Annotated in this window: 59 protein-coding genes, 7 tRNA genes and 2 other annotated features; of the genes, 55 read left to right on the forward strand and 11 right to left on the reverse strand. The window is 45.5% G+C overall.

The annotated features are described in order from the left end of the window. Window positions 1-204 precede the first annotated feature (204 nt). The 11 genes from speE (at window position 205) to Ga0451573_RS09915 (ending at window position 5957) form a co-directional block, all read left to right on the forward strand. On the forward strand, window positions 205-1035 hold the full coding sequence (speE, locus tag Ga0451573_RS09870; protein ID WP_231683804.1) for a polyamine aminopropyltransferase: 831 nt from the start codon (window positions 205-207) through the stop codon (window positions 1033-1035). Between the two features lie 164 nt (window positions 1036-1199). After that, window positions 1200-1275: transfer RNA gene (locus Ga0451573_RS09875), tRNA-Val, on the forward strand. 21 nt (window positions 1276-1296) lie between these two features. Further along, window positions 1297-1374: transfer RNA gene (locus Ga0451573_RS09880), tRNA-Asp, on the forward strand. 8 nt (window positions 1375-1382) lie between these two features. Further along, window positions 1383-1458, forward strand: a tRNA-Phe gene (locus tag Ga0451573_RS09885). Window positions 1459-1656: 198 nt separating this feature from the next. Continuing rightward, window positions 1657-1731 (forward strand) — tRNA-Gly (locus Ga0451573_RS09890). A gap of 190 nt (window positions 1732-1921) precedes the next feature. Further along, entirely contained in the window at window positions 1922-3667 is a 1746-nt protein-coding gene (locus Ga0451573_RS09895; protein ID WP_231683805.1) for an adenosylcobalamin-dependent ribonucleoside-diphosphate reductase, read from the forward strand. Between the two features lie 127 nt (window positions 3668-3794). Then, window positions 3795-3869: transfer RNA gene (locus tag Ga0451573_RS09900), tRNA-Cys, on the forward strand. A 23-nt stretch (window positions 3870-3892) separates the two neighbouring features. Next, window positions 3893-3981, forward strand: a tRNA-Leu gene (locus Ga0451573_RS09905). Between the two features lie 357 nt (window positions 3982-4338). Further along, window positions 4339-4839, forward strand: coding sequence for a Panacea domain-containing protein (locus Ga0451573_RS09910; protein WP_231683806.1), 501 nt, complete (start codon window positions 4339-4341; stop codon window positions 4837-4839). After that, window positions 4832-5257, forward strand: a complete 426-nt coding sequence (locus Ga0451573_RS20295) for an MAG6450 family protein (RefSeq protein WP_353740074.1) — start codon at window positions 4832-4834, stop codon at window positions 5255-5257. The genes Ga0451573_RS09910 and Ga0451573_RS20295 overlap by 8 nt, the downstream gene beginning before the upstream one ends. Window positions 5258-5597: 340 nt before the next feature. Beyond that, window positions 5598-5957 carry a hypothetical protein gene (locus Ga0451573_RS09915; protein WP_231683808.1) on the forward strand — a complete coding sequence of 120 codons (360 nt, stop codon included), beginning with the start codon at window positions 5598-5600 and terminating at the stop codon, window positions 5955-5957. A gap of 94 nt (window positions 5958-6051) precedes the next feature. Here the strand turns inward: Ga0451573_RS09915 and Ga0451573_RS09920 are convergent, their stop codons facing one another. Then, window positions 6052-7029 (reverse strand): DUF3231 family protein, encoded by a 978-nt coding sequence (locus Ga0451573_RS09920; RefSeq protein WP_231683809.1) that lies wholly within the window; start codon window positions 7027-7029, stop codon window positions 6052-6054. A 168-nt stretch (window positions 7030-7197) separates the two neighbouring features. On the opposite strand from Ga0451573_RS09920, the gene Ga0451573_RS09925 reads away from it, so the two are divergent. The 7 genes from Ga0451573_RS09925 (at window position 7198) to Ga0451573_RS09955 (ending at window position 12966) form a co-directional block, all read left to right on the forward strand. Then, window positions 7198-7416, forward strand: coding sequence for a hypothetical protein (locus Ga0451573_RS09925; protein WP_231683810.1), 219 nt, complete (start codon window positions 7198-7200; stop codon window positions 7414-7416). Next, window positions 7413-7991: a UbiD family decarboxylase gene (locus Ga0451573_RS09930; RefSeq protein WP_231683811.1), complete on the forward strand. Its 579-nt coding sequence runs from the start codon at window positions 7413-7415 to the stop codon at window positions 7989-7991. The genes Ga0451573_RS09925 and Ga0451573_RS09930 overlap by 4 nt, the downstream gene beginning before the upstream one ends. A gap of 92 nt (window positions 7992-8083) precedes the next feature. Next, complete coding sequence (locus Ga0451573_RS09935) at window positions 8084-8392, forward strand: nucleotidyltransferase domain-containing protein (protein ID WP_231683812.1); 309 nt, start codon at window positions 8084-8086, stop codon at window positions 8390-8392. 182 nt (window positions 8393-8574) lie between these two features. Further along, window positions 8575-8736, forward strand: a complete 162-nt coding sequence (locus Ga0451573_RS09940; protein WP_231683813.1) for a hypothetical protein — start codon at window positions 8575-8577, stop codon at window positions 8734-8736. Window positions 8737-8764: 28 nt separating this feature from the next. Continuing rightward, window positions 8765-11416, forward strand: a complete 2652-nt coding sequence (locus Ga0451573_RS09945) for a DEAD/DEAH box helicase (protein WP_231683814.1) — start codon at window positions 8765-8767, stop codon at window positions 11414-11416. Next, on the forward strand, window positions 11416-12132 hold the full coding sequence (locus tag Ga0451573_RS09950) for an SWIM zinc finger family protein (RefSeq protein ID WP_231683815.1): 717 nt from the start codon (window positions 11416-11418) through the stop codon (window positions 12130-12132). Before Ga0451573_RS09945 ends, Ga0451573_RS09950 begins: the two co-directional genes overlap by 1 nt. 105 nt (window positions 12133-12237) lie before the next feature. Further along, window positions 12238-12966 (forward strand): CPBP family glutamic-type intramembrane protease, encoded by a 729-nt coding sequence (locus tag Ga0451573_RS09955; RefSeq protein WP_231683816.1) that lies wholly within the window; start codon window positions 12238-12240, stop codon window positions 12964-12966. Here the strand turns inward: Ga0451573_RS09955 and Ga0451573_RS09960 are convergent. From Ga0451573_RS09960 to Ga0451573_RS09980, 5 genes are all read right to left on the reverse strand, one after another. Further along, on the reverse strand, window positions 12963-14294 hold the full coding sequence (locus tag Ga0451573_RS09960; RefSeq protein WP_231683817.1) for a phenylacetate--CoA ligase family protein: 1332 nt from the start codon (window positions 14292-14294) through the stop codon (window positions 12963-12965). The two genes, Ga0451573_RS09955 and Ga0451573_RS09960, sit on opposite strands and share 4 nt — an antisense overlap. A 118-nt stretch (window positions 14295-14412) precedes the next feature. Next, entirely contained in the window at window positions 14413-14670 is a 258-nt protein-coding gene (locus tag Ga0451573_RS09965) for a hypothetical protein (RefSeq protein ID WP_231683818.1), read from the reverse strand. Between the two features lie 18 nt (window positions 14671-14688). Then, complete coding sequence (locus tag Ga0451573_RS09970; protein ID WP_231683819.1) at window positions 14689-15243, reverse strand: hypothetical protein; 555 nt, start codon at window positions 15241-15243, stop codon at window positions 14689-14691. Window positions 15244-15377: 134 nt separating this feature from the next. Beyond that, window positions 15378-16178: a 2-amino-3,7-dideoxy-D-threo-hept-6-ulosonate synthase gene (locus Ga0451573_RS09975; RefSeq protein WP_231683820.1), complete on the reverse strand. Its 801-nt coding sequence runs from the start codon at window positions 16176-16178 to the stop codon at window positions 15378-15380. Between the two features lie 116 nt (window positions 16179-16294). Continuing rightward, window positions 16295-17416: a 3-dehydroquinate synthase II domain-containing protein gene (locus tag Ga0451573_RS09980; protein WP_231683821.1), complete on the reverse strand. Its 1122-nt coding sequence runs from the start codon at window positions 17414-17416 to the stop codon at window positions 16295-16297. A 180-nt stretch (window positions 17417-17596) separates the two neighbouring features. Here Ga0451573_RS09980 and Ga0451573_RS09985 point away from each other — a divergent pair, with 180 nt between their 5' ends. The 6 genes from Ga0451573_RS09985 (at window position 17597) to Ga0451573_RS10010 (ending at window position 23315) form a co-directional block, all read left to right on the forward strand. Continuing rightward, complete coding sequence (locus Ga0451573_RS09985; protein ID WP_231683822.1) at window positions 17597-18214, forward strand: hypothetical protein; 618 nt, start codon at window positions 17597-17599, stop codon at window positions 18212-18214. Window positions 18215-18255: 41 nt separating this feature from the next. Then, entirely contained in the window at window positions 18256-19980 is a 1725-nt protein-coding gene (locus tag Ga0451573_RS09990; protein ID WP_231683824.1) for a tetratricopeptide repeat protein, read from the forward strand. Window positions 19981-20022: 42 nt separating this feature from the next. Continuing rightward, a complete protein-coding gene (locus Ga0451573_RS09995; RefSeq protein WP_231683825.1) occupies window positions 20023-21363 on the forward strand; it encodes a phenylacetate--CoA ligase family protein in 1341 nt (446 codons plus the stop codon). 2 nt (window positions 21364-21365) lie between these two features. Beyond that, a complete protein-coding gene (locus Ga0451573_RS10000) occupies window positions 21366-22127 on the forward strand; it encodes an amidohydrolase family protein (protein ID WP_231683826.1) in 762 nt (253 codons plus the stop codon). A gap of 141 nt (window positions 22128-22268) precedes the next feature. Next, the gene (locus Ga0451573_RS10005) at window positions 22269-23114 is read left to right on the forward strand and encodes an SPFH domain-containing protein (protein ID WP_231683827.1); all 846 of its coding nucleotides are present in this window, start codon (window positions 22269-22271) and stop codon (window positions 23112-23114) included. Window positions 23115-23126: 12 nt separating this feature from the next. Beyond that, window positions 23127-23315, forward strand: a complete 189-nt coding sequence (locus Ga0451573_RS10010; protein WP_231683828.1) for a type II toxin-antitoxin system antitoxin — start codon at window positions 23127-23129, stop codon at window positions 23313-23315. A gap of 28 nt (window positions 23316-23343) precedes the next feature. On the opposite strand, the gene Ga0451573_RS10015 is transcribed toward Ga0451573_RS10010, so the two are convergent. From Ga0451573_RS10015 to Ga0451573_RS10025, 3 genes are all read right to left on the reverse strand, one after another. Then, complete coding sequence (locus Ga0451573_RS10015; protein ID WP_231683829.1) at window positions 23344-24450, reverse strand: mechanosensitive ion channel family protein; 1107 nt, start codon at window positions 24448-24450, stop codon at window positions 23344-23346. A 133-nt stretch (window positions 24451-24583) separates the two neighbouring features. Further along, the gene (locus Ga0451573_RS10020) at window positions 24584-24805 is read right to left on the reverse strand and encodes a DUF1657 domain-containing protein (protein WP_231683830.1); all 222 of its coding nucleotides are present in this window, start codon (window positions 24803-24805) and stop codon (window positions 24584-24586) included. Window positions 24806-24879: 74 nt separating this feature from the next. Continuing rightward, window positions 24880-25104, reverse strand: a complete 225-nt coding sequence (locus Ga0451573_RS10025; protein WP_231683831.1) for a hypothetical protein — start codon at window positions 25102-25104, stop codon at window positions 24880-24882. A gap of 193 nt (window positions 25105-25297) precedes the next feature. Here Ga0451573_RS10025 and Ga0451573_RS10030 point away from each other — a divergent pair, with 193 nt between their 5' ends. From Ga0451573_RS10030 to ytxC, 6 genes are all read left to right on the forward strand, one after another. Beyond that, window positions 25298-25627, forward strand: coding sequence for a helix-turn-helix domain-containing protein (locus Ga0451573_RS10030; RefSeq protein ID WP_231683833.1), 330 nt, complete (start codon window positions 25298-25300; stop codon window positions 25625-25627). Between the two features lie 309 nt (window positions 25628-25936). Further along, complete coding sequence (locus Ga0451573_RS19800) at window positions 25937-26068, forward strand: hypothetical protein (protein ID WP_269438203.1); 132 nt, start codon at window positions 25937-25939, stop codon at window positions 26066-26068. Window positions 26069-26216: 148 nt separating this feature from the next. Then, window positions 26217-26993: an ABC transporter ATP-binding protein gene (locus tag Ga0451573_RS10035; protein ID WP_269438204.1), complete on the forward strand. Its 777-nt coding sequence runs from the start codon at window positions 26217-26219 to the stop codon at window positions 26991-26993. Beyond that, entirely contained in the window at window positions 26990-28192 is a 1203-nt protein-coding gene (locus tag Ga0451573_RS10040) for an ABC transporter permease (protein ID WP_231683834.1), read from the forward strand. Before Ga0451573_RS10035 ends, Ga0451573_RS10040 begins: the two co-directional genes overlap by 4 nt. Window positions 28193-28257: 65 nt before the next feature. Next, a tRNA-Val gene (locus tag Ga0451573_RS10045) sits at window positions 28258-28332 on the forward strand. A 179-nt stretch (window positions 28333-28511) separates the two neighbouring features. Beyond that, entirely contained in the window at window positions 28512-29447 is a 936-nt protein-coding gene (ytxC, locus tag Ga0451573_RS10050; protein WP_231683836.1) for a putative sporulation protein YtxC, read from the forward strand. A gap of 35 nt (window positions 29448-29482) precedes the next feature. Here the strand turns inward: ytxC and Ga0451573_RS10055 are convergent, their stop codons facing one another. Together Ga0451573_RS10055 and Ga0451573_RS10060 are read right to left on the reverse strand one after the other, a co-directional pair. After that, complete coding sequence (locus tag Ga0451573_RS10055; protein ID WP_231683837.1) at window positions 29483-30178, reverse strand: winged helix-turn-helix domain-containing protein; 696 nt, start codon at window positions 30176-30178, stop codon at window positions 29483-29485. Window positions 30179-30271: 93 nt separating this feature from the next. Next, window positions 30272-30943 (reverse strand): transporter substrate-binding domain-containing protein, encoded by a 672-nt coding sequence (locus Ga0451573_RS10060; protein WP_231683839.1) that lies wholly within the window; start codon window positions 30941-30943, stop codon window positions 30272-30274. A gap of 302 nt (window positions 30944-31245) precedes the next feature. On the opposite strand from Ga0451573_RS10060, the gene Ga0451573_RS10065 reads away from it, so the two are divergent. The 25 genes from Ga0451573_RS10065 (at window position 31246) to Ga0451573_RS10185 (ending at window position 56322) form a co-directional block, all read left to right on the forward strand. Continuing rightward, window positions 31246-32616: a glutamine synthetase family protein gene (locus Ga0451573_RS10065; protein WP_231683840.1), complete on the forward strand. Its 1371-nt coding sequence runs from the start codon at window positions 31246-31248 to the stop codon at window positions 32614-32616. Window positions 32617-32670: 54 nt separating this feature from the next. Continuing rightward, complete coding sequence (locus Ga0451573_RS10070) at window positions 32671-33912, forward strand: NAD/NADP-dependent octopine/nopaline dehydrogenase family protein (RefSeq protein WP_231683841.1); 1242 nt, start codon at window positions 32671-32673, stop codon at window positions 33910-33912. Window positions 33913-33953: 41 nt separating this feature from the next. Continuing rightward, entirely contained in the window at window positions 33954-34235 is a 282-nt protein-coding gene (locus Ga0451573_RS10075; RefSeq protein WP_231683844.1) for a BMC domain-containing protein, read from the forward strand. 43 nt (window positions 34236-34278) lie between these two features. Next, window positions 34279-35727, forward strand: coding sequence for an acetaldehyde dehydrogenase (acetylating) (locus Ga0451573_RS10080; RefSeq protein ID WP_231683846.1), 1449 nt, complete (start codon window positions 34279-34281; stop codon window positions 35725-35727). A gap of 34 nt (window positions 35728-35761) precedes the next feature. Next, complete coding sequence (gene pduL, locus Ga0451573_RS10085) at window positions 35762-36568, forward strand: phosphate propanoyltransferase (protein ID WP_337833076.1); 807 nt, start codon at window positions 35762-35764, stop codon at window positions 36566-36568. Further along, on the forward strand, window positions 36561-37361 hold the full coding sequence (locus Ga0451573_RS10090; protein WP_231683847.1) for a hypothetical protein: 801 nt from the start codon (window positions 36561-36563) through the stop codon (window positions 37359-37361). Before pduL ends, Ga0451573_RS10090 begins: the two co-directional genes overlap by 8 nt. A gap of 13 nt (window positions 37362-37374) precedes the next feature. Continuing rightward, on the forward strand, window positions 37375-38709 hold the full coding sequence (locus Ga0451573_RS10095; RefSeq protein WP_231683848.1) for a 4Fe-4S dicluster domain-containing protein: 1335 nt from the start codon (window positions 37375-37377) through the stop codon (window positions 38707-38709). A 3-nt stretch (window positions 38710-38712) separates the two neighbouring features. Further along, entirely contained in the window at window positions 38713-39267 is a 555-nt protein-coding gene (locus Ga0451573_RS10100; protein ID WP_231683857.1) for a BMC domain-containing protein, read from the forward strand. A 27-nt stretch (window positions 39268-39294) separates the two neighbouring features. Further along, window positions 39295-39597 (forward strand): EutN/CcmL family microcompartment protein, encoded by a 303-nt coding sequence (locus Ga0451573_RS10105; protein WP_231683858.1) that lies wholly within the window; start codon window positions 39295-39297, stop codon window positions 39595-39597. Between the two features lie 2 nt (window positions 39598-39599). Beyond that, window positions 39600-41009, forward strand: a complete 1410-nt coding sequence (locus Ga0451573_RS10110; protein WP_231683860.1) for a glutamate synthase-related protein — start codon at window positions 39600-39602, stop codon at window positions 41007-41009. Between the two features lie 19 nt (window positions 41010-41028). Further along, on the forward strand, window positions 41029-41934 hold the full coding sequence (locus Ga0451573_RS20070) for a class II glutamine amidotransferase domain-containing protein (RefSeq protein WP_231683863.1): 906 nt from the start codon (window positions 41029-41031) through the stop codon (window positions 41932-41934). Further along, the gene (locus Ga0451573_RS10120) at window positions 41922-42584 is read left to right on the forward strand and encodes a GltB/FmdC/FwdC-like GXGXG domain-containing protein (protein WP_231683864.1); all 663 of its coding nucleotides are present in this window, start codon (window positions 41922-41924) and stop codon (window positions 42582-42584) included. The genes Ga0451573_RS20070 and Ga0451573_RS10120 overlap by 13 nt, the downstream gene beginning before the upstream one ends. 25 nt (window positions 42585-42609) lie before the next feature. Next, window positions 42610-43839 (forward strand): FMN-binding glutamate synthase family protein, encoded by a 1230-nt coding sequence (locus Ga0451573_RS10125; RefSeq protein WP_231683866.1) that lies wholly within the window; start codon window positions 42610-42612, stop codon window positions 43837-43839. Window positions 43840-43869: 30 nt separating this feature from the next. After that, window positions 43870-45060: an acetate/propionate family kinase gene (locus Ga0451573_RS10130; protein WP_231683868.1), complete on the forward strand. Its 1191-nt coding sequence runs from the start codon at window positions 43870-43872 to the stop codon at window positions 45058-45060. Between the two features lie 49 nt (window positions 45061-45109). Then, window positions 45110-46519, forward strand: coding sequence for an APC family permease (locus Ga0451573_RS10135; protein ID WP_231683870.1), 1410 nt, complete (start codon window positions 45110-45112; stop codon window positions 46517-46519). A 334-nt stretch (window positions 46520-46853) separates the two neighbouring features. Then, window positions 46854-48197, forward strand: a complete 1344-nt coding sequence (gene trkA, locus Ga0451573_RS10140) for a Trk system potassium transporter TrkA (protein ID WP_231683871.1) — start codon at window positions 46854-46856, stop codon at window positions 48195-48197. A 9-nt stretch (window positions 48198-48206) separates the two neighbouring features. Beyond that, window positions 48207-49646 carry a TrkH family potassium uptake protein gene (locus Ga0451573_RS10145; RefSeq protein WP_231683872.1) on the forward strand — a complete coding sequence of 480 codons (1440 nt, stop codon included), beginning with the start codon at window positions 48207-48209 and terminating at the stop codon, window positions 49644-49646. A 103-nt stretch (window positions 49647-49749) separates the two neighbouring features. Next, complete coding sequence (locus Ga0451573_RS10150) at window positions 49750-50346, forward strand: DUF445 domain-containing protein (protein WP_231683873.1); 597 nt, start codon at window positions 49750-49752, stop codon at window positions 50344-50346. A gap of 28 nt (window positions 50347-50374) precedes the next feature. Further along, window positions 50375-50592 (forward strand) — a binding site (T-box leader). 103 nt (window positions 50593-50695) lie between these two features. Next, window positions 50696-52600 carry a threonine--tRNA ligase gene (gene thrS / locus Ga0451573_RS10155; RefSeq protein ID WP_231683912.1) on the forward strand — a complete coding sequence of 635 codons (1905 nt, stop codon included), beginning with the start codon at window positions 50696-50698 and terminating at the stop codon, window positions 52598-52600. Window positions 52601-52672: 72 nt separating this feature from the next. After that, window positions 52673-52805 (forward strand) — a sequence feature (ribosomal protein L20 leader region). Between the two features lie 37 nt (window positions 52806-52842). After that, window positions 52843-53343 (forward strand): translation initiation factor IF-3, encoded by a 501-nt coding sequence (gene infC / locus Ga0451573_RS10160; protein WP_231683914.1) that lies wholly within the window; start codon window positions 52843-52845, stop codon window positions 53341-53343. Window positions 53344-53359: 16 nt separating this feature from the next. Then, window positions 53360-53557: a 50S ribosomal protein L35 gene (gene rpmI, locus Ga0451573_RS10165; RefSeq protein WP_231683874.1), complete on the forward strand. Its 198-nt coding sequence runs from the start codon at window positions 53360-53362 to the stop codon at window positions 53555-53557. A gap of 52 nt (window positions 53558-53609) precedes the next feature. Then, on the forward strand, window positions 53610-53969 hold the full coding sequence (rplT, locus tag Ga0451573_RS10170) for a 50S ribosomal protein L20 (protein ID WP_231683875.1): 360 nt from the start codon (window positions 53610-53612) through the stop codon (window positions 53967-53969). Window positions 53970-54276: 307 nt separating this feature from the next. Continuing rightward, window positions 54277-54942: an endonuclease/exonuclease/phosphatase family protein gene (locus Ga0451573_RS10175; RefSeq protein ID WP_231683917.1), complete on the forward strand. Its 666-nt coding sequence runs from the start codon at window positions 54277-54279 to the stop codon at window positions 54940-54942. A 96-nt stretch (window positions 54943-55038) separates the two neighbouring features. Then, complete coding sequence (locus Ga0451573_RS10180) at window positions 55039-55725, forward strand: DUF1638 domain-containing protein (protein WP_231683876.1); 687 nt, start codon at window positions 55039-55041, stop codon at window positions 55723-55725. 45 nt (window positions 55726-55770) lie between these two features. Next, on the forward strand, window positions 55771-56322 hold the full coding sequence (locus Ga0451573_RS10185; RefSeq protein ID WP_231683877.1) for a DUF2284 domain-containing protein: 552 nt from the start codon (window positions 55771-55773) through the stop codon (window positions 56320-56322). The last annotated feature ends 476 nt before the right edge of the window (window positions 56323-56798 follow it).

The raw sequence follows: 56798 nt of genomic DNA on the forward strand, positions 1-56798 counted from the left end.
TACCTCCTTGAACAGAAATAAACTACTCGTTTATTTTTTCACTTTATGTAATTTAATATGCAGGACCCTGCCGGCCCTGGCAATAAAAAAAATATTTATTTTTTTAGAAATTTTGTTATAATATTCATGTGTTTGTGTTTTGGGCTTCTCTGGGGCTTTTGGTGTCAGCAGCTAAGCCTGTTAATATTAAGGAGGCAAATTTAGATGGAACTGTGGTATACAGAAAAACAAACCGAAAATGTCGGGATAACCTGTAAGACTGAAAAAACTTTGCATGTTGAGCAGACAGAGTTTCAAAGCATGGCTGTTATTGATACCATGCAGTTTGGCAGAATGCTGGTTCTTGATGGAATGGTTCAGACAACAATAGAGGATGAGTTTGTATACCATGAAATGATAACACATGTTCCCCTGAATACTCATCCTAATCCTCAAAATGTCCTGGTAATCGGCGGAGGGGACGGTGGGGCTATAAGGGAAGTTGTCAAACACCCTTCTGTTAAAAAAGCAGTCCTGGTTGAAATTGACCGCAGGGTTGTTGAAATTTCCCGGGAGTTTTTTCCCGAAATCAGCTGTGGACTGGGTAATCCCAAGGTCTCAGTAATTTATGATGACGGGATTAAACATGTGGCTGACCATAAAGATTTCTATGACATCATTATAGTTGATTCAACTGAACCTGTGGGACCTGCTGTAGAGCTGTTTTCTTCTAGTTTTTATAAGTCAATATCCGAGTCACTCAGGGAGGACGGTCTCTTCGTGGCCCAGACTGAATCACCATTTTTTAATTCTGACCTTATCTCAGGCTGTTACCGGAAGATATCTGAAGTTTTCCCCATTACCAAGCTTTATTTAGCCAGTATACCCACTTATCCCAGCGGCCTGTGGTCATTTACAATGGGCTCCAAAAAATATGACCCGGAGGCGGTTGATGTTTTAGCTGTGCCTGATTACCCCACAAGGTATTACACCCCAAAGCTTCATAAGGGTTCTTTTGTGCTCCCGAAATTTGTGGAAGGGCTGATTAAGCCTTGACAAAGGGGACAGATTTAAGCTACTATAAAGGAAACTTATTATGTTTCATCTTAGCTTTCAAGTTAAAGTTATAAAAATTTTTAAACTTTAAATTCTTAGGCAAAAATTTCATTTGACTTCTGGATTAGGATTGTGTATACTTATTTTTGTCGGTGCGAAGAAATGGGCGATTAGCTCAGCTGGGAGAGCGCCTGCCTTACAAGCAGGATGTCGGCAGTTCGATCCTGTCATCGCCCACCATTAATTTGTTTCATATTTTGCGGAGCAGTGGTCTAGCTGGTCTAGGATGCCGGCCTGTCACGCCGGAGGTCGCGGGTTCGATTCCCGTCTGCTCCGCCATTTAAATTGCCACGGTAGCTCAGTTGGTAGAGCAGAGGACTGAAAATCCTCGTGTCGGCGGTTCGATTCCGTCCCGTGGCACCATATGTTCAAAATGTTTAATCCTGTGGATTTCCGCAGGATTTATTGTATGATTAGAGCGTTATTGTTATTTACACAATGCAGCTTTAACCTGCTCCGGCGGGCAGAAAATACCAGCAAAATCTGTTTGACAATGAGGTTTGTTTCTGTTAAAATTGTCTTTGTCGGCGGCACAAGGAAAAGGAAAAAGATAAATATTATGCGGAAGTAGCTCAGTGGTAGAGCATCGCCTTGCCAAGGCGAGGGTCGCGGGTTCGAATCCCGTCTTCCGCTCCATGAGACGTTGATGACACCTTTGTTGAAACAGGGGTGTTTTTTGTTTTAGGCAATAGCAGGGAACAGGCCCGACTCTTAATGAAGGGTTGGGCCTATATTATTTGACTAATTAAGTATAATATATAAGTGTACTAACGCCAGATAAAAGTTTGTGCAGGATATTTTCTGAAATGGAGACGCTGGAGGCGCTATGGAAATTTTCAGCAGTGATTCCCTTGATGTTTTAGAGAGACGTTATCTCATCAAAGATTCTTCTGGAAAAGTCATTGAGACTCCTGAAGGGATGCTTAAACGTGCCGCAAAATTTGCTGCACTTCCGGAAGAAAATCAGACATATTGGGAGGAACGTTTTTTTGAATTAATGTCAGGCCTGCGGTTTTTGCCCAACAGCCCAACTCTGGCTAATGCCGGCAAACCCAATGGGCAGATGGCGGCATGTTTTGTCCTGCCTGTGCCTGATTCTATTGAAGGTATATTTGAAACCATGAAAAGAGCCGCACTGATTCATAAAACCGGAGGCGGCACGGGCTTTTCTTTTTCCAATATACGTCCCAAAGATGATATTGTTTCTTCCACCGGTGGGGTGGCATCAGGCCCGGTTCCCTTTATCAGGGCATTTAACTCTGCCACAGATGCGGTCAAACAGGGAGGAATGCGCCGGGGGGCAAACATGGCCGTACTGGACTACTGGCATCCCGATATCCTGGAATTTATTAATATGAAGGAAGAGGAGGATGTCCTCACCAACTTCAACATTTCTATAGGTGTTGATAACAGGTTTATGGATCAGGTTGTGAATAGAGGAGATATTGACCAGATAAACCCGCGCACCGGCAAAGTGAACGGCAGAACCATACCGGCAGCCACGGTATTTGATGCGATGACTCGCGCTGCCTGGGCTAATGGTGAACCGGGAATACTGTTTTTTGACCATATAAATAAGGCCAATACCGTTCCCGGGTCTGGCCCGATGAAAGCCACCAATCCGTGTGGCGAACAGCCTCTGTTGAACTATGAAAGCTGCAACCTGGGGAGCCTTAACCTGACAGCCTTCCTTAATGAGGCGGGGGAGGGCTACCGAAGGATAAACTGGAGCCGGCTGGCCGAGGATACTGCTGCTGCAGTGCGTTTTCTGGATAATATTATTGATGTCAACAAATATATTTTCACCGAAATTGAAAGGGTTACCAAAGGTAACCGGAAAATAGGCCTTGGGGTGATGGGTTTTGCTGATTTGCTAATCGAACTCGGGATACCATATGCGTCTATGGAAGCGCTGGAACTCATAGAAACCCTGATGGGATTTATCAGGAAAAAAGCAATGGAGGCAAGCGCTGCGCTGGGCCGTGAGAAGGGGCCGTTCCCAAATATTGAAAAAAGTGTATACAAAGGTGAGACGGTTCGGAATGCGACTGTGACTACAATAGCGCCAACAGGGACGCTGTCAATGCTGGCCGGTACGTCCAGTGGAATAGAGCCCCTGTTCGGCCTCAGCTTTGTTAAGGAAGTTCTTGAAGGCAGGAAATTTTACGTTACCAGCAGAAGCTTTGAGGAGGCGGCCAGGAAGGGTGGTTTCTGGTCAGAGGACCTGGTTCAGGAGCTGGCCCATACAGGAAGCCTTGAAGGGATAAAGGGTATTCCTGAAGATGTGCGCAGGGTATTTGCCACTGCATTTGAGATATCTCCCCAATGGCATCTAAAGGTTCAGGCGGCTTTCCAGAAACATGTAGACAACGCGGTTTCCAAGACAATTAACTTCCCTGCTGGGGCAGCTATAGCAGATATCAGGTCGGCATATCTTATGGCCTGGAAATATGGGCTTAAAGGGCTGACCATATACCGGAACGGTTCCCGGTCAAATCAGGTACTGAAATTTGCCTCCAAAGACATGGAGAAAGGTACATTGCCTGCAGGGTGTTCTACCTGTCCGGAATAACATGTACTTATTTACCACCGATGCCATTCAATTTCAGTTATAACCTAGTTGACTTGATATTTTGTTTGTGTTAATATATTAGTTGTCACCGGGACAGATAGGACAAAAAAAGGTGATATTTTTACGAGGCGGCATGGCCAAGTGGCTAAGGCAGAGGACTGCAAATCCTTCATCCCCGGTTCGAATCCGGGTGCCGCCTCCAATTTATATTTAAAAATAAAGCATGCCCGAGTGGCGGAACTGGCAGACGCACAGGACTTAAAATCCTGCGGGGCTTAAACCCCGTACCGGTTCGACCCCGGTCTCGGGCACCACGATTATCAAGCCTTGAGGGGCTTTTTTTTACTTTCGGAGGAAAGCCTGAAATAGTGGATTGGTGATAAATTGGTGACAGAAGATGTTCAAATAGTAAATAAAAATTAAATATGCTCATAAAATAGATAATAGTGTAAGTGTTTTTTATGATTTTTCTGGCAATAATTTAAAAGAAAACCCAATATTTTCTAAGGATACTCGCCGGTTTGGTAGAATTGCCCACATCGACAAAATTCGACATACATCCTGCGCCAACTTATGGTATAATTTGACTGTAACAGTAACTTTTGCATTGATTTGTCAGTTTTGCCTGGGTGATGTCTTAGTGAAGGCATTGAAATGGGGTGATGAGTCAGGTGGCAAAAGTTTATCGCTTTAAAGCTAAGGAGGAATTAAAAATGGTTACAGTATTTGATGTAGCCGACTACTTTCTTTCCCGTGTTGAACTTGATTCCGGGAGTGTAATGACACATTTGAAACTTCAAAAATTATGCTATTACGTTCAAGCTTGGCATTTAGTTTTTGAAGATAACCCGATGTTTGAAGAGAAGTTTCAAGCCTGGGCTCACGGACCAGCTTGCCCGGAACTGTTTAGCAAATTCAAGGATTATAGATGGAACCCTATACCGCCACCGGATGAATTCGATTCATCTATTTTTAGCGGTACGGAGATTGAAACTATTGAGGCGGTTTGGGAAGCATATGGTCAGTTTGATGGCAAGTACCTTGAGGATTTAACTCACCAGGAAGATCCTTGGATAATGGCGCGAGGGGACTGCCCGCCGGGAGAGAAATGTGAAAACGTTATCAGTTGGAAATCTATGAAAGAGTATTATACAAGGCTGCAAAATGCGTAATATAAAAAGGCCTAAGCCTAAACAGAGCAAAATAACTGAAAAGGCTATTATTGCCCACAACATTGATACAGGGAATAATAACCCTGTGTTTTCTTTTAGGCATGTTTGTGAGAATCACTGCCTTTTATCTACTTGGCAAGCCGGTGAGTTGACTGAGCTTCTGGGTACATTTAAATTGATGGAATCTCTCACGTGGAACCAATTGGTGACAAATCGCCATAAAGGCCTCGATTTTAGGAAAGAGGACAATTATACCAAACCGTTGCCACCGGTAGTGTCACCTGATGTGGATGTATGCCGGGTTAAAGTCTGTGAGAAGAAAAGGTTATGGGGGTATAGAGCAGGTCAGGTGTTTAGAATATTGTGGTTTGACCGTCTTCATGAAGTTGTTCCTTATCATAAACAAAAGAGAAATTAAAAGGCAAAAGACCGGGTTATCCCCGGTCTATTTTTTTATATAACGAAAACCAAACCACCCGCTGAGCGGGTGGTCATGATTTGGGCTCCGTGCACCTAATTCAAACCAACTATCTATTCAGGTTATACTTCAACCTCGAAAAGCAGCAACTTAACCCTGAAAAAGAGGAATTTTGATGGATTTATAAAATTATGTATATATTGGTCAAATTAACCAGACCTATCAATAAATAATAGACTTATTCTACCTTTAACAATCTATCTTCGATATGGACTAGCCTACGTATATGGGGTGACATTGAATATCTTAAAATGCTGCGTGATGAAGGGGGGCATTAGTAATGAGCTTTGCCGAATTCATGGAGGAATATCGAAAAAATTTAACAGATGCATCTACTCTTGAGGAACTACTCCAAGAAGCGAAGCAGAACCACAGAGTACAAAAACTATTGCCGATCTACGTATTGAAAGATAAAGACACCTTTAATAGCATGTTGGAATTAGCAAATAGAGATTCCTTTGCCAGGAAACTTGTTGCACATGCTCGTATGACCGTGAAGACTTTAGAAAGAAACAAAAATACGAAATCATTCGGAATGAAAAGGTTACTTGGACATTTGGCCAATGTAGCCAGGATGTCATTGCCAAGTGACAATCTGCCAGCCCCGGGAGCTAATACGCTCTGCCCGGGGACGGGCTGATGGCACAGCCCTAAGCTTGGGGTCATACTCCGATACCAGAAATGGACTTCGGTTTAATCACCCAAGAATCCCCTGCCTTTAGGCATGGGGAGTGTCAAGTGGGTTCAACATAGATGGGAGGAACTTTTGCCCATCCCTTCATTTTTCCATACTTAATCATATCATCTTGTATTTCTAACTCAGCCTTATATAGGTCTAAAAAGATCTTGCGTAAAGCGTCATTTCTCAGAGTATCTATTACAGCCCTAATATGAGCATCTATCGAATCATCTATGCCTTTGTAAACCACCTGATACATGAACCTATCCTCTAAGGTCTCAGGGTCTATAGGAACCTGTAGGGATGCAGGAGGTCTTTCCGGCATCTGGACTTCATACTTTAATGCTTCCTGTTCCATCATTTGGATCTGTTTTTTAAGAACATTTACCCCTTTGGTCAATAATAACTTAAAATCTAAATCATGCGCAAAAACCAGGAAGAACGCAGTTAATTGGCTTTGAATATATCTGTCATTTATATTGTGCCAAATATGATACGCTTCACTTGTAGAAAGAGATTCTTTTACCCCTTGTTTTGAGGTCTTGTAAGCAGGTGCAACTTCTTCCCACCCTTTTATTTTGCCAAATTTATAAAGAGTTTCAAAATCATCAACATGGGACAACAAAAACTTTTTAAACAGATTTCTAATGTTATCGTTAGTAAGGGTATTTCGCACTGAACTGTTTAGAGAATTCATTTCTGATACCATATCTGCGTACATCCTGTGGTAAATAAACTTGTCAGTAATCTCATCTACGCGAGTTGAAGTCTTTATATCACTGGCAGGTCTTGAAGGGACTTTTATCTTAAACTTTTTTGCGGCTTTTTCAAGTTGTTCAGTCTGTGTTTGAAAGTCTTTTAACAATACTTCCAAGACTATTCCAAAATCTCTGTCATGCACAAAATTTATCAGCATTTGGACTGCTTCGATACTGTTATACCTTGCTCTTAGTAAGTTCCATAAATTAAATGCGGTCTGCACATCGATTTGCTCCAAATTGGAAGTAGATTTCTTGAAAATTGAAATATCCATAATTTCACTCCTTATCTAAGCCCTTATATCTATAATCTCCCTCAATTGCTCTTTTATATTTGTGGTAAAGTATGGATGGATTAAAACTATAAAAATATTTATTCGACATTTGTATTCCTTGCAAACTAGCCTTTTTACCTTTAATATATAATCAAAGGATGTGAATCAATGAAAAAGCCTGTTGATTTTGAAAAAACGGCGACAGAAAACAAGGCTAAGTGTCTTGCAGCTCTGTCTTATCTAGCCGGTTCACGTAAACCCCGACGCAAGCCGCGCAGTGCTGAAGAGAGCATTGGTATTACCATTGCCACTGCGGAAATAGTTCGGAATGCTTATGAAACAGGACGCCTAGTTAAGAAAACTCCAAAAGGATTTGTTCTTAAATGAGTTTAAAAGAAGATATTTTAGCATGTTTGCAAATACAGGACAAAAATAAACGGCAGATTAGTATTGCGGGTATCATAACAAAATCCCTTGAACCTTTGGGCATCATTCCGGTTGTTGTAGGCGGAGCCGCAGTTGAATTTTATACTTTAGGGCAGTATGCAACTATGGATATAGATTTTGTTGGGACTATTAACAACGAAATGAAAGAAGTAATGGCAAGCTTGGGTTTTGAAAGGGAAGGTCGCTACTGGAGAATACCTGGCACAGACATTATGGTTGAATTTCCCTCAGACAAGTTGGTTGGATCAATGGATAAAGTTCAGCCGGTCGAACACAATGGACAGCAAGCTTACTACATAGGAATAGACGATTTAATTCTTAACCGCGTCCAGGAAGCGAAACACTGGAATGATATGGGCTCAAAGGAATGGGCCAGAACGTTAATGGTGGCTCATTATGATGATATCGATTGGAGTTATTGTCATAAAAATGCCAGCAAATTTGGTTGTAGAGATAAGCTTGAAGAAATACAGAAAGAAGCAAAGAAAATAAAAAGGCAGATGGATGAAAAATAATACTTGGTAACACTTAACAGCACTACTTTAAACATAGAGAATCAAGAACTCGCGTTTGTTTTAGCAATACGCTATCCGAGGGGGCCAACTTGATGCCTATTTATGATGAGACTATTCAAAATGTAAAAAGGCAAATAGTTAACAAATTCCATCCCGTAGACGTTATTCTTTTTGGTTCACATGCCAAGGGGTTGGTTAGAAAAAGCAGTGATATAGATATTTGTGTAATAAAAGACACTCAAAATAAAAGGGAATTAATTCAGGATATTTTACTGGAGATTGACTCTGATATCGATTTAGATGTGATAGTGTATACCCCGGCGCAATGGGAAAAGTATAAAGATGATAAAACGATGTTTGCACATGTAATTAATAAGACGGGGGTGAGCATTGTTGGTTGATACAAAAAGGTATAAAGACTGGCGTGACCAATCCAGGTCTCGGGCATCACTTGAAATAAAGCCTTTAGGGGCTTTTTTATTTTGCGCCATGGATGCAGAAAAAATGAAATTGCATCCCGTTATTTGTATTCCTTGCTAACAGGCCCTTTTAACAGTAATATATAATCAAAGGATGTGAATCAATGAAAACGCCTGTTGATTTTGAAAAAACGGCGATGAAGAGAGCATTGGTATTCCATTGCCACCATAAAAATGCCAGCAAGTTTGGTTGTAGAGATAGGCTTGAAGAAATACAGAAAGAAGCAAAGAGGATAAAAAGGCAGATGGATTGCTGGTGCAAGTGAGATATCTAAAAATGGGAGATTATTATATATGACACGACTAAAAACACAAAAAATACCAGAATTAAATGCCTGCTTTTTGCCGAAAGGCTTTGTGATCGAGGATATCCCAAATCAACCAGCGGATGCACTAAGTACATGGCTAGGGGCATTTGAAACTGACAGATACAGGGCCTTATTTCATCTTGGTTTTTTACAGAAGGAGAAATGGTTTTCACCTTCGATTGAATATCTCCATCATATTGCAGAAATGCTGATAAAAAAACTAAGCCAACAGTCAGAAATTGAATTTAACCGGGATGCCGTACAAATTGATTTGTTGGAAGATGAGCTATATCAGCTTAAGGAAGATCTCCCATTTGTCATTGGGATGGAATATGTTAACGATGATTGGATTCGAACGGTATGGGAAGCGTTATTGAATGTTTTCAAGTTGGAAATTAGGAATTATGACGGTACGGTTGCCAGGTATTTCGCCGAGCATAACGCTAATATCAATGTAGTCGGAAGGGTATTTTTTCACTTGGTTGAAAATATGGAAGAGCAGTATCCCTTTGCTTTTATGGCTACCTATTCAACAAAACCGGTGAAAAGCAAGCGCGCGGTACACACACCCCTGAAAAATGCATTAGCAGAATTTGAAGGGGACGAAAAGAAATTACTTTCGCTTATTTCAACGGTTATCAAGGCGGCCGAAAAGAGCAGCTTCATCTCGGAACTACTGGAAAGTGGTGAACTGTTCTCGCCTCTAAAGCTTACAGCAGAAGAGGCGTATACAGTTTTAAAGGAGATAGTGATTTATGAAGAAGCTGGGATTATGTGTCGAGTGCCAGATTGGTGGCGTAAAAGAAACAATTCCATCCGGCTGTCGGTTGCGGTGGGAGAAAAAGAGCCATCCAAGGTTGGCTTAGATGCCATTATGGATTTTTTACCTTCTCTAAATATTGGAGATGAGGTAATCGCAGAGCAGGAATTAAGAGCATTTTTGGACATGGCGGAGGGGCTGGTTCAATATAAGGGAAAATGGGTTGAAGTTAATAAAAGAAAATTGGAAGCTGTGCTTCAGGCCTTTGACAAGGTAAAGGACCTAACAAAAGATGAAATCTTGTCTCTTGGAGATGCCATGAGACTGGAATTAAATATGAATCAGCTATTGGCTGTCTCAACGGATGAGATTGATATATCAGTTTCTAACGGTCAATGGCTCAGAAGGATGAAGGAAAGTCTGATTTATCCCGCTGTAAATAAAAAAGTCAGCGCTGTGCCTTCATTTCATGCAAATTTACGGGTATATCAGGAAACTGGATATCATTGGCTCAATCTGATGTCCCAATTGGGATTTGGCGCCTGCTTGGCAGATGACATGGGACTGGGCAAAACGGTTCAGATGATTGCCTTTTTAGAATATCGCAGAGTCCATAATGGTGGACCGGCGCTTCTTATTCTGCCAGCCTCCCTGATTGGAAACTGGCAGAAGGAAATCGAAAAATTCGCTCCCGAAATGCCTTATCAGATACTGCATAAAAGTGATTTGAAAAGCTCAGAAGCGCTTCAGATCAGGGAGGGGAAATTTTTATATATTACCACTTATGGTATGGCGGTCAGGTTAGAAGCGCTAAAAACCAGACAATGGGAATGTTTGATTTTGGATGAAGCACAAGCCATCAAGAATCCGGGAACCAAGCAGACAAAAGCCATCAAAGCAATCCCCGCTAAAATGCGAATTGCAATGACTGGAACACCGATTGAAAACCGATTAAGTGACCTATGGTCAATATTCGATTTTCTTAATCAGGGGCTGCTGGGAACAACCAAAGAATTTACTGACTTTACGAAGGGGCTTGCTGAAAACATAAGCGGATATGCCAAGTTACGCAAGATGATCCAACCCTTCATATTGAGAAGGCTGAAAACCGATAAAAGTATCATCGCGGACCTGCCGGATAAACTTGAAATTAACGCTTATACTACCTTGTCCAGGAAACAAATTGCCCTTTATAAGCAGCTAATTGAACAGATTTCAAAAAAATTGGAAAAGGCTGAAGGGATTGAGCGAAAGGGGCTTGTCTTAGCCAGCATTATGAAATTCAAGCAAATCTGTAATCACCCGGATCAATATCTGGGCAGAGAAGAATATAAATCAGAACAAAGCGGCAAGTTTGAACAATTGAGAGAAATATGTAAAACGATATACGAGAAAAGAGAACGAGTTCTTATTTTCACCCAATTTAGGGAGATGACTGAACCAATTTCGGATTTTTTAAGTGGCATATTTTCCAAAGAGGGATTCGTGCTTCACGGTGGGACGCCTGTGAAAAGGCGAAATGAAATGGTGAAAGAGTTTAATAGTGAGCATTATGTACCTTATATGGTGCTCTCTCTTAAGGCGGGCGGTGTTGGACTTAATCTGACAGCGGCCAATCATGTCATTCATTTTGACAGATGGTGGAATCCGGCTGTTGAAAACCAGGCCACAGACCGGGCTTTCCGTATTGGCCAGACAAAGAATGTCATGGTGCACAAGTTTGTTACAAAAGGCACCATAGAAGAAAAGATAGATGCTATGATTCAAGAAAAACAGAAATTATCAGGAGATATCTTAAGCTCCAGTGGAGAACAGTGGATCACAGAATACAATAATGAAGAATTGATGAAAATGTTTGCTTTGGGAGGTGACGTATAATGGGTTATTATGGATTCCCAAGGTATGAATCGGTAACAGAAAAAAAAGCAAGGGCGCTTAAGGCGCTGGAGAAACTTAAAAAGAAAAATCCCGAGATTGAACCGGTAATCATAGAAGGGAGAACACTGGCCAGAAGCTGGTGGGGCAAGGCGTGGAATTTGAATCTGGAAAGCTATGCAGACTATGGAAACCGAATCGCCAGGGGTAAAAGCTATGTTCGCAACAATACCGTCCTGGATTTGAAGTTATCTGAAGGGAAGGCAGCGGCCAAGGTGCATGGCAGCAGAGCAAAGCCCTATGATGTAAATATCCGAATCGATACTTTAAGCAGTGAGAAATGGGAGCAGGTCACGGCATTATGCAATCATAGAATCGATTCACTCGAACAACTGGTTGAGGGGAAATTTCCTGAGGAATTAGCGGTTTTATTTACAGAAAGAAAGTATGGTATGTTTCCATCACCTAAAGAAATCCATTTTGACTGCAGCTGTCCTGACTGGGCCAGCATGTGCAAGCATGTGACCGCAGTATTATATGGCATAGGCGCCAGATTGGATTTGAATCCCATGCTCTTTTTCGAGCTCAGGGGTTTGGATGGGCAAGAACTTGTCAGAAAATCAATTGAACGAAAACTGGAAAGCATGCTGAAAAATGCAGGTAAGAAAAGCAAGCGAGAAATTGCAGATGAGGATATATTAGATATATTCGGGCTCTGAACAAGCTTGCCACAATGAAAGAAAAGATAGTGACTTTTCCCGGCTGTACTGCATATATTCATATATAACCGGAGGTCTTTACTCTTGCACTAAGGGGGGTTATTTATGCAATTCTTTCAATGGCAGCCTGCAAAGGAAACCTTTGTTGCTGTCACGGCTGGGCTCGTGATTATTTTTTTGTCTGTATTGATGCTTCCTTTCAGCCCCGATAGCTGGATTCGTATTGTGATTCACGATATTGGCATGGTCGGTCTGGCCGGAATCCTGTTTCCCCTGTTATACATACAAAGGTCAGGCCGCAGCTTTGCTGAATTTGGCCTGACTCTTCACAGATGGCAGGTATTTACACCCATCAACCTCATTCTCGGTCTGTTTCTGCTGGGCATATTTGTATATTGGGTGCCGCCTGAGGGTTTCCGATTTGACCCTGATACGGCGCTGACAATGCTGTTAATATTGTGTACCGGGGTTTTTGAAGTAATCTTCTTTTACGGTTTTTTGCGAACCCTGTTTGAACAGGCCTTTGGATTAATTCCTGCAGTATTATTAACCGCCGGGTTTTATTCTTTCCACCACATTGGTTTCCAGCCCGAATTCCTGCTCCTCTTCTTTGTCGGCCTAATGTATGCTTTGGTTTACCGGGCGGGCAGCAGTGTATTGCTGATATATCCATTCTTTTGGGGGGTTGGCGCATCATATAATGTTTTAATCCAGTCCGGGGAAGTAGCAGCTATTATGTATCCTGAGATTCGCTTAATGTACTTATCCGTATTTGTCATATTGATTCCTGTATGGGTATGGCTTAAGTCACGAAAATACAACCTAAATGGCTAAAAAGTATGGTATCCGCTGAGCAGCTGGCCCAGTGTTCTGGGATAATGGTTTTCGGCCGTCCAATTGGCCACATATTTCGGCTTGATGACTGGTGACACTTCTAAGAGCTTATTCCGGTCAAACATCTCCCCAATAGGTACGAGTTCAAGTTTTACCGGTATCTTCAATTTGCCGGACAAAAAGGCCCGGGCGGAAGCGGTATCAGCGCCCGGGTGCTCACTTTCGGCCCTGATTACCAAACCGCTGCCGGTAACCCCTATCATCCACAGTGAACCAATAAGGTCATCCGGAGTTTGCAGGACAGCTTCCTGTAAATCTCCCGGTATTATTGTGGTGCCGTTAATTTCCAGCCTGTCACTGTAACGTCCCAGGTGCTGCAAAATTTGACCGGTGCGGCCGCAGGAACAGGAACCGGAGGGGGTTAGGGTGACGATATCTCCGGTCACATAACGTACCAGGGGACAGGCTTCCAGGGTCAGGGTGGTCACAGCCAAAATGCCTCGTTCCCCGGGAGGGACGGGTTTATTTGTTACTGGATGCAAAACCTCCAGCAGAAAGTGGTCTTCGGCAGCATGAAGCCGGCCTGCGGAACAATCGGCCGCAATGTTGCCGTTTTCGGTTGTCCCATACATATTATAGACCCTGGCATTCCAGAGTTTCTCGATCAGCGCTTTCCGGGAATCTGTCAGCATTTCACCGGCCACACAGAAACCCCGGAGATGGGGGAAATCCCTGGCGGGGTCATATCCCATGAGTTTGGCAGTTTCAGCCAGCAGTATGGCCTCCAGGGGCAGGCAGCCAATAACTGTGGCCTTCAGTTTATGCAGAAGTTTGATTACCCTGGTGTGTGGGCTGACAACCGTACGGCTGCTGACGGGAACGACACATGCCCCGCGTTTTTTGGCAGCAGACTGGACAATATGTGCCGGGTCAGATATGGCATAAGGGAAGCGGACCAGTACCGTGTCCCCAGGGCTAAAATCAATGGCACAGTACTCAATCTGCTGGGTCCACCGGGCAAAATCAGCAGCTGTCAGCCAAACGGAAATCGGCTCTCCGGTTGTCCCAAAAGACTCGTGATACTCAACCACCTGCTCCGGGGATACCGCCAAAGTCCCCAGGGGAGCGCTTTGGCGCAGTTCTTCCTTGGTGGTAACGGGAAACTGCACAATTTCTTCAAGGGTATTGATTTGTAACGGGCAGCCGCTGTGTTTCCGGCGATACAGCTCTGCACTGCGGCACCTGTACAGGGCTTGGTTGAAACGCTCCAATTGCAGTATTTTTAATTTCTCCGGACTGAGAAACAGGTTTTCATGAATTTCTTGCATTTCTAACGCCTCACATACTTAGAGTCAGCTCAATATATAGAGCCTTGTGCCCTAAAGCCCCTGACCTTGGGGCAGGGGCTTTACGCATCAGGTAGTTATAAATTTGTTTTTGCTCTGGCTATACTTCGTTTTTCTCTTGCTTTTTGGTTGCGTTGAAATACTGACTGGGATCATATTTCGGATCATATTTTGGTTTGGCGGCCTTCTTTTGTTTCTTTTGATAAGCAGCGGTGTATGATACTCCCGACGGGTATTTATCCCCTCTGACAGATCCATCGAGACCATACTGCTTGAACAGTTCTACCAACTTATCTTTTAATTCTTCAGCCTTTGGAGTGCCCTGCACGTCTGCATTAATTGAAAGCATTATCTTCATTGTAAAACCCCCTTTCATTCAGGAAATTACTTTAAAACTGACTGTGTCTATATCGGCATATTTATCTGCTTCCAGACCGAATACCACAAATGACAATTGGGCTTTGACTGCACCTTCCGGTGCAGGGCAAGTGGCAAAGGATATGGGAGAATAAGATCCTGTTTCCAGGGTGCTTAATTTCACTCCGCCGGAAGAAGGGATTCCCAGTGGTGTATTGTTACTGTTCAGGAATGTTACTGTTGTTGCCAGAAAACCGGCGCTGGAGTTGGTAGCCGCCTGATAGCTGACTTCATACCTTTGCTCGGGTTTTATCTCCATTTCGGTTGTTTGCATCACTCCTGACATTGGTGATAAGAAACGGGCCATATAATTCTTCTTCACACCTTTTGCCTCAGCTTCAGCTCCCTTTTGATGGGCGGGAACAAGGTCAATATCACCGAAAATCTTACTCCAGCCGTCTTTGGTGGGTTTAAAATACTTTTCACCGTTTTTCGACATATTCATTCCGGCAAACATGGTTTGCCATTGATCCTGACTGGGTATAGGGAATTCCGGCTTTTTCTTTTTCGGCATTTTGAATTTCTCCTTTCAAACAAATCTGATGTAACGGTATGCCGAATTGCAATATTGCATAGTTACATAATCATGCTACATAATATTATAAATCCATGAGAATTGTGATTTTAAAGTGAAATTAGTTGTTTTAATCAGAAGTTAATTATGGCAATCTTCTCACTGCGCTGTCTCAGGGGCTTTTGGTCAAGGATTTGCCGGATTATGCGGGCTAAACGGGCCGGGTCGGGATGCTGGAACAGGTTTCGGCCTATAGCCACACCCCTGGCGCCGGCTGCTGTTGATTCTTCAATCATGTCCAGGAGTTCGTTCACTGATGACATTTTGGGTCCTCCAGCGATGACTACCGGAATTTTTACCGCACCGGTAACCTCGGCAAAGGTTTCCGCCGAACCGGTATAATTAACCTTCACAATATCAGCCCCGACTTCTTCGGCCAGCCGGGCTGCATGCTTAATTTTAGCCGGGTCGTATTCGCTTTCTTTATTGCCGTCCCGCACATACATCATGGCCAGCAGCGGCATACTCCAAGATGCACAGCTATCCGCTATCATCCCAAGGTCTTTCAGCATTGCCGGTTCACCGGCGCTCCCCAAATTGACATGGACCGATACTGCTGTAGCCCCAAGGCGGATGGCGTGCTCAACGGAGGAAACCAATTCTTTGCGGTTGGGGTCCGGCGCCAGGGATGTTGAGGCTGAGAGGTGCACAATTAACTCACAGCCATTTGCTCCCAGGCAGTCGGTTATTTGGTTCACCAGTCCCTTGTGGACCACCACGGCATCGGCTCTTCCCGCCCGGATCAGCCCTGCCATTAAAGGCATATCCGTTAACCCTTGTACCGGACCGACAGTAACCCCGTGGTCCATTGGTGCAATAAATAAGCGGTCCGAATGCTTGAACAGACGTTTCAGACGAATTTGTTTCCCTGTCATGATAAAACTACCTCCTAGTTGGCTCCGGAAATGACCGCGGAATATGGTGAAGTGTGGAAAATCAGTACAACACTTCACCATATTTTTCATTCCCGGTCATTTCCGGGAGCCTAGAATTATTTTTCTATAATGGTCTCATTAACCTTGATGCCCACATGCCGGCCCGGTTCACATACATAGGCCAGAAGCTGGTCTCCCGGCCTGATAAGGCTGGCATTCATCGGGCAGCCGTCAGCCCCCATGACCCGGATATGCCAATCGTCCTGAACGATAACATTAATTTCTTTGCCGGCTGCTTCTCCTTTGATTAAGAGCAGGGGCCTGACCTCCATCTTAACCCGGCCCACGGTCAGGGTTCGCGAAATCCCCTCTGTGTTGACACACAGCACCTTGCTTCCGGCGGCCAGGTCACTGAGGTACTCGGCAGCATTGCCGGGCATCCAGATATAGGAGTGGATGGCGCCGGCATTTACCCGGAAAGGACGCAGGTTCATATATGGCAGGTAGTGGGTTTCGGAACAGACAAAGATGCCACCCTGAGAAGTTGAGCCTACCAGCATCCCTTCGTTTTGTGCCATCATTGCCGTAGTGTCAATACAGGCTCTTAAGCCCATGCCGATATTGCGGACTTCACTGACTGTCATTGAATTGAGGTCAATATTTCCCACATCCTGACCATCCAGGCAGGCGCTGACTTTCATAATTTCATTAATATCGGTACTGGAAAACAGGACGCCATCACTGCCTTTTTCCAGCACACCGAAAACCACTTCAGTTTCTGCAAAGGTGGTTACCTGTTTCAGGAGTACAGTGCTGCTGTCCTGCAGCCGGGCAATAATCAATTCCAGGGGAATGTTGGTGGGGAGGTCAAAGTCCACAATGAGATAGTCATATTTCAGGGCATCCTGCCAGGACTGTTCCAGGGCCTCCTTTCCTGAAACAGAGATGCAAATACAGGTTTGGCATCCCTGCGTTTTTGCCAGATACAGGAGATTCTGATCGGTTGAAAGTACTGTTTCCCCGGTGTTGACCACATTTAAGTCTACTTGATTACTGATTTCCGTAATCAGTTCTGTTTTCAAAGGAAATTTTTCCGAAAGGCGCTGTTCGCTATTGACGACTATTTTCCGGATAGGGGAGTTATTTATCAGGCTCCAAATGTCCTGGCGTTCCGGGGGAACTTTTCGGCCATCAAACCATATTTGCCGTGAACTTGTCTCTCTGTTTTTATCCGCCAATGGTATCAACTCCCAAAATGTTGTTAGTGAAAGCCTGCCAAAAAATACTTAAAAAATACTTATGGTAACTTTCCATAATATTTTATTCAGCGAGGCGGCAGACGTTCACCATTTCTTATGTTAACGAATAAATATTATATTAGAGCGAAAGTGTTAAATTATCATGGAGGAGGCAGAACAGTGGCTGATAAACATGATCAAAGGCCTGAAGCGGACAGTTTTACCACAGCGGTAAATCTGCACAATACCGGTGTTGACGGTGATAAGGATGCGGTTAAAAAGGCCCATAAAATGTTTAAGAAAATATGTGCCGATAATCCCGGGGACTGCTTGGCCGAAGCCTACCTGGGAAGCGCTACGGCCTTGCTGGGGCGTGATGAAATAGAACCTAACAGGAGGTTTAAACTGGCCCTTGACGGCCTGAAGATACTGGACCGTGCTGTTTCCAAGGAGCCGGATAACATAGAAATACGCATTTTGCGGGGGTTTGTCTGCCACAGGCTGCCGGAAATATATTTCCACCGCCTGGGGACCGCAATAGAGGATTTCACCTATGTCATCTCCAGATATGAAAGAAATAAAAAACTATTGAAGCGCGATTTTTACTGTAAGCTTCTTTTCGAACTGGGTATTGATTATAAGCAGTTGGAGCGCATCGAGGAGGCACATTTAACCTGGCAAAAACTCTTATCTGTTACCAGTGACCCTGATTATGTTGAGCTCCTTAAACGAGAAGGGTTTGAGGCCGGCAGTGAGACCTCAGGCAGACCCAGGTTCAGAGGCTTCAGATGGAGATAACCAGGCAAAGTAACCTAATATTTGCTGAGGGAGGCAGAACAATGACTTACACAGGCAAAGCTCCGAGTGAGTCTTTTGCTGCAGCCGTAGAGCTTCATGACCTTGGGGTTAAGGGGGATCAGGAAGCTGTTCCAAAGGCCTGCCGGATGTTCGAAAAAATGTGGTCGGAAAATCCGGACCAGCATCTGGCTGAAGCATATTTAGGAAGCGCCACGGCTTTATTGGGCAGAGACCACGCGGATCTTGACGAAAAGTTCCGGCTGGCTGTTGCCGGGTTAAAGCTGTTGGATTCCGCTGTATCCAAGGATGAACATAATGTTGAGATTCGCATCCTGCGGGGGCATGTATGCTTCAACCTTCCCGAGATGTACTTTCACCGGCTGCATACCGCGGTTGAAGACTTCGAGTTTTTGGTTTCTTGTTACCGGCGCAATAAGCGGGTTTTTTCCAAGGAGTTTTATGTGGAAACCATATTTAATTTAGGGTCAGCCTACAAGCAGTTGGGGCGGGATGAGGAAGCTGAAGCGGTATGGAAAAAACTCCTCTTTCAGACCAGGGACCCCAAATACCTAAACCGGCTCAGACAGGAGGGAATCCATATTCCCCAGTGGATGACAGGTTTCGGTCAAAGGCTGGGGCAGGGACCGGGGCTCAGGCTGGGACAGAGGCTGGGGGCTGTGGAAGCGCCTGAAAGCTCAAAAAAGCTGGAAGAAGCCCGGGAAATGCACCGGCGGGCAGCTTCCGGGAGCAAGGAAGAAGTGGCTGCGGCTTTGGCGTATTTTGAAAAAGCGGTCAGGGAAGACCCCGGCAATAACCTGTTCAGGGCTTACCATGCTGATTGCCTGTCAATGGCGGGACGTGTATCTGATGATCATGCCCTGTTATTTGGCAATGCCATCAAAGCCCTGATCGATTTAGACAAGGCCGTTAACGGAAATCCGGAAAATATCCAAATCCGGCTTTTACGGGCCAACCACAGCCATCGGCTGCCTGAACAGTTTTTCCGCCGCTCGGCTACAGCCATGGGGGATTATGAGTATTTGCTGCAGCGTTATCAGGAGGATCAGACCATTTTTGACCAAAAAACCTGGCTTGGGATTCAAGAAAAGCTGGGCCAGGTTTATGAGCGGCTGGAAATGAAGGAAGAAGCCGGAATGGTCTGGGAGAAACTCCATGACCTGACAGGTGAGAAAAAATACCTGCATCAACAAAACCCGGAGGAAATTGATTTTGATGCGGAAAAGGTCAAGGGGATGAACTGGAAACAGGTGCTGCAGGAAGGGATCAGGCTGCATGACCTTGGGGTGGCAGGTAATAAAAAAGCGGCCAGGATAGCCAAAGCCTTACTGGAAGGGGTATCTAAAGCCAAGCCCGGGAATCTTTTGGCCAAGGCTTATTATGGCAGCAGCCTGGCTTTGACGGGATGGTATTCCCCAAATCCCGGAGATATGTTCGGAAATGGCATTAAGGGTTTTAAAATTGTCAAGGAGGCAGCCGAACGTGATCCCAACAACCTTCAATTAAGAATTTTACGCGGCTACATGGCTTATAACCTGCCGGAAAACTTTTTTCACATGACCGGATTGGCTGTCAAGGATTTCAGGTTTTTGATTCAGGCTTATAAAAAGGATCAGAGTATTTTCCCCAAAGAATTTTACCGGCAGGTTCTTTATGACCTGGGAGCGGCCTACCAGAGAATTGGCGAGACCGGTCGGGCCCGGAAGGTGTGGGCATCACTGGAGGGGAAATCCCAGGATTCTGAGTAATCAGCGGTAATCAAAAAATAATCGGGAGAGGGGTAAATTATTGTGGCCTCCAAGTTTGAAAAGAGAATGTCACAGATGAATAAACCGGCGGTACTGGAAAAGTATTTTACCGATGAAAATTTTCCAGATAAAAACATGACTCCGGTTCAGATTGCAGATTTTCAACGGGATGCACTCAAAGAGATAGTAACCCGGGCTTATGAAAAGTGTGAGTTTTATCGAAATAGAATGAAAAATGCGGGAGTAACCCCAAAGGATATTAGAGAGCTGTCAGACTTAAGCAAACTGCCATTTGTAACCAAGGAAGAATTGCGGGGCGACCCGTGGAAGCTTTTGACCTGTGACCGGGAGGATGTTGCCTTGGTGAGTGTTTCCACCGGTACTACAGGTGGTGAAGAGGTCTATATTCCCTATACCTGGAGGGATTACTACCCTAATGAAATGGCGCCGGGTTACCCGGAGTTGGTGCCCATTGAGCGCGGGGACCTGTGTATCAATGCCCTGCCTTATGAAATGAGTTCGGCAGGCCTGTCCTTTCATAAAACCTTCATGGATGCCTGCCAGGCAACGGTAATGCCTGCCGGTAAGGGAGGGGCCTATTCTACCCCGGAAAAGACTGTCAAGGTAATGCGGGATTTAGGGCCGACAGCAGTTATCACGACCCCGTCATGGGCCATTACCCTGGCTGAAGCAGCAGAAGAGGCGGGATTTGCCATACCGGACTTGAACCTGAGAAAGATGTGGCTGACGGGTGAAGGGTGTTCTCCTTCATTCCGGAAAAGGGTAGAAAAAATATGGGGCGCCACCGCCAACTGCTACTATGGTTCCCTTGAGGTCGGCGGAATAGGAGTCGAGTGTGATGCTCACGACGGCTATCACCTGCTGCTGGGCCATGTAATTGTAGAAATCATTGACCCTGAAACAGGTGAAGTCCTTGAACCGGGGGAAATCGGGGAAATAGTGGCCACCTGCCTGCTTCGCTTCGATACCCCCCTGCTAAGATACCGGACCCGTGATTTGGGTTATATTGAACCCAATCCCTGCAGCTGTGGGGTGGCCTTACCAAGACTATTCCTGAGAGGGAGACTGGTTGACCAATTAGAAATTCAGGGAGTCTCTTTTTCACCTTATTATTTTGAAGAATTCCTCATGAGGCTTCCTGAGGTGGGCAACTGGTATCAGTTTATTGCCAAAACCAAGGGTTCTGACAGACTGAAAATACGTGCTGAAATGGCCACGGGTGTCAAGGCCTCACCACAGCTTGCGGAAAAGCTGGCCAGTAAGATGGAGTATGGGATTGGCATCCCCTGCGAATTTGAGCTGTTGGAAAAAATCCCCCGCACACAGCAAAAAACCGTAAGGGTAGTCTGGGAGGATGATTAAAAATGAAAATTACTGATGCCCATGCCCACATTTCTGACACTGTTTACGGCAATGTGGGGCTTTACCTGGAACAGATTAAGGAGGCTGGGATTGCAGAAGGTGTGGTTGTCCCCGGAGGCATGCTTGATGTGAGGAAAATGACCGACTATATTACCGGCCGTGCCCAACCCGAGAATCCGGTTCCGGATAATTCCTATGTGCAGCAATCCTGCAAGGCTCATCAGGAATCGCTTTGGGGCCTGATTTGTGTTGACCCGCATGACGATAATGCCCTGGAAAATCTGGAGAACGGCCTTAAATCAGGATACCGGGGCCTAAAGCTCTCACCCATGAGCCACCAGTTTTCCTTTGCCGCCAAGGCTGTTGCCAACCTGGCAGCCTGCTGCGGAGAATATGGTTTTCCGGTATATACTCATGTGGTATACAGTCCCGGCGCTGCCACAGCCCGGTTTGTCACCCTGGCCCGCCAGTTCCCCAAAACCAACTTCATCCTGGGCCACATGGGTTTTGGGCCGGCAGATGTGGAAGGTCTTGAGGCTGCGGCTGTCCTGGATAATTTGTACCTGGAAACCTCAACAGGTAATTTTCTGCATCTCCAGGAATCTGTAAAACGGGCCGGGGCCGGGAAGATAGTGTATGGTTCTGAATTCCCGTTGAGTCACCCCAAGGCTGAGTTAGAAAAAATTTTACTACTGAAACTGCCTGCAAGTGACCGGGAAAAAATCCTTGGCGGGAATATCCGGACCCTGCTGGGCATTAGTTAAATCAAGAGTATAAAAGGCATTGAATTATGCAAGAGAATTGGGACTAAGACTGGTATTTTAATCCTGCCCATTGACAAAAGGTATATCAAAGTGATATCATAAATATATCAAAAACAGATAAAGCGATAGGGGGCAGGTTTTATGAATGAGATTAAGGCGTGGAAGGTTAACGGTTTTTTGGCAGTGTTCATTTTTATGGCATTGATGGCGGCAGCAGTTGCAGCATTCATTGCTTTTAAGCCGGTAACGGGTGTTCTGTTTGTGATAGTTGCTTCCATTCTGGCTTCGGGAGTAATTGTTGTCCAGCCGAACAAGGCTTTGGCCATGACCTTTTTTGGAAGGTATCTTGGTACTGTCAGAGACAGCGGGATGTGGCTCACAGTACCGCTCTGTATCAGGAAAAAGGTTTCCCTCCGGGTGCGCAATTTCAACAGCGCTAAACTGAAGGTGAATGATGTTGAGGGCAATCCTGTTGAAATTGCTGCTGTTGTTGTTTTTAAAGTAGTGGATTCAGCAAAAGCCCTGTTTGATGTTGATGATTATGAGGAATTTGTGGAGATACAGAGTGAAACGGCATTACGCCATGTTGCGACACGGTATCCGTATGACAGCTTTGAAGATGACGGAGGTTATTCGCTGCGGGGAAATGCAGAAGAGGTTGCTGCCGAACTTGGAACTGAACTGCAGGTACGTCTTTCAGTGGCCGGGGTTGAGGTAATTGAAGCCCGGCTGACCCACCTGGCTTATGCAACTGAGATTGCTCATGCTATGCTCCAGAGGCAGCAGGCATCAGCGATTGTTTCCGCAAGGAAAAAAATTGTCGAAGGGGCTGTTGGTATGGCTCAGATGGCTATAGAACAGCTGATTAGGGATGATGTCGTGGAACTGGATGAAGAGCGGAAAGTTGCTATGGTAAATAACCTGCTGGTAGCCATTGTTTCTGAACGGGCAGCACAGCCTGTGATAAACACAGGAAGCCTGTACTGACAGGCAGCGGATATGGCCGGTAAAAAAAAGAGCTTTCCGCTCAGAATCGACCCCGTGCTTTATGAAACGCTGGAACACTGGGCTGCTGATGAACTGCGCAGTGTAAATGCCCATATTGAATTCCTGCTTCGTGAATCAGCCAAAAAGGCTGGAAGACTGAAAGGGACTATTAAAGCCAAAGATACAGAACCAGACAATTGAGGCTGCCCGCCAGGGCAGCCTCAATTGGTCATTGGGCTCCTTCAAGAGGTGTTTCAAAGTAGATGCTGGTACTGGGAAAGGCCACAGATACACCCTCTGATTCCAGGATTTCCATTATTCGGAAGTTGATGTCTTCTTTAACTTTCAGGTATTCAGCCCAGTTTGTTGTATTAGTGAAGAAATAAAGAAAAATGTCCAGGCTGCTTTCATTAAAAGAATCAAACCTCACCAGGATAAAATCCTTGTTTATTTCGGGATGGGATTCCAGCATGGAACGGATGTTTTGCACACATTTTTGCAGCTTTTCACGCGGTGTGGAATATGTAACTCCCAGGTTAAAAGTGATGCGCCTGATGCCCATGCGGGTCCAGTTCGTTATCGGTTCATTAACGAGAGTAGCATTTGGGACGGTAACCAGAGCTTGGGCGAAGGTCCTTATTCTGGTGCTTCTGAAATTGATGTCTTCAACAATTCCTTCAACACTTGGGGTATGAACCCAGTCTCCCATAGAAAAGGGTTTGTCTGTTATAATTACTATTCCCCCGAATATGTTGGATACCGTATCTTTGGCAGCCAGTGCGAAGGCCAAACCTCCCAGTCCCAGACCGGCAATAAAACTGTTGATATCATAATCCCATTCCTGAGCCACAATAGTCAGAGCCAGCGCGACTATAATTACTTTGAAGACCTTTGACAGGAAGGGCATCAGTATTTTGTCAATTTCCCGTCCAAATATCTTTTCCAGGTCATCCTGCAGGAGGTCATAGCTCCCTGCGAGGCTATAGAATCCGGATGCTGCCAGAATTATCAGCCCTGAGCGAAAAATCTTTAACAGCATCAGGTCAAATCCGGGACCTAAGGGCAGGTAAGCCAATGCCAGGTAAAATCCCAATAGAACCAATAACCAGCGCAGCGGCTTTTGAAAAGAAATAATAATATGGTCATCAAAAGCAGTTTTGGTTTTACCGGATACACGGGTGAAAATACGAATTATAAAGCCGGAAAGAGTGTTTTTGAACACCATAAAAAAGGTTAAAATAGCGATCGCTGTCAACAGATCCACGGTTAATCCGGGTGTCAGTTTGTTTAGGAACCAATAGTTGATAGTTTTCAGGAAATCCAGTTTTTCGAGCAAAATCATCCCCCCTGTACTTTATTCAAAGCCTTTTTAAACATATACGCCGGTATTAGGATGATTCCTTTTATTTTTTGGCTCCGTAAATCCAAAGAAGCCTTCACACAAGGCAAAGGCTTCTTTAGGTTATGAGTTACTGCTGCTTCTGCTGCTGGATTTTGTACTGTGGTTCCTGCTGCTCAACATAATTGACACGACCTTTAAGGGAATTGGAGATCGTTTCAACCTGGCCGCTCAGATCATTGAACATCTGCTTCGCATTCTGGTCGTTGGTTTCCAGGGCAAATGTTTTCAGGTTGGCTGCTGCGCCTTCCAGGCTGGCCAGGGTTTGATGGATTTTATCTCCTACTGTCAAAATAAATAACCTCCTATTTGAAAACTATTATTTTGAGACAGTATTATCTTTTACTTATAAAACTCATAGAATACTTATATTATATTGAAATGTATTTCCACTTCAAATCTTAGGGAGATTTCCTTGAATTCATCCAGGTTGAGCAAAGTCCGGTCGCCATTATAATATGTAAAATTCCAGGGACGCCTATTATATTTTCGGTATCTTTCACTGCCAAAATATTCTACAAGCAAATCTCCTGCCTGAGAACCGGAGACTGTCAGCCTGAATTTTTTCCAGGTGGTATAACTGCTGTGCATAACCAAAAACAACTCCTTAAAAATGTAATTAATGACAAAATAAACTAGTAAAACTATTTTACACCATATTAACGCTTGTGGCAAGTATTAAAAACGCTTATTGGGTATAAGATATTATTTAATGATATGGTAATATTTAACCCGATAGCTGTCAGATGCATGAATTTTGTTGATTCAATAAGGAGTTGACATCATGAATTATAGAATGATGGGTGAACGGATCCGCAAACAAAGGATATTCAATAAAATGACTCAGGAAAATTTGGCCGAGAAAGCCAATATTTCTGTATCTTTTTTGGGTCAAATAGAGAGAGGCGACAGAAAGCCCAGTCTGGAGACAGTCGTAAACATTGCTAATTCATTGGGTGTCACTGTTGATCAGTTATTAACAGACAGCTATAAGATTGCCCCCAAATCCCTTGTCGATGAACTGGCTTTTTTGGTCCGGGAGAAATCAGAACATGAAATCAGAACAGTTATCGAAGTTACCAAAACGATAATCAAGCATAACAAAAAGGATTAAAGGGATGGAATTTGATCGGATGGAATAAAGTACCGGTTAACCCTTAGCTGGAAATTGGTGATAATATGAGGAGGAGAATCTCATTCTTCTGAAATCCCTAAATTCCACCTCTTAGGGGTGGTTTTTTTGTCTCTGCTGCTTTGACTTTTGCAGATGAAAGTAATAAAATGAAAATGTGAAAACTGTAACATTCCTACTTGGTAGGCCAAGAGCCCTTTCTAAAGGGCTCTTTTTTATATCCATTAGCTCCCACCACGAAGACTCCCACTTCATAAAGTGAGACTGCATTCAAAAAAGGAGGGGTGAAAGATGTGTGAAGAGGCTTGTATTAATTGTCAACAGTGCGAGGAATACAAGAACGGATGTCACGGTCAGATAGGCAGTTTTAATGATGAGATGTGCCCCACACCAATCATTGATGAACAGAGAATAGTCAGTTAGCTTATATGTTACAATTAACTTCATCCAAATAGAGGATGAGGTTTTTTTATGCATTTTTTCAGGGCAGCGATGCTTAATATACTCAGGTTGAATAAGAGCGCCGGTTAAGGTAAAACTAACTAAAAATAAACTGATGACCGGAGTAAAAATGATTATACACATATCAAATATGTTCAAATTTTATGGTCTCAAAAACACCCGGGTTTCGGCCTTGAAGCACATCAGCCTGGACATAGCCTCAGGTGAAATGTTGTCTATAATGGGACCGTCAGGTTCAGGTAAATCAACTCTGATGAATATTCTCGGATGTCTTGACCGCCCCACTTCTGGGGTCTATGAATTTAAAGGCAGGGATATCAGCAGTCTCAATGATAATGAACTGGCAGTCCTCCGCAATCAATATATAGGATTTGTTTTCCAGAACTTTAACCTGCTTTCCAGGTCAACAGCGCTTGCCAATGTCGAGCTTCCCATGGTTTATGCCGGAATCACTGCCCGGAAGAGGCGTAATGTAGCTAAGGAACTCCTGGAGGTTGTGGGCTTGAAGGATAGGATGAATCACTACCCCAATGAACTTTCAGGGGGACAGAAGCAGAGAGTGGCAATTGCCAGGGCATTGGTCAACCATCCTGCAGTTCTCCTGGCAGATGAGCCGACGGGTAATCTGGACACCCGGTCTGGAACTGAAGTTATCAAGCTTTTTGATACCCTGAACAGTATTGGGGTTACGGTTGTTGTGGTGACACATGACAGTGATGTGGCTGTTCAGACACGGAGAATAGTTTATGTCAGAGATGGGGAAATTGTCTCTGATGTTTCGGGCGGCAGAATTAAAAAAGACCAAAGGGTAATTCCTGATGAAATACGACCCGGAGTTTTGAGCTTTGAAAAACCTCATGAGTGGAATGGCAGGGATGGTTTTTGAAAATATTTGAAGCATTGAGGATAGCTTTGCGCGGCCTGGTTTCAAATAAAATGAGGTCACTTTTAACTATGCTGGGTGTAATTATAGGTGTCGGTTCAGTTATTACCTTGGTTTCCATTGGCGAAGGTGTCAAATCATCCATTTCCGACCAAATCCAGGGCCTTGGTTCAAACTTGGTTCTGGTCACTCCAGGGAAGGGCGCTGTGGGCATGAATGCCAGCTCCATGGGGGCCGCGGTTAGCGAACTTTCATATGAGGATGCCCTTGCAGTCGAACGTAATTCAGATGCGGTAAAAAGTGTGGCACCTCTGATTGAAAGTGGCGCTAATGTTGAATATCAGGGTGAGACAAAAGCGACTCTTTTAAGCGGGACAACAGCAAGTTATGGAGAAGTCCGTAATTCCCCATTGGCTGCCGGTGACTTTTTTACAATCGGAGACATTAGGGGTTACAGGCATGTGGCAGTAATCGGTGACACCGTGAGCCGGAAAATATTTGGCCGCGAAAACCCGGTGGGCAAGAATATCATGTTAAATAAAGCTGGTTTTGAGGTCATTGGGGTAATGGAGAAAAAAGGTCCTACCCTAACGATTGATAATGATGACAGGGTATTTATACCAATAACTGTAGCCGAAGAAATGCTTGATACCAATCAGGTGAATATGATGTTTGTCCAGGCGGACGGGCCGGAGTTGGTCAGCACGGCAGTTGCAGAAACCAGGAGGATTATCGGCAGCAGGCACAAGAAAAACGATTTTGTGGTCAGTGAACAGGAAGATATCCTGAATACCTTTCAGGGAATTATGGGGACCCTGACCGGAATGCTGGGAGGAATTGCCGGGGTTTCACTGGTGGTGGGCGGGATAGGTATCATGAATATCATGCTGGTGACAGTTACGGAAAGGACCCGTGAAATCGGAATCAGGAAGGCGGTGGGAGCCAAAAAAAGAGATATTATGTTTCAGTTTTTACTGGAGTCAATATTTATTAGCGCCCTTGGCGGGCTGCTGGGTGTTGCTGCCGGGTTTTTGGGAGCCCTGCTGCTTGGCCGGGTCATTCCCAGGCTGCCGACGGTAATTTCTCCCTGGTCGATAGCAGCTGCCTTTATATTTGCGCTGCTTGTGGGCTTGTTCTTCGGGATTTATCCTGCGCGTAAGGCTGCGCGTCTGGACCCTATTCATGCCCTAAGGTATGAGTGATGCCTTGACATTACAGTTAAAATATATATAATAATATTGTGGTACAAATCAAATAGGCTTTTTGTGGGCGAGTAGTTCAGTGGGAGAACGCTTCCTTGACACGGAAGAGGTCGGAAGTTCAATTCTTCTCTCGCCCACCAATTGGATTATCAAAGCTTGCGGTTAATTTCCGCAAGCTTTTTTAACGTTTGCATTTGAAACTAATAGGAAGGAAATATCTCATTTTTTCTGGTAGATATGCTTGCCGCAATGACCTTTTAATGTATTGTATACAAAAAAATAATTTCTCATATACTATTAGCAAATGGGGGTGAAACAATTGCAAGCATCCTTTTCTATTGGAGCCAGGGAGAACATAGAGATGCTTAAGAGTAAGCTGGATACAGAATTTGCAATGCTGCAGAATGATGGTATCAGGGTATCTCTTGAAGAGTCTCCCCCAACTGGGGGTTTAACATTTTTAGGATATAATATTGCTGATTATGGAAACTCAAGTTATTCAGAGGAAGAAACCCGCTCGATTTTCAAACACTATATTGCCAATGTTGTTTCCGAAATAATCCTTAATTATTGGGAAAAGGGTCTGCTCAAGGACATAATCAAGAACAACTACTACTATTTTTTGCCTGAGGAACAGCAGGTAATTTACGATATTGCGTTAAATCACTTAAATCACGGTGTTGAGCCTGATGATGACGCGTTTGTACACTACCTGAGCAGGAAGGCCCTGGTTCTGCAGAAGCTTATTGAGTACCTGCATACAAATGACCGCCTGATTATTGAGGGTTTTATCCGCTTCCGGCTGAAGGATTATCTTCAGGAGATTTACACTGCAGCTGATAAGGCCGTAGATGATTTTATGCTGGAAAAGGAGTATAAAGAATTCATAAAACTGCTTAAGTATTTTGTCGAAATACAGGAACCAAGGCTGGAAACAGTTCAGGTACTGGCACTGCCTTCGGGGTATTTTAAACTTCTTGACGGAAATAACAAAAATATCAGCAGCGAGTACCTTGACGGGTTTTTAATTGAATCAGGAGATTCTGAGATAAATTATGAGGATTTGCTTATCAGTGCATTAATCACAATTGCGCCAAGCAGCGTAATACTACACTATAAGGAGCATGACAGCAGTTCCGCCAGAGCTACGGAAACTATCAAGAGTGTGTTTGGGGACAGAGTGAAGTTTTGTGATGGATGCAAAATCTGTGACAAGGCTGGAAAGATCAAGGGTAATAGGGAAAGAAAGCAGTGAAATTAAGAACTTCCCGGGAGGGTTCCGGGAAGTTCTTAATTTGTCTTCAGTTTGTAACCAACTCCGCGGACATTAACTATATAATGCGGCGAGGAGGGATCCTGTTCTATCTTTTTTCTGAGCTTTCCCAGGTGTACTGTTACTGTCCTGCAGTCAGCATCATTGTCATATCCCCATATCTTTTCAAATAACTCCTCTATAGTGAATACCTTATTGGGACAGGAGGCTAATTCAGCCAGAAGGTCAAATTCCTTTGCAGATAAGTCAATTCTGGAGTTGTTTTGTTTTAACTCACGGGCATTAATATCTATTTCGAGATCATTGAATCTGAGGATGCTGGGTTTTGTCACGGATTGTTCACATAAGGTCTTATACCGCAGCAGTTGGGCTCTGACACGGGCTGCCAACTCGACCGGGTTAAACGGTTTAGCTACGTAGTCATTGGCTCCCAGGCCCAGGCCCAGAACTATATCTGTTAAATCGGAACGATGCGAAAGAAATATTATCGGTACTTGTGTGTTATAACGCAGTCTTCGGCATACCTCATAACCGTCCAGTCCGGAAAGGTTAACCTCCAGAATGACCAGATCCGGACGGATTTTATCGAATATATCAAGAGCAGTTGTCCCTTCTCCATGGGTGACCACCAGAAAACCCTCCCGGGTCAGGTAAATAGTGACCAGGTCGCGGCTTTCGGCTTCACTGTCAATAAGTAAAACCTTGCCTATCAATGTTTTTCCCCCTTAGCCCATTTTGCGGTCTCTAAGAACTGCCATTTTGGCGTTAGGAATGTCATCTATGGTCTGGGTACAGGTTTGGAGCATCTAAAAGAACTTGTCCAGAATCTCTTGGTAGATCCCATTTTCTTTAATTTTTCGCAGCCCCTGGTTTATGTTTTCTCTTAATTGCAGACTCTCTTTGCGAAAGGCAATAGCGTAATTTTCAGTTGTAAACATGTTACAGGCAATGGTTAATTCGAGGTCCGGATGGCTTTTAATGAAATATTGAGCCAAAGGCAGGTCTATCACAAGAGCATCGGTTTCACCGTTCTGCAGGCTGGCAAAGGCCTTGGTTTTAGAAGGATATTTTCTGATTTTCAGGTGATGCAGTTCTTTCATATCTTTCATAATAAAATCACCGGTGGTATTTTTCAGAACCCCGACACTTTTTTGCTCGAGGTCATTCAGGTTTTTAATGGTACTGTCTTTGGGGACCGTAATTATTTGTCCCGCTGTCAGATATGAATCTGAGAAAATAATTGTTTCCAGTCTTTGCTTGGTTATTGTCATTGCGGCAATTACCAGGTCACATTGTTTTTCCAGCAGGTTAAAGAATATTTTTTCCCAGGTCGTTGCCTGAACATTAACACTGATACCTATTTCTTTTCCGATTGCCTTAATTATATCGACATCAAAACCCTCTACCTTTCCGGTTATTTCATTTTTCCAGGCAAACGGTCGGTAGGGAATTACATTGGCTGTTACAAAGCTTTTCACCGCTGCTGTTTCCTCCTTTTCAGTAATACTAATATTTGGTTTAACTACGAGCACTTATTGATATTTACTGTTAACTTCGAGTAGTCTATAGAATTTCCTGCAAGTTGTCTGAAAGTTTATTATTACTTTCGTAGTATTTTACTTTCAGTTGCATTTATTTTGATATTAGTGTGCTACTATGGTTGTAGTAATTCAGATTATTCGATATTTGGAAAGGAGGCCGGATTTGCCATGTGCAGGGTAGAGCCTTATTTCTTTAGCCTAGGCGGATAAAGAACCAAAACCGGAAAGGAGGAGGAAAATTGAACATTGACCAAGTGAGGGAAATTATTGAAAAGGAACAAATTGACACAATCAAACTCGGCGGAGTGGATATTGACGGAGTATACCGGGGTAAAAGAATACCGGTCAGAGAGTTTTTGGGTTCCGCTTGGAACAAGGGGGTCTGTTTCTGTGACGTGCTCTTTGGCTGGGATATCCAGAATCAGATTTATGAAGTTCCCCTGAAGTTTACCGGATGGGATACCGGGTATGGTGATATTGTTGCTGTCCCGGATCTGAATACCTTCCGGGTAGTGCCCGGACAGGAAAAAACCGCCTCTGTACTCTGTGATTATTACACTGAACACGGTGAACTCTTGAACATTGCCCCCAGATCAGTCCTGAAAAAAGTTATCGCCAAGGCCAATGAACTTGGCTTCCGGCCTTATTCAGCATCAGAACTGGAGTTTTACCTTTTTGATGAAACACTCAAAACCATGAATGAGAAACAATTTTCAAATCCCAAAGTTTTGCTTCCGGGGATTCACTGCTATAACCTTGTCAGGTCATCAGCGGTAGAATACATCATCGGTGAAGTCAGGCGTCGTATGGATCAGTACAATATTGAACTGGAGGCCTGTAATACGGAATACGGTCCCGGGCAGTTTGAGGTTAACCTTAAATACACTGATGCTTTGGAACAGGCTGACCGGACGGTTCTCTACAAAACCTATATTAAGGAAATTGCTGTTGAGAAGAACCTGTTTGCATCCTTTATGGCAAAATGGCAGGAAGGAATTTCGGGCAACTCTTTCCATATCCACCAAAGTCTCTGGGATTTAAATGGGACTCAAAACCTCTTCTATGATACCAATAATCCTCACAACATATCTGATACCATGAGGTATTTTGCAGGCGGGGTTCTGGCTACACTACATGAGTTTACAGCCCTGTATGCACCAACCATTAATTCATACAAGCGTTTTGTCGAAGAGTCCTATGCTCCCTTTAATGAAACCTGGGGCATAGACAACCGTACTGTGGCCTGCCGGGTTATTGCCTCTTCAAACAAGGGTGCCCGTTTGGAGAACAGAACTCCCGGCGCTGATGGCAACCCTTACCTGGTAACCGCTGCATTTTTGGCAGGCGGTCTCTATGGCATAATGAACAAGATTGAGCCTCCCAAACTGCTGGTCCGTGAAAATGGCTATAATTTACCTCCGGAAATAGCCAAGCCGCTGCCCCAAAACCTTACTGAATCAATAGAAGCCTTAAGAGGCAGTGAGGTAGCCAAGCAATTCTTCGGTGAAGAGTTTATTGACCACTACCTGTCAACAAGGCTGTGGGAAATTAAGGTTTTCCTAAAATCAGTAACTGATTGGGAACGCAAAAGGTATATGGAAATGGCATAACCAGTTTTGATGTTAAAAAAATTCCTAAAAGGATAAATGAGGTGACCATAACAGATGAATAATACGGAAATCGCGTCAATTGTTGGTTCAGTGATTAATGAACTGCAAAAAAGTAGTCCCCAGGCGTTTTCGAAGAGTGGCGGCTATGCGCCCAGTTTTAACAATGCACCTGCTTATAATGCCGGCAAAGGTAAAGTGAAAGTAGCTGTCCTGGGAGCAGGCCACGGCGGGTTAGCAACTGCAGGACATATTGTCAGCAGAGGTTTTCCGGTTAATATTTACAGTCCCTTTGAGAAGGAACTGACCCCTGTCAGGGAACGCGGCGGGATTAAAATGGAGGGTGATGTCCAGGCATTTGCCAAAATGGAAGACGGCGGCATTGAACTGCTGACCAGCTCTCTGGATGAAGCGGTCCGCGATGTGGACCTGATCTTCGTAATCATGCCTGCTCTGGCTCATAAAACAATTGCATCATTAATAGGCGGTTCTTTAAAGGAAGGACAGATATTGGTTCTGAGTCCCGGTCGTACCGGCGGCGCTTTGGAGTTCAGGGCTACCCTGAACAGGTATGCTGTAAAGACCAAGTTTATTTTGTCAGAAGCCCAGACCTTCTTATATGCTGTTGAGAGCAGGGGTCCGGCCCATGTTGAGATTATGAAGGTTAAAAATGTGGTTAAGTTTGCCGCCCTGCCGGCAAAAGATACCCAGGCTGCATTAGCTGTGGTAAACAAGGTTTACCCCGAATACAAGGCGGCAGCCAATGTCCTGGAAACCAGTCTGAACAATCATGGGATGGTAGTACATCCGGCTCCGATGCTCCTGAACACCGGTCTCATTGACCTTGCTGCCAAGGGCCAGGATCTGAGGTATTACCGGGATATCATCTCACCGACTATGTGTAACCTGGTTATGCAGGGTATTGATGATGAAAAGGTAGCTATTGTGAAGGCCTTTGGTCTGAAACCGACCTCGGCCAAGCAGTGGTATAAGGAATGTTATGATATCGACGGCGATACCCTTTATGATGTGCTGCAGAATAACCACTATTATGTAGGCTTCTCGGCGCCTAAGCATTTCCTGGCATACTATCATGTGCTGGATGAGGTTCCTAACAGCCTGGTTCCGATGGCGGAATTTGGCAGGCTTGTAGGTGTCCCGACCCCGATGATGGATGCGATTATTAACCTGGGCAGCGCAATGTGTGCGGTGGACTTCAGTAACGAAGGAAGGACACTTGACAAATTAGGCTTCCCCAAAATTGATCGCGATGCGATGCTGGAGTATGTAAACGGTTAAATAAAAATAAAAACAAAAAAGCATAAGGGAGGAAACAAATAATGGAAATGAAGGCATTAGGAATAGTTGAAACTAAAGGTTTGGTTGGTGCAATCGAGGCTGGTGACGCTATGGTAAAGGCTGCCAACGTGAGGCTAATTGGCAAGGAAACCATTGGCGGAGGTTATGTTTCGATTATGGTACGCGGTGATGTAGGCGCTGTTAAGGCTGCAACTGATGCCGGAGCGGCAGCAGCATCCAGAGTTGGTGAACTGGTAGCGGTCCATGTGATTCCCCGTCCTCATGAAGATGTTGACAGGATTCTGCCTAAAATTGAGGATTAATGGTGCAGAAAAATGGTAACTACCAAAAGAAAGAGGCGATGATATGGACTTGGATGTAGACCTGAGGTCGGTCCATGAAGCACGCTGCCTAGTTAAACAGGCCAGAGAGGCGTTTCTTAAGTTAAAGGAATACAGTCAGGAACAAATTGACAGGCTGATCCAAGTTATGGCCGAAACGGCGCAAAACAACTCCTTACGGCTGGCCGAAATGGCAGTAGAGGAGACCGGTTTTGGAGTAGTTGCAGATAAGGTCGCTAAAAACCTGCTGGCTTCTGAAACAGTATATGAATACATCAAAGACATGAAGACAGTAGGCGTTATTGCCGAATATCCGGAACGCAAAGTTTTGGAAATTGCAGAACCTGTTGGAGTAATCCTGGGTCTCCTGCCAACTACAAATCCAACTTCCACATTGATTTATAAAGCTCTGATTGCGATTAAATCAAGGAACGCCATCGTTTTCAGCCCCCACCCTGCGGCTATCAAGTGCAGTGTGGAAACCGCCAGAATAATGAGTGAAGCGGCGGTTGCTATGGGAGCCCCTGCGGGAATCATCGGCTGTCTGTCCCATGCCACTATGGAAGGCACCGATGAGTTAATGAAACACCGTGGTGTTGACATGATTCTGGCTACAGGTGGTGCAGCTATGGTAAGAGCGGCCTACAGTACCGGAAAGCCCGCATATGGGGTGGGACCGGGAAACGTACCGGCTTTTATCGAAAGAACTGCCGATATCACCAAGGCTATTGCCGACATTATGGTGAGCAAGACCTTTGATAATGGGACAATATGTTCATCTGAACAGGCTATCGTAGTGGAAGATGTTATCAAAGAACAAGTGATCCAGGAATTGCGCCGTGTCGGGTGTTATATGCTGAATGCGGAGCAAAAACGCCTGGTTGAAGGGGTTCTGGTTAAGCCTAATGGCGGCCTTAACCCGGGGATTGTAGGGCGGCCTCCACAGAAAATAGCTGCTATGGCAGGTTTTAATGTACCTTCAGATGTCAGGGTACTGGTAGCCGAGGAGAGCGGTGTGGGCAGGGCATTTCCCTTTTCAATGGAAAAGCTGTCACCGGTTTTGGCTCTTTACACCGCAAGTGATTGGCACTCTGCCTGTGAAAAGTGTATTGAAATCCTCAACTATGGCGGCATTGGACACACTCTCTCAATCCACTCCAGGGATGAAAGTATCATCAGGGAATTTGCCCTGAAGAAACCGGTTTCACGTATCCTGGTGAATACCCCTTCCACTCATGGAGCGGTTGGATTAAGCACTGGCCTGGCGCCTTCACTCACATTGGGTTGTGGGAGCTGGGGCAAAAACAGTACCGGAGACAATATTACCCCGCGGCATTTAATTACTATTAAAAGGCTGGCATACGGCCTGGAAGAAGTTTCTGCACAAACCGCGCCGGCCCAGATAAATCAGGGAGTGTCAGACGAGATTTTGAAAAAGGTTATCCAACAGGTATTGGAACAAGTGGCTGTCTAAATATGGACCAATTTGGTTCCAGAGGTGAATGCTATTGAGGGTTTTAACTGAATTGGATTTAAGGCATAAATACCGGGGTCAGATGCCCAAGGAAATAGCAGTATCAAATCATACCCTGATCACCCCGTCTGCCCGCCACTATCTAAAGGAAACAGGAACTGAACTCATTATTCAGCACGAAACAGGAGACAGGAGACCGGAACCCGGATGTCCGGGCATTGTCTGTAAATGCCCGGACATCTTGAAAAAGATTGGTGATATCAAGCTGGCAGTTTCCGGTCGCCATGTCCATCTAAGCCAGAAAGATGTGGAAGTTCTTTTTGGAGAGGGTTATCGCCTGACCAAGAAAGGTGAACTATCCCAGTTTGGTCAGTTCTCTGCAGAAGAGACAGTAGTGCTGGTCGGCCCTAAGGGGATAATTATCGGCGCCCGGGTTCTTGGACCTGAGCGTTCCCAGACCCAGGTAGAGATTTCCCGGACCGACGGCCACCGCTTGGGGATTATACCTCCAGAAAGGGATTCCGGAGATTTAGCCGGTACCCCCGGGATTACTCTGATTGGACCCAGGGGTACGGTAGATCTTGAAGAAGGTGTCATAACTGCATTACGCCATATTCATATGACATCTGAGGATGCCAAAAGGATGGGTTTAAAGGACCATGACAAGGTCCAGGTCCGGGTAGCGGGACCCAGAAGTCTGGTTTATGATGAGGTGCTGGTAAGAGTGAGGGATGATTTCAACCTGGAGATGCACCTGGACACTGATGAGGCGAATGCTGCCTCTTTGGCGACGGGTACTGCGGGGACCATTTGGATATCGGGAGAAGACAGCGATGTTTGATCAGGATATGGTTGAAATAATTATCCGATTGGTGTTAAAACACCTGAATGAAAAGGGCTCACCGGTATTAGAAAACAAAGATATCGTTCAAGAGGCAAATCCAGTGGTATTTATTGTCAATGGGTCTCGGGCCAGGGTGGCAGAAACCTTGGCCTGGCTGCCTCAATTCCGCGAAATAGCGCCTAACCCGGCAGTAATCGTTGACCTGGAGGAGCCGGGAAGAAATTCCGCTGCCGAAACGGAATGGTCTCCTGAGAGCAATTACGGGAGGATTATCAGACCGACTGACTGCACAGATATGGAACAGTTGTTGGCTGCAGCAAGAGTGGTGGTAATACCCTGGGTGGGTCAGGAATTGGCTGCCAGATTAGCCTTAGGCTTTAATGATACCTTGTCGGCAAAAATTGCGATTTCCGCAGTTATGCAGGGTAAACCTGTATTGGCAGCCCTTGATGATAATTTGCTGCCGGGAAATCTGCAAAAGGTATACAAGTCAATACCTGCACCTTATGTTAAGCTGCTGAATGATTACCAAAAGACCTTGAGGTCTCTGAATATCACGCTGATGCGGCGGGATGAAATGGTAACTGCATTGAGGCAGCAGCTTCAGGGGACGGCCTTGGGAAAAGAAGTGACCGGGGATTCAAAAGTTACCGTACTGACCGAAGCAGATATTTTAAAATACCATGAGATGTCCATGGGAGAAATCAGAACTCCCCAGAGGTGCATAGTAACTCCTTTAGCCCGTGAAACTGCAGCCAAGCTGGGACTGACCATTTCAATTACACGTTAATGAGGTGCCAAGTATGCAACAAATAACGGAAAAGTCAAAATTACTGGAACTTATTGAGACAGCCGGTGTTGTAGGTGCTGGAGGCGCCGGATTTCCCACCCATGTGAAACTGAATGCCGGACTTGAATTTCTGATTATTAATGGGGCTGAGTGTGAACCCCTGTTGTATAAGGACCAGGTTCTTTTACAGCAGCAGACACTGAAGCTTGTGGAATGCCTGCAACTGCTTGTATCAGTATTAAAGGTGCCAAAAGCAATAATTGGCATCAAAAAGAAGCACGAAACCCTGATCAACAGGCTGAAGCAGTATATTAAGCCCCCAATTGAGTTATGCCTGCTGGAGGATTTTTATCCGGCAGGGGATGAACAGGTTTTAGTTTTTGAAGCAACCGGAAGAATCATTCCCGAAGGTGGTATTCCCATACAGGTAGGCGTGGCAGTAATCAATATCGAGACTCTGTATAACGTCTCCCGGGCGCTGGAGGAACAACCGGTAATCACCAAGTGGGTCACTATCGGTGGAGCTGTAAGTAAACCGTGTAGTTTACAGGTTCCCCTGGGAATCTCAGTGGGTGAATTGTTAGTTGATTTCCTGGCGGTAGAGCTGAAAGGAATGCAGGTGATTGACGGCGGGCCGATGATGGGGAAACTTGTCACTGATTTCAATACGCCGGTTACCAAGACTACCAGCGCCCTCCTGGTTTTACCCAGGGAACACCCGGCAGCAGTCCGTAAGCAGGAAGATTTTGTAAAAACTGCCCGGCGGGCAAAGGCAGCCTGTATCCAGTGCTCTTACTGCAGTGACTCCTGCCCCAGACAGTTGATTGGACACCATTTCAGGCCACATTTGATTATGCGTGCATTTGGTTTCCCACTGACCCAGGGAGCATATTTCAAAGACGCCTACTACTGTTCTGATTGTGGTTTATGTGAAATTGTCTGCCCAAACGGTCTTTCACCACGGGCAATTAACAGTTTTTTAAAGACCGAATTGGCAAAAGCAAAAATTGCCAGGGAACAAAAGGACAATGGGAATCTGATGGCAAATCCGCAAAGAAACTACCGCCGGATGCCTTCTCAGAAAGTAAAAAAATGGCTGGGACTTAAAGTTTATGATGTTCCGGCGCCCTTCCGGTCCCTTAAAATGGTCCCTGACAGAGTCAACCTTCCCTTACGCCAGCACATCGGTGCAGCGGCTGTACCCGTTGTCAAAGAAGGGGATGCCATAACCACAGGAGATTTAATTGCAGGTATACCCAAGGGCAAGTTGGGTGCAAACCTTTATTCCAGTATAGATGGCGTAGTCAGTAAGGTTGACTCTGAACGAATCGTCATCGAAAGGAGGTAACCCATGAGTCTTGCACTAGGATTGGTCGAATTTAACAGTATCGCAAAGGGAACCGAAAGTACTGACATTATGGTTAAAACCGCTCAAGTTGAGTTGATTACCGCTCGCGCAGTCTGTCCCGGGAAATATATCGGCCTGATAAGTGGGGAAGTATCTGCTGTTGAGAGTTCAGTTGCCGCCGGTATCGAAAAGGGTCAGCAATTTGTGGTTGACACCTTTATTCTGCCTAATGTCCATGCATCGCTTCTAGAGGCCTTTAATAACACCAGTATTATCCCTGATAGTAAACCGGGTGCGCTTGGAATTATTGAAACCTTTTCAATAGCATCCATTATTCTTGCTGCTGATGCTGCAGCTAAGGCCAGTGATGTTGAAGTAATTGACCTCAAGGTTGGGATTGGCATCGGGGGCAAAGGGGTTGCCTATTTTTCAGGTGAGATAAGTGCAGTTGAAGCAGCAGTCCAAGTCGGAACCGGGATAGTGGCCGAAAGAGGCCTTCTTGTCCAGAGTGTTGTTGTTCCCATACCGGACATGGCAATATGGAATTCATTAGGTTAAATCCACGAAAAGAAGGGTGAACAGACTATGTTCCTCGGAAAAGTAGTTGGAAATGCATGGGCTACCCGGAAAGAGCAGAGTATCACAGGTTACCGCCTGCTGGTTGTACAGCCCCTGGATCATAGAATGAAGCCATTAGGCAACATAAAGATTGTCAATGACCATATCGGCGCAGGGGTGGGAAACCTGGTGATTGTCGTAGAAGGCAGTCCTGCCCGGGCAACCTTAGATGGTGCCATTGATGCTTCTGTGATAGGAATTGTGGATCATGTAGAAATTGATTCGACACAGTATACCGACGACAAAAAAGGCCGTAAACGGGGGGATTGATAGTGTACCAAGCGCGTATTGAAAGAGGCATTTGTCTCGAATGCCTGAGATGTGTCGAGACGTGCCCAAATGAAAATCTGGTTGAAAACTACGGAAAACCGGGCCAAAAGCCTGACAGTAATTGCCAGGGCTGTATGTACTGCGTAGATGCCTGTCCCACCAAAGCGATACAGATAGAATTTGTTCCTGAGTTGGGACAGCGGGTCTGGTCAAAGGATAGGCTGGCTAATATCCGCCAGCAGTCTGTTTCCGGAAAACCGAATATAATGGGATGTGGCAAGCAAAACAGGCCTTCCGAATTTGACCAGCTGGTGTTTGTCCCTGCACAGCTCAGCAGGGGACCACTGTTAGATGAGGAGAAGGTTAATACTACACTGGTCATTGGCGCTAAAACCGGGAAACCCGTTGTTCTGGAAACACCAATAATAATCGGCGCCATGTCCTTTGGCGCTCTCAGCAAGCCGGCCAAGATTGCCTTGGCCAGGGGCAGCGCTATGGCCGGCAGTATGGCCAATACCGGAGAAGGCGGGATGCTTCCCGAGGAACGGGCTGAAGCAAAGCTGTTGACGGTTCAGTACAGTACAGGCCGCTTTGGGATTACGGAAGATGTGCTCAAGTCAGCTAACATGATTGAAATTAAAATCGGCCAGGGAGCAAAGCCCGGTTTGGGCGGGCATCTTCTGAAACATAAGATTACCCCGGAAATTGCCCGTGTCAGGGGAATTGGAACTGACAAGGATATTATTTCACCTGCACGTCACCCTGACATAAATTCAGCAGAGGATTTGCGAAGAAAGGTCGCTGAATTAAGGGAAATCAGCGGTGGTGTGCCGATAGCCATAAAAATTGCTGCCGGGCATGTTGAAGAAGACCTGGAAATAGCTGTTACCGCAGAACCGGAAATAATTATGATTGACGGCATGGAAGGCGGGACCGGTGCAGCTCCCGTAATCGCGTCAGACCATGTTGGCATTCCGGCCCTTTATGCCTTGAAAAGAGCAGCAAGATTCATGGAAGACCACCAGGCGAAAAAGAAAATAAAATTGGGGATTGGCGGCGGGCTCCGTGATGCCGCTGATTTTGCCAAGGCCTTGGCTTTGGGGGCAGACCTGGTTTATGTTGGCACATCAGCCCTGGTAGCAATGGGCTGCCGCTTGTGCCGCTGCTGCCATAAAGGCAACTGTCCCAATGGAATTGCAACTCAGGATGAGGTGCTGGCAGCTGGCTTCAATATTGAGCAGAACGCCATCAAACTGGCCAATTTCCTGAAAGCAAGTACCCGCGAGCTGCAGATGATTACCCGTATGGTTGGAAAAGACGATGTAGCCCATCTTGATCTCAATGACCTGATGGCACTTGACGAACATATTGCGCAAATAACAGGAGTTCGGAAGGTATATTCACAAGCTTAAATCAAAGGAGGAATGTAAAGTGTGCGGGATTGCCGGGGTCATATACAAAAAACCCACTTTTGTTGGAAAAACTTTGGTTTCCATGCTGTCGGGCATCCAACACCGCGGTCCGGATTCCACAGGTGTTGCCCTTTACGGGGCTGAGGACGAGTGCCTGAAGATCTGGTTGTACTATTCGGGGGGAGTTGAAATAGGCACGGTTACCGGTGTTATCAAGGAGTGTCTCAGCAAATTGGGCATAAGTATTCGTTCAATTGGTTGGAATGGGGATTTTCTCACAGTTAAAATGGATGAGCCGGATTCCCTGGACACTGTCTGCAGCGAATTGGAGGCTATAAGCGGACTTCACATTATCAGTGTTGGTCACTCCCTGGAGATATTCAAGGATGAGGGTTTTGCCGAAGACATTGACAAGAAGTTTGCCCTCTCTGAATTTATGGGCACACACGGGATTGGGCATACCAGGCTGGCAACCGAAAGTGATGTGGATGTGCGCCGGGCCCACCCGTTCTGGGCAAACAGCTTTGCAGATGTTGCTATTGTCCATAACGGTCAGCTGACCAATTACTACACCCTTAAGAGGAAGATGGAGCATAAGGGCTACCGCTTCCGGACAGATAATGATTCTGAGTTAATTGCTGTTTATATTGCCGACAGGCTCTCTCGTGGAGATAACCTGCAAGAGGCCCTGTACCTATCACTGGAAAACTTTGACGGGACCTTTTCATATCTGGTGTCCACACCTAATGAAATTGGTTTTGCCAAAGATAAGCTGGGCGCTAAACCGATGGCTGTCCTGGAAGGTGAAGATTTTGTGGCCATAGCTTCTGAAGAAGTGGCTATCCGCAAGGTTTTCAGTGACAAACAAACAGGAAACCGTTATTGGGAGCCTGGCCCGAAGGAGGTCATGACATGGTTGAGATAGACGCTATTGGGAAGACCAGCCGCGAGATTAATGCCGAAATAAAACAGGCTGCCGCAGCAGGTGACGAAATCAGGATAACCAATCCTTCAGCCAGCCATCACCTCGGTGTAGGTGTACTTAGTCCGGCCAGGATAACATATGAAGGAAGTGTTGGGTATTTCTGCACTGCCCTTACTGATGGCTGTAATGTAGTGATTAACGGAAATGCCGGGTGGTGTCTCGGTGATAACATGATGTCAGGAAAAATTATTGTTAACGGCAGAGGCGGCAGCAGTGTTGGTCCTGCTATGCGTGGAGGCACCATAGTTGTTCACGGTGATGCCGGGAACCGGCTGGGACAGGTAATGAAAAGCGGCCTGATTGTAGTAGAAGGCAGTGCCGGGTTTATGGCCGGGTTTATGATGATGGGCGGCAGGATCATTGTTCTGGGTGACATCGGAGAGCGCGCCGGGCACTGGTTGATTAATGGTGAGATATTTGTAGGCGGAAACATTGAAGGCCTCGGCAGTGATGCCCAGATAGTGGAACTCTCCGATGCGGATAAGAATTTTCTTGAGGAAACGCTGACGGAACATGGATTAGTAACAGACAAACCGTTTAAGAAGATAACTTCGCGCAAAGAACTACACCATTATTCCACCAAAGAATAATTAAACATCGCAGGGGGTAGAGATTATGAAAATCAGCAATACATGGACTCCGGATGTCATTAAGGGTATACACCTGCGCAGCAGGATCGGACGGTATAAGGTACGGGGGTTTGGTTCTTACAGGAAAATGCCGAATTTTGATGACCTGACCTTTTTACCGGCCAATTTATCCAGACTGGCCGTAGAGCAGTACCGTGAAGAATGCTCCAGTAAAACAGTTTTGGGCAGGCGGTTTGCTGAACAACCTCTGGAAATTGATATTCCGATTGTTATTGCCCCAATGAGCTTTGGCGCCCTTTCAAAAAACGCCAAGATCGCCCTTGCCAAAGGCGCTGCCTTGGCTGGGACGGCAGCCAGTACCGGGGAAGGAGGAATGCTCCCTGAAGAACGGGAGGCAGCGAAGAAGCTGTTCTACCAGTGCACACCCGGAAGATATGGATTTAATCCTCATGACCTGCGCAAGGCAGATGTTATTGAACTGCTCATCAGCCAGGGAGCAAAGCCGGGAGTTGGCGGCCATCTGATGGGAGATAAGGTTACCGATGAAATTGCTAAAATACGCGGCATCCCCAAGGGGATTGACCTGCGCAGCCCATGCCGTCATGCTGATGTCCTGGGCGCTGATGACCTGGTAATGAAAGTGGAAGAACTCCGCGAAGCCTCTGATTGCAGGATTCCTGTGAGCCTCAAAATGGGCGCCGGGCGGGTTAAAGAAGATGTTAAAATCGCCTGTAAGGTTGGCACAGATATTATCGCACTTGACGGAATGCAGGGCGGTACCGGAGCGTCTCCTGAGGTAGTGGCTGAACATGTCGGTGTCCCTTCCATGGCTGTGGTGGTCCAGGCCAGACAGGTACTGGAGGAAGTTGGACTGGAAGACAAGGTCGACCTGATTATCATGGGAGGAATCCGCAGCGGGGCCGATGTGGCCAAAGCCCTGGCCCTGGGCGCCAGCGCCGTGGCTATAGGTACAGCAGCAATGATAGCAATGGGATGTATTGGCTGCATGCAGTGTACCACGGGCAAATGCCCCAAGGGGATTGCCACACACGACCCTGTCCTGACCAGAAGGCTTGATATTGATGAAGCTGCTGAGAGAGTATGCAATCTCCTAAAGGCTATGACCATGGAAGCTAAAATGCTGGCCCACCTTTGCGGAAAAACAGATGTGCACAATTTGGAGCCTGAAGATTTACGTGCCCTGAGTATGGAAGCTTCTGCAATTACAGGTATTCCTCTTGTAGGGACAATGTAATCAGGCTTTAGAAGTCAGGAGTGGTCAGTTTTGAATATCTTGGTAATTAATTGCGGCAGTTCTTCACTCAAGTACCAGCTAATTGATATGGAAAAAGAACAGATCCGGTTCGGAGGCAGCATCGAAAGAATTGGGTCAGAGAAAGCCTTATCTGTTTACAAAAAATCACGGAAAACGGTAAAAGAACCGGTAACCGCACGGGATCATCATCAGGCCATGGAGTTGGTGTTCAAAATCCTGACTGATTCTAAGACCAGGGTAATCCGTGACCTGGACGAGATCTCGGCGGTTGGCCACCGGGTAGTACATGGAGGTGAGAAATACTCTGCTCCTACTGTTTTAGTGGATGAAACAATTGAGGAGCTGGAACAATTTAATTACCTGGCCCCATTACATAATCCACAAAATATCATGGGTATCAGAGCGTGTAAAGCCATACTGAAGGAAACTACCCAGGTGGCAGTATTTGATACGGCTTTTCATCAAACCTTACCGGCAGAGGCTTATATATATGGCTTGCCATATAAGTACTATCAGAAATACGGAATCAGAAGATACGGATTCCACGGTACATCACACCGGTATGTAGCTGAGCAGGCAGCTGAATTAATGAAACAGCCGCTGGAGGAATTAAAGCTAATTACCTGCCATTTGGGTAACGGAGTAAGCATCTCAGCCGTTCAAAAAGGTTTATCTGTGGAAAACAGCATGGGTTTTACCCCTTTGGAGGGGATACCCATGGGAACGCGCTGTGGCAATCTTGATCCCGGAATACTGTTATTCCTGATGGAAAAAGAGGGATTGAGCGCTTCGGATGCAATGGCGGTATTAAACCGCGAATGTGGGATACTGGGAATTTCGGAACTCAGTAATGATTTTAGAGAGGTTCAGAAGGCTGCAGAAAAGGGTAATCAGCAAGCCACACTTGCACTAAAGGTTTTTGCTTATAGTGTGAAAAAGTATATTGGAGCCTATGCGGCGGTGATGAACGGCATTGACGGCTTGGTCTTTACTGCCGGAATCGGGGAAAATTCACCTGAAATCAGAAGGGAAATCTGCCTTGGCCTTGATTACCTTGGCATAACCCTTGATGATGAAAAAAACAAAGCCGCCGGTCGTAATGTTGATATAGGCGGCAAGCAGAGCAAGGTGAAAATACTGGTAATACCTACCAATGAAGAATTGATGATTGCTAAAGAAGCATGTAAGTTTATTGTTTAAGCGTAGCTTTTTGAAGAACCCCTCTAAAACTTAAAAGGAGGTCATTCTTATGTCCACTGGTGAAAAAACCGGAATTCTCAGAAGAGCGACTTGGCGAACAGGTTTCTTAATGGGCATAGCAGTTTGTGCCCTAACCCTGGTATCTGCAGGACCCTTAGCCCAGCAAGTAGGGCCGGTATCAATCCTTGTATGGACTACGTCTTCTTTTGTCGGTTTGCTTCAGGTTTTAATATATTCAGAACTGGCAGGAATGTATCAGAATGAAACCGGCGGCATGACCATGTGTATGGGTGATGCATTTGACAAGTGGTCCCACTGGCCGACTACTATTGCCCAATGGGCCTACTGGTATGCATGGATCCCGGTAATGGGGATTATGCCGATACTTATGGCTCAATATTTGAACCAGATGATTGGGACCAATTTCAGTCCTTTTATAGTTGGTATCGTTATTCTGGGCGTATTGCTTGCCATCAACTATTTCGGTATCACGGTAAGTGAACGAGGTCAGCTAATCATTAGCGCTGTGAGCCTCCTGCCGCTTGTAGTTATGATTGTGGTGGCATTTGCCAGAGGTTTGGTGTCAATGGATAACCTGTTGCCATTTAGGCCTTATGGCTCTTGGGGGAATTTCAGTAATCCCGAGGGGTCCTGGTTTTCGATGATGAGCTGGGTTGGTATAGGTGCGGCGTATTATGTTGCCTCATGGGGCTCATATGCCTTTGAAACAATAACTGTATATGTTGGGGAATACAAAAACCCTGTCAAGGATACCGTTAAAGCCGCCTGGTCTTCAGGTACGGTGGTAACTATATTAAATACCATGATTACCCTGGCCTTGGTGGGTGTCCTCGGGGTAGCGGCATTTGCGGATAATCCTGATTATCCCTTCTTGAAATTATCTGAAGCTATTCTTGGCCCTGTCGGCGGCCGGGTTGCCCTGTTTATCATTTTTACAGGTCTTTTTTTGATGGCAAACACTGCATTTAACGGGACGGCACGGATACTGTACGGGATGTCCAAGGAGGGCACAAACCTGAAGCAGTGGATGAAACTCAGTCCTAACGGATTTCCTTATGTAGCTGCTATATTCAATATAGCCTTTGCAATTTTCCTGATGACCTTTGAAGTACCTGTTAAGATTATTGCCGCTTCCAACTTAGCCTACATGATTTGTATATTTATGCCTCTGTTTGCGTTTGTTATTCTGCGCAAGAAGAGACCTGACCACCCCAGACCATTTAAGCTGCCGAATTTCATGGTGCCGGTAGCGTTTATTCTGGGAGCCTTTAATGTGATCCTGATTTTACCCGGGGCTCTTTATTACGGCGCCGAAGTAATGGTGACAGGCAGCGTTATTACACTGTTAGTTATTCCTTTATGTCTCTACCGCAAAAAGGTTCAGGATAAGGCGGAAACGGTAATAGCAAAAAATCCTGAAGAAATTGATCTCGACTGATAACATTAAATAGCTCTCCCTACATGCCAGCTAACGTTCATACCCTTAGCTATGGCATTGGTTTTACCTCCCCCGGGCCGGTTTAGACCTGCCTGGGTTTTTTTTGCCCCGGTTTGTGAAAAGTTTTTTTACCTGTCATTGATAATTTATGTTATGATGAAGAAGGTTTTCCCAGGCAGATGAGCGAAATGGGTATCAAAATTGGTAATCTGACAAATATTGCTGTAGATGGCTAATTTGGAGAAATGTTAACTGCAGCCATTGTATGGCTTCCTATAGAATAGGGAAAGATTAGGTTATTGTATCATTGATTTGGTGGAAAGGGGAAGTTCTGGTGCATGCCATAATAATCGGCGCCGGCAAAGTGGGCTTTAGTATTGCCCAGATGCTGTCATATGAAGGCCATGATGTTGTTGTAATTGAAAAAGATGAGGAGCGGTTTTTATATGTCCAGGAAGCCCTTGATGTGCAGACAATCTTGGGCAGCGGGTCTTCTCCGGTAATTCTTGAGGAAGCCGGGGTGACAAATTCCGACCTGGTAGTGGCGGTTACGGAAACAGATGAACTAAACATTGTATCCTGTCTTATGGCCAAACAGTATGGAGTCCCCAAAACTGTGGCCCGGGTGCGGGATCCGGACTATGTGGAAACAAGCCACAAGTCCCCGCAATTCTCCCTGGGGATTGACCTGATCATAAATCCGGAACAGATTACGGCAAAAGAAATAGTGAAACTTATGGAAGTCCCTGAAGCCCTGAATGTGGAGTACTTTGCTGAAGGCCAGATCCAGCTTCTGGAACTCAAGCTTACAGAATCGGCCCTGGTAGTGGGTAAGATGCTGAAGAACCTTGATTTGGCCGGAAATGCTCTCATTGTAGCTATTTCCCGCGGTGGAAAAATGATTATTCCCCGCGGGGATGATTATCTTGAAGTAAATGATATTGTCTTTATTGTGGCCCGAACCGAGGAAATGATAGATGTGGAAAAACTGCTGGGCAAGAGCCGGGCTGCCATAGAAAAGGTAATGATTCTCGGGGGCGGACGCATTGGCTACTACCTGGCCAGGCTATTGGAGGAGAAAAAAATAGGGGTTAAAATCATAGAAAAAAATAAGGATAAGTGCCGGGTTATTTCAGGCAAGCTGGACCACAGCCTGGTGCTTAATGGTGATGGAACTGATATTGACCTTTTGAAAGAAGAAGGAGCCGGGCAAGCCGACCTCTTTGTTGCCGTTACCGGTGACGATAAGCTGAACCTGTTGGTTTCCCTCATCAGCAAGCACCTTGGAGTGAAAAACACCATTATAGTTATCAGGCGCTCTGATTACATCCCACTGGTAGAACGGGTTGGTATAGACGTAGTTGTCAGCCCGCGGTCCCTGACTACCAGTACTATCCTAAAGCTTATCTGGCCTAAAGAGGTGGTTTCCGTCAGTTTCCTGGGGGGAGCGGATGCCGAAACCATGGAACTTATTGTGCCGGAACGCTGCCGGGCAAATTACAAGAAGCTTAAACAGCTCAAGTTTCCCAAAGGAGCCATCCTGGGGTCGATAATGAGGGATGATACTGCTATAGTTCCAACCGGTGATGATGTAATCATGCCCGGAGACCGGGTTATGGTATTTACCTTACCCAAAGCTGTCGCCAAGGTAAATGAATTCTTTGAAGTAGGCAGGTAATTACTTAAAATGAAGTATTCTGTAATTATAAGACATATAGGATTAATTATCGCTATTGTTGGGCTGGCCATGCTGGCCCCTGTGCACATAAGTCTGATTAACAGGGAACCATATGTGCCGGTATGGATTGGTATTGCCGCGGCAACGACAGTACTGGGGCTTGTTTTGTTCCTCGCTGTCCGGGTTAGAGAGACGATCGGTTACCGGGAAGGTTTTGCCATGGTTACTTTTGCCTGGGTGGCTGCTACCCTTTTTGGGGCCCTGCCGTTTTGGATGACAGGGGCTATTCCCGGTTTCGCAGACGCCTTTTTTGAAAGCATGTCCGGTTTTTCCACAACCGGGGCCAGTATCCTCACTGATATTGAAAGCCTGCCCCGAAGTCTGCTGTTCTGGCGCAGTCTAACCCACTGGCTGGGCGGGATGGGCATTATGGTGCTGTTTGTGGCTTTACTTTCCCAACTGGGTGCCGGGGGCATGCAGGTATTTCGGGCAGAGGCTCCCGGACCGATTACCGAGAAAATTAAACCCAGGATCAGTGAAACCGCAAAAATACTATGGCTGACCTATGTCATTCTAACTCTGGCAGAGACACTGCTGCTCCGGATAGCCGGGCTGGACTGGTTTGATTCACTCACCCATACTTTTGGAACTATGGCTACCGGCGGCTTCTCCACTAAGAATCTGAGTGTCGGTGCCTTTCAGAACCCTGCTGTTGAATGGATTATAATTGTATTTATGTTTGCAGCCGGAACCAATTTTGCGCTTTACTATACAGCGGTTAAGAAAAAGTCACTGAAAAATTTCTGGCATAATGAGGAATTTAAGCTGTATACCTCAATTACATTAGGGGCAATTCTGATAATCTGGTTAATTCTGGCTGCGGAACACGGCTTTTTCAAGGCTGCCAGGCTGGCCTCCTTTCAGGTGGTCTCAATCATTACAACAACTGGATATGCTACTGATGACTATGTGTTGTGGCCAAGCATGGCCACAGGTGTTTTATTCCTCCTTATGTTTGTCGGGGGCTCAGCAGGCTCTACCGGCGGTGGGATGAAGGTGAGCCGTTATCTGGTGCTGCTGAAGCATTCCGGGCTGCAGCTAAAGAAGTTCTTTCACCCCAGAGCGGTATTCTCTCTTAAGGTGGGAGGCAAGAGTTATCCCGAGGACATTATCATATCGATCTTCCAGTTTTTTTTCTTTTATATTTTTATGGTAATCACGGGAACTGTTATCATGACGGGTTTTGGTCTTGAAATTAAATCCGCCGTTAGTGCGGTTTTGGCCACCCTTGGCAATATCGGACCCGGTTTTGGAGCAGTGGGTCCTATGGAGAACTATGCATTCTTACCAGATGCTGCCAAGTACTTATTAAGTTTTTTTATGCTGGTGGGAAGACTCGAGATTTTTACAGTATTGGTGCTGTTATTGCCCAGCTTTTGGCGTAAATAGGAATTTAGTTGCCGGACGGAGGTTCCCCTTTTTTTCCATTGCAGTCTGAGACCGGTTCTGGTATATTTTTAGGGAGTAAGACTATAATAAAGGACTGACTGTAGTGGAGTATATATTAATTTTAATTCCTGTCATTGGAGGGATATCGGGATGGTTTACTGCGGCCCTGGCCCTGAAAGTCCTGTTCAGGCCGGCAGATCCGATGAAGCTTCCTTTTACCGATACGCATATCAGGGGATTACTGCCCGGAAAACAGGAACACCTGGCAGCAGGTGTCAGGGAAATCATTCAAACCCAGCTGCAATTGGCTGTTACTGAGGATTCGGGTCCGGCTTATGAGGTCAGAGCAAACCTGAGTAATACTATTGTGGTTTCAATTAAGGAACATATTCAGCATAAGATTCCCTTTTTGGTGCCGCGGGGAGTAAGACAGAAGATAATTGACACTATTGAAGACATTGTCAGGAAAGAAATTGCCGGGTTTTTAGATGAACTGGTCTATAGTGTCCGCCAAGACAGGGGCGCCGGTTCAGACCTCTGCCGGTTTATTGAAGAAAAAATCCGCTGTTATGATTTGGCTGACTTGGAGACCAGAGTCAAAAAGCTGCCGGAGATATTTTATCTGAAAATCGCAGCAGCCTTGATCGGCGTGGCTGCGGGCTTGCTGCAAATACTGGTGGCAGTTGTCGCAGGGACTTGACACTGTGCTTCCGGAGTCATATAATAAAACAAATGCTGTGAAGAGGAAAAGTAAGCTGTGGCACCTGCCAGAGAGATAAGGCCCCGGGCTGAAAGCCTTATCAGGGAACAGGCAGCCGAAAAACCACCTTGGAGCTGTCGGGCAGAACGAAGTAAGCCTGACCGGGGCGTCCCGTTATAGACTATGAAAGAGCCGGTTTTTCGGAAACAGAGTGGAACCGCGGGAGAACTACCTCTCGTCTCTGGTGTTATTACCAGGGATGAGGGGTTTTTTGTTGTAAAGAAAGCAAATGATTTAATTGGCGGCAGCGGTTGCAGCCGCTCATATAAGGAGGTACATTTTCATGTCTATGGTCAGGATTTCTTTAAAAGACGGTTCAGTAAAGGAATTTCCAAAGGGAACACCGGTAGTCGACATTGCTGCCGCTATCAGCCAGGGTCTTGCCAGAAACGCTCTGGCAGCAAAACTTAATGGCAAAAAAGTAGATTTGGGCACCCCTGTCAATGAAGACAGTGCACTTGAGATTATTACCTGGGACAGTGAAGAAGGACAGGATGTATATCGCCATAGTACGGCACATATTATGGCCCAGGCTGTGAAAAATCTCTTTCCCGGAGTTAAATTTGGCATCGGCCCATCTATTTCCGAAGGGTTTTATTATGATTTCGATGTCCCGGAAAACTTTTCTCCTGAAGACCTGCCCCGGATAGAAAAGGAGATGCAGAGGATTATCAAGGAGAACTACCCCTTTGAACGTATGGAGGTATCCAGGGATGAAGCCCTCAGGATGTTTGCGGAAGCAGGGGAAAACTACAAGGTGGAGCTGATCAATGATCTTCCTGAGGACGCCGTCATTAGCTGTTATCGCCAGGGAGACTTTATTGACCTGTGTGCCGGACCTCATGTGCCCTCTACGGGAAGAGTAAAGTCCGTAAAACTGATGAACCTGGCCGGGGCTTACTGGCGGGGCAGCGAGAAAAATAAAATGCTGCAGAGGATATATGGGACTTCATTCCCGAAAAAATCTCTGTTGGAAGAACATATTTTCCGGATAGAAGAGGCCAAAAAGCGTGATCATCGTAAACTGGGGGCGGAACTTGAGTTGTTTTCCATGCAGGATGAAGGCCCCGGTTTTCCGTTTTTTCACCCTAAGGGGATGGTACTGCGGAATGAGCTGGAGAACTTCTGGCGGGATGAACATAAAAAGGCCGGATACCAGGAAATACGTACCCCGGTGATTCTGAACAGGGGCCTTTGGGAGCAGTCAGGACACTGGGATAACTATAAAGAAAACATGTATTTCACCAGTATCGATGAAACCGATTTTGCGGTAAAACCCATGAACTGTCCCGGCGGGATTCTTGTCTACAGGTCTAAACTGCACAGTTACCGGGATCTGCCCATCAGACTTGGTGAATTGGGCCTGGTCCACCGGCACGAGCTCTCGGGGGCGCTGCACGGGTTAATGAGGGTCCGCTGTTTTACCCAGGATGATGCCCATATATTTATGCTGCCCTCCCAGGCAACCAAAGAGATTATTGGGGTAATTGACCTGATTGACAAGTTTTACGGCGTATTTGGCTTTGAATATCACGTGGAATTAAGTACTAAACCGGAAAAGGCCATGGGCTCTGACGAAATATGGGATATGGCTACAGCTGCCCTGAAGCAGGCCCTTGATGAGAAAGGCCTTGATTACAAAATTAATGAAGGTGATGGAGCATTCTATGGGCCGAAGATTGATTTCCACCTCAGGGACTGTTTGGGGAGGACCTGGCAGTGCGGGACCATCCAGCTTGATTTCCTGATGCCCGAAAAATTTGATCTTACTTATGTGGGAGAGGATGGCCAGAAACACCGGCCGGTAATGATTCACCGGGTAGTTTTTGGGAGTATTGAGCGTTTCATCGGCATCCTTATTGAGCACTTTGCGGGAGCATTTCCGACATGGCTGGCTCCGGTTCAGGTTAAGGTGCTTACGGTAACCGACCGGGGGCGTGACTTCGCTGGGGAAATCCTGAAGACTCTTGATGAAAACGGTATCAGAGGCGAAGTTGACGGCCGCAACGAAAAGATCGGATATAAGATTAGGGAGGCCCAGCTGGAAAAAATCCCATATATGCTGGTAATCGGAGACCGTGAAGTTGACAGTGGCGCTGTGGCTGTGCGCAAACGCGGGGAAGGAGATCAGGGAAGTATTGCCCTGGACGAATTTGTGCACACTGTCAGGGAGGAAATTGATTTAAAAAGGTAACCGCTGTTAACCACTGAAATTATTTGACAACCGGTGATAAACAGTGCTATAATAATAAAGAATTTGATATTTTATCCAAAGCAGAAGCCATCCGCTTCTCACCTTATAACGCTCTGGCTGTTGATAAGGTCAACGAATTTCTAAAATCAGGTATTATATATTTGATTTTCTGCGGGTGGTTATCCACCCGCTTAGTTTTTTAGAGGAGATAAAATTTGGAGGTGAACCCAATAAGCAAAGATATGCGAATTAATGAGGAAATCAGGGGTAAGGAAGTCAGGTTAATTAGTTCCGAACAAGAACAGTTAGGCATCGTGCCGGTCAGGGATGCCCTGAGAATGGCTCAGGAACAGGAACTCGACCTAGTTGAGATTGCGCCTAATGCTAAGCCCCCGGTATGCCGCATTATGGATTTTGGCAAGTACAAGTATGAACAGAGCAAGCGTGAAAAAGAAGCGCGCAAGAAACAGAAAATTATCAGTGTCAAAGAAGTAAAGGTAAGGCCAAATATTGAGGACCATGACCTTGAGGTAAAGACCAAGAATGCCCTGAAGTTTTTAACAGAGGGTGACAAGGTCAAGGTGACCCTGATGTTCAGGGGGCGTGAAATGGCTCACGCCGAGTTGGGGAAAAAGCTTTTGAAGAGGGTTGCTGATGCGACCGAAGAAGTGGCTACAGTTGAAAGACAGCCAAAGGTTGAAGGAAGAAATATGATAATGATTTTAGCACCAAAACAGGACTGAGAGGAGGAGCAAAGTTATGCCCAAAATGAAAACTCACAGGGGCGCTGCCAAGAGGTTTAAAGTTACCGGAACCGGGAAAGTCAAAAAGGCTAAAGCATATAAAAGCCATATATTAGAGAAGAAATCTGCCAAGAGGAAGAGAAACCTCCGCAAGTCTGATATTGTTTCTAAAGCTGATGCCAAGAGAATCAAGCTTTTAATGCCTTATTCCTGATAATTGGCTGAATCAAAACATAAATTACAAGTTTATTAAGGAGGTTTAGGATATGCCCAGGGTAAAAAGAGGGGTTACAGCCCGTAAAAGACATAAGAAGATTTTAAAACTTGCCAAGGGTTATTTTGGTTCTAAAAGTAAGCTTTTCAGACCCGCTAATGAGCAGGTATTAAAATCCCTTTCATATGCTTACCGTGACCGTAGAGCTAAGAAAAGGGATTTCCGCAAGCTCTGGATTGCCAGGATTAATGCGGCAGCAAGGATTAACGGAATGTCTTACAGCAAGCTAATTAATGGATTAAGACAGGCTGGAGTGGATATCAACCGCAAGATTCTGGCCGATATGGCCGTAAAGGATGAAAAAGCGTTTGGCAGGCTTGTTGAAGTTGCCAAACAGAAACTGAATGCCTAATCCATATTTCAATTTAAGCGCTGATTAAATGGGGCTGTTTCCAAAAGGGAGCAGTCCTTTAGTTTTAGACTCCTTCTTTTTAAGCGGAAGTCTTACCTTTTTGACAAACCCCATGCTTTTTGATTATAAAATGTATTTTGGACAGGGGTAGATGAATTCCTTGGGCGGGCTACATCTCCGCCGGCATCCGCTCCCGCTTTTTAACTGGAAGTCATAGGTACATATTCCGCCTGCACTGTTTAATATAATGATATAGTCCTAATTATATTATTAATTTTATAGAAGCGGGGTTTTGAAATTGAAGGTAATGACTTATAATGTGCATTCCTGCATAGATGTCGAGAAGAGGAACAGTCTGAAACGAATAAGTGATTTCATCAGGAGGGAGCGTCCGGCAATAGTTGGCCTTAATGAGGTGGAAAGCTTCAGCCCCAGGGTGGGTTTTGTAAATCAGCCCAAACGGCTTGCTGCTTCACGGAACATGCTGTACCGCTATGGACCTGCCATTAAGCTTGGCCCGATTGGTTTTTTCGGGAACGCAATTATGTCCAGATACCCTGTTTATGAATCAAAAAATTTCCGGCTTCCCGCCAAACGTGAGCAGAGATGCTGCCTGCGGACCCGGCTTCGTGTCCCGGACGGGCATATTACAGTGTTTACAACCCACCTGGGACTTAACAGGCAGGAACGTTTTGAGCAGATCGCAGAACTCCGGAGACTTGTAGAGCAAGAAAAAAATCCGGTAATACTGATGGGCGATTTTAACTGTGGGACTGACCAGCTAGCTCCGCTTTACCAATTATTATCAGATGCCGGCAGCTTTTTTGGGTCATTACCTACATTTTCCCTTGCCAATCCTGTTGACAGAATCGATTATATTCTTTTTTCAGCAGAGTTTAATTGCAGGGCTTTAACTGTTGCCGGATGTGATGCCTCAGACCATCTGCCGGTGATTGCCGAACTGCATCTTTAGTTTGCAGTAAAAAAGGGTGCTGACCTGAAGCGCCAAAGATGCTATAATAAGTTAAATTCCTATCTGAAAATAACTAACTGTACTGAGGGTGATGCTGTGAAAAGAAAACTAATCTGTTGTGATGTTTTTAAGGAGGAAATCAACTCCATGGGTTCGCTGCCCGATACAGATATTGAGTTCCTGTCAATGGGACTTCATCTGCATCCCCGGAAGTTATATCAGGAGGTCAGTCAGGCAGTTGCCAGGTCCCAAGGCTATAGCAGGGTGATTCTGGGGTTCGGACTGTGTGGGGGTGCCCTCGGGGGCATCAAGGCTCCCGGATGCGAGATGATAATCCCCAGGGTCCATGACTGTATTCCGGTTTTATTGGGTTCCAAGTCTAGGTATAATACTTTGCAAAAAAACCATCAGGGGACCTTCTATTTTTCTGGCGGCTGGGTGGAGGGTGACCGCATGATGATTCCGGAATACGAACGCAGTTGTGATCAGTTTGGTCCTAAAAGGGCGCTGAAAATCTTTCGCATGATGTTCGAAAACTACAACCGGCTTTTGTATATCCATACCGGTCACCCGCGTGATCAGGCGACTTTGCAGAAAACCAGGGAATTTGCAGAGATTCTGGAGCTGCCGTGCCAGGGTACCGAGGGCGATCTTAATTACCTGCATCAGCTCGTCTGCGGACCTTGGGATGACAGGCTCTTTGTAACTATAGCCCCGGATCAGGTGATTGATGAACTGGAATTCCTGTCTCCGGGGGAACAGGTTATTGTACAGGGGTGCTGAATGCTTTGTTTCAAGAAGTTACTATAAAGGATTGGAGGGGAAAAAATGTCCGCTGCTGACTTGGTAAAGATTCTTCAGGAGGAAAATACGGACCCCAGGGTAAAACTAATTCCATTCGAAATTGCAGACATTAAAGTCGAGGAACGGGTGCGCTTAAAATGTATGATACCACCATGTCCCAGTTACGGGAGAGGCAAGTTCTGTCCGCCAAACCTTCCGGACCTGGATTTCATCCGCAGCGCTTTAAAGGGATATCAGGGCGGGGCACTTGTAGTTCTGACGATACCTTACTCGGAAGGTGTGATGGAAGAAGTAAAAAGGGAGAGACCTCAAAATGAGCTGATGAAATTAATTGGCAAATTTGAGAAGAGCGCCTGTGAAAAAATTAACCACCTGGCTTTTGGTCTTACAGTGGGGGGCTGCAGGCTGTGTGAGGACTGTGTTTCCCGGGATGAACCGTGCCGCAAACCCTTGGAGGCACATCCGGGCATTACCGGTTTTGGGATTGATATTACTACAGTCGCCCGCAAACTTGGAGTCAGGGTGGAATGGCCGGTGACTACTGAACTAAATTTCATGGGGATGTTATTTGTCTAAGATGTCTGTAAAGGCATCTTTTTTTTTCAAATATCTGCAGCCGGCCCGCTTATTAACAGAATAATGATAATGGTTGCAAAACGACAATAGTAGTAGTAAAAATGAGTTGAACAGGCTTGACTGCTTAAAGCTGAGGATAACCGCTTAAGTCTAAATCATTTCCATTTAGAGAAAAAAGGTTACCAACTAATGGTGCAAACGTTTACAATTTAATGTAGATAGCCTGTTAGTATTTGCAATAGTTATCTGAAAAAAATGATTATACTTTTCTAATATCTGCAGACAGCAAACATTCTGATAATTAGTCTTCTGTTTTTTACAGTGGCAGCTTCTAATTAAGTTTAAGAATGTTTGCCTATTTTTTTACCTATAATACAGTATTTGTGCAGAAATGCTACACTGTTTTTAATATAGGTTAACACTTATTGCCTAGGCAGGAACGATATATTTCTTTGAGCTGCGTTTGTTATTAAAAA

This window comes from Phosphitispora fastidiosa (assembly GCF_019008365.1).
Taxonomy (GTDB): Bacteria; Bacillota; Thermincolia; order Thermincolales; family UBA2595; genus Phosphitispora; species Phosphitispora fastidiosa.

What these genes read in the sequence shown, in the direction of transcription:
- infC (WP_231683914.1), top strand. Translation starts at nt 52,843, where the DNA reads ATGCGAATTAATGAGGAAATCAGGGGTAAGGAAGTCAGGTTAATTAGT.
- Ga0451573_RS10010 (WP_231683828.1), top strand. Translation starts at nt 23,127, where the DNA reads ATGGCCGGTAAAAAAAAGAGCTTTCCGCTCAGAATCGACCCCGTGCTT.
- Ga0451573_RS10090 (WP_231683847.1), top strand. Translation starts at nt 36,561, where the DNA reads ATGTTTGATCAGGATATGGTTGAAATAATTATCCGATTGGTGTTAAAA.
- Ga0451573_RS09970 (WP_231683819.1), bottom strand. Translation starts at nt 15,243, where the DNA reads ATGCCGAAAAAGAAAAAGCCGGAATTCCCTATACCCAGTCAGGATCAA.
- Ga0451573_RS10080 (WP_231683846.1), top strand. Translation starts at nt 34,279, where the DNA reads ATGGACTTGGATGTAGACCTGAGGTCGGTCCATGAAGCACGCTGCCTA.
- Ga0451573_RS20295 (WP_353740074.1), top strand. Translation starts at nt 4,832, where the DNA reads ATGCGTAATATAAAAAGGCCTAAGCCTAAACAGAGCAAAATAACTGAA.
- Ga0451573_RS10005 (WP_231683827.1), top strand. Translation starts at nt 22,269, where the DNA reads ATGAATGAGATTAAGGCGTGGAAGGTTAACGGTTTTTTGGCAGTGTTC.
- Ga0451573_RS09950 (WP_231683815.1), top strand. Translation starts at nt 11,416, where the DNA reads ATGGGTTATTATGGATTCCCAAGGTATGAATCGGTAACAGAAAAAAAA.
- Ga0451573_RS10100 (WP_231683857.1), top strand. Translation starts at nt 38,713, where the DNA reads ATGAGTCTTGCACTAGGATTGGTCGAATTTAACAGTATCGCAAAGGGA.
- Ga0451573_RS09945 (WP_231683814.1), top strand. Translation starts at nt 8,765, where the DNA reads ATGACACGACTAAAAACACAAAAAATACCAGAATTAAATGCCTGCTTT.
- Ga0451573_RS09955 (WP_231683816.1), top strand. Translation starts at nt 12,238, where the DNA reads ATGCAATTCTTTCAATGGCAGCCTGCAAAGGAAACCTTTGTTGCTGTC.
- Ga0451573_RS09935 (WP_231683812.1), top strand. Translation starts at nt 8,084, where the DNA reads ATGCCTATTTATGATGAGACTATTCAAAATGTAAAAAGGCAAATAGTT.
- rplT (WP_231683875.1), top strand. Translation starts at nt 53,610, where the DNA reads ATGCCCAGGGTAAAAAGAGGGGTTACAGCCCGTAAAAGACATAAGAAG.
- Ga0451573_RS10075 (WP_231683844.1), top strand. Translation starts at nt 33,954, where the DNA reads ATGGAAATGAAGGCATTAGGAATAGTTGAAACTAAAGGTTTGGTTGGT.
- rpmI (WP_231683874.1), top strand. Translation starts at nt 53,360, where the DNA reads ATGCCCAAAATGAAAACTCACAGGGGCGCTGCCAAGAGGTTTAAAGTT.
- Ga0451573_RS19800 (WP_269438203.1), top strand. Translation starts at nt 25,937, where the DNA reads ATGTGTGAAGAGGCTTGTATTAATTGTCAACAGTGCGAGGAATACAAG.
- Ga0451573_RS09930 (WP_231683811.1), top strand. Translation starts at nt 7,413, where the DNA reads ATGAGTTTAAAAGAAGATATTTTAGCATGTTTGCAAATACAGGACAAA.
- Ga0451573_RS09920 (WP_231683809.1), bottom strand. Translation starts at nt 7,029, where the DNA reads ATGGATATTTCAATTTTCAAGAAATCTACTTCCAATTTGGAGCAAATC.
- Ga0451573_RS10035 (WP_269438204.1), top strand. Translation starts at nt 26,217, where the DNA reads ATGATTATACACATATCAAATATGTTCAAATTTTATGGTCTCAAAAAC.
- Ga0451573_RS09895 (WP_231683805.1), top strand. Translation starts at nt 1,922, where the DNA reads ATGGAAATTTTCAGCAGTGATTCCCTTGATGTTTTAGAGAGACGTTAT.
- Ga0451573_RS10105 (WP_231683858.1), top strand. Translation starts at nt 39,295, where the DNA reads ATGTTCCTCGGAAAAGTAGTTGGAAATGCATGGGCTACCCGGAAAGAG.
- Ga0451573_RS09975 (WP_231683820.1), bottom strand. Translation starts at nt 16,178, where the DNA reads ATGACAGGGAAACAAATTCGTCTGAAACGTCTGTTCAAGCATTCGGAC.
- Ga0451573_RS10025 (WP_231683831.1), bottom strand. Translation starts at nt 25,104, where the DNA reads ATGCACAGCAGTTATACCACCTGGAAAAAATTCAGGCTGACAGTCTCC.
- Ga0451573_RS10175 (WP_231683917.1), top strand. Translation starts at nt 54,277, where the DNA reads ATGACTTATAATGTGCATTCCTGCATAGATGTCGAGAAGAGGAACAGT.
- Ga0451573_RS10185 (WP_231683877.1), top strand. Translation starts at nt 55,771, where the DNA reads ATGTCCGCTGCTGACTTGGTAAAGATTCTTCAGGAGGAAAATACGGAC.
- Ga0451573_RS09940 (WP_231683813.1), top strand. Translation starts at nt 8,575, where the DNA reads ATGAAAACGCCTGTTGATTTTGAAAAAACGGCGATGAAGAGAGCATTG.
- Ga0451573_RS10095 (WP_231683848.1), top strand. Translation starts at nt 37,375, where the DNA reads ATGCAACAAATAACGGAAAAGTCAAAATTACTGGAACTTATTGAGACA.
- Ga0451573_RS10145 (WP_231683872.1), top strand. Translation starts at nt 48,207, where the DNA reads ATGAAGTATTCTGTAATTATAAGACATATAGGATTAATTATCGCTATT.
- Ga0451573_RS09925 (WP_231683810.1), top strand. Translation starts at nt 7,198, where the DNA reads ATGAAAAAGCCTGTTGATTTTGAAAAAACGGCGACAGAAAACAAGGCT.
- Ga0451573_RS10030 (WP_231683833.1), top strand. Translation starts at nt 25,298, where the DNA reads ATGAATTATAGAATGATGGGTGAACGGATCCGCAAACAAAGGATATTC.
- Ga0451573_RS09990 (WP_231683824.1), top strand. Translation starts at nt 18,256, where the DNA reads ATGACTTACACAGGCAAAGCTCCGAGTGAGTCTTTTGCTGCAGCCGTA.
- speE (WP_231683804.1), top strand. Translation starts at nt 205, where the DNA reads ATGGAACTGTGGTATACAGAAAAACAAACCGAAAATGTCGGGATAACC.
- Ga0451573_RS09960 (WP_231683817.1), bottom strand. Translation starts at nt 14,294, where the DNA reads ATGCAAGAAATTCATGAAAACCTGTTTCTCAGTCCGGAGAAATTAAAA.
- Ga0451573_RS09965 (WP_231683818.1), bottom strand. Translation starts at nt 14,670, where the DNA reads ATGAAGATAATGCTTTCAATTAATGCAGACGTGCAGGGCACTCCAAAG.
- Ga0451573_RS10070 (WP_231683841.1), top strand. Translation starts at nt 32,671, where the DNA reads ATGAATAATACGGAAATCGCGTCAATTGTTGGTTCAGTGATTAATGAA.
- Ga0451573_RS09915 (WP_231683808.1), top strand. Translation starts at nt 5,598, where the DNA reads ATGAGCTTTGCCGAATTCATGGAGGAATATCGAAAAAATTTAACAGAT.
- thrS (WP_231683912.1), top strand. Translation starts at nt 50,696, where the DNA reads ATGGTCAGGATTTCTTTAAAAGACGGTTCAGTAAAGGAATTTCCAAAG.
- Ga0451573_RS10135 (WP_231683870.1), top strand. Translation starts at nt 45,110, where the DNA reads ATGTCCACTGGTGAAAAAACCGGAATTCTCAGAAGAGCGACTTGGCGA.
- Ga0451573_RS10120 (WP_231683864.1), top strand. Translation starts at nt 41,922, where the DNA reads ATGGTTGAGATAGACGCTATTGGGAAGACCAGCCGCGAGATTAATGCC.
- Ga0451573_RS10000 (WP_231683826.1), top strand. Translation starts at nt 21,366, where the DNA reads ATGAAAATTACTGATGCCCATGCCCACATTTCTGACACTGTTTACGGC.
- Ga0451573_RS10125 (WP_231683866.1), top strand. Translation starts at nt 42,610, where the DNA reads ATGAAAATCAGCAATACATGGACTCCGGATGTCATTAAGGGTATACAC.